Origin of the sequence: Paenibacillus cucumis (ex Kampfer et al. 2016) (assembly GCF_019748695.1) — a bacterium.
GTDB lineage: Bacteria > Bacillota > Bacilli > Paenibacillales > Paenibacillaceae > Paenibacillus > Paenibacillus polysaccharolyticus.
The window spans coordinates 1-57,671 of record NZ_JACLIC010000007.1 but is presented as its reverse complement, the minus strand read 5'-3'; the positions used below and the strand labels follow the sequence as shown (position 1 = coordinate 57,671).

Sequence of the window (57,671 nt, the reverse complement as noted above, 5' to 3'; positions counted from 1 at the left end):
CGAAGTGATCTGATAGATACTGGGCTTAGAGTAGAGCATTAAGGAAGAGATCGTGTAGTCCTGATAAATCTGGTAGGAGAGAGACTTGGCACTTTCCGTCATTTTGGCCACTTCACGGCTGGTCTGGGTGAGGCTATTCACATCGGTACGATAGACTTGACGGAGAGCAATTCGATTGTAGTTAACGTATAAAATGGCTGATGCCACAAGTAACGTTGCGGCAGTGCTGATAATAATACCGATCAGAATCCGCGTGAACACTTTCTGGCTGTCCTCTGAACGTTTGCGCATTCTTTTTCCCCCTCGAACCTTCTGATATGAGTGAACTTATGTATTTTTCATAAGAAGTACTGAATTTCATATGTAGCAAAACAGAAGTACAAGGTAACTTGAATTATATAATATGTATGCGTTTACATCAATGGTGGACAAGCGTTTTGGTTCCTTTTCCCTAGATAAAGTTCAACTTTCGCGGGATTGTTCATTCGGCTCAAGTTATGCACGATATCAACTTTTGTGAACGTACATGCGTTCATTTCATAATTAGTACATTTTGTTCACTTCTTAATTCGCAGTATCGTTCACCAATGGGAGGAAGCTTCAGTATTCATTAACGAAGAAGTCAGTCTACAATGAATTCAGAGCTTCACCGTTACATTTTGGGAGGGATCGAGCCATGCTCAAAGAATTGAACAAAAACAAAATCATGTTTCTGATGCTGCTACCCACGCTGATCTTTTTTCTCATTAACTCGTATTTTCCGATGGTCGGTATTTACTACGCATTTACCAGTTATGATTTTGCAGGTGGATTATTCGGAAGCCCCTTTGTCGGGTTAGACAACTTTAAATTTCTCTGGCAATCGGGAATGCTGTTGAAACTTACGACCAATACCGTAGGGTATAACCTGGCTTTCATTATACTGGGGAACGGTCTGGCGATCTTTTGTGCGATCATGCTCAGTGAAATTCGGGGCAAGTTGTTCAAAAAAATAACCCAGTCCGTCATGTTCCTGCCGTACTTTATCTCTTTTGTTCTATTAAGTGTAATCGCTTACAACATGTTTAACTATGAATCTGGGTTTGTGAATACCGTGCTCAAACGTTTTGAGGCAGGGCCGGTGGATATCTACAACACACCATGGATATGGGTGTTTCTGATCATTATCTTTTACTTATGGAAAAACCTCGGGTACAGCATGGTCATCTATCTGGCCGCTATAACGGGAATAAGTGACGAGTATTATGAAGCGGCGCGCATTGACGGGGCGAACATCTTTCAGCGGATCTGGTACATCACCGTGCCAATGCTCAAACCAACGTTTGTCATTCTCCTGTTATTCTCGCTTGGCAGCATCATGAAAGGACAGTTTGACCTGTTCTATCAATTGATCGGGAATAACGGCGTGCTCTACAACGCTACAGATATTATTGATACGTATGTCTATCGTTCACTGAAAGTAACCTTTGATATCGGTATGGCAACAGCAGCTGGCTTGTACCAATCATTATTCGGGTTCATTCTCATCATGACGGTCAACTACATTATCCGCAAAATTAACGAAGATTACGCCTTGTTCTAGAATAAGCACGCCTATAGGGCAGAAGGGAGAACAACTATGAGCACACAAACGCATACCCAAAGACGGATACGGACCCGGACCCGTGCCAAAGATTCGGAATTCAACTTGGCTTTTCAGCTCATTGCCTATGGTATCATCATTGTTTTGTCATTGATGTGTCTGCTGCCATTCCTGCTCATTTTGTCAGGTTCATTCAGCAGCAACGAATCGATCGTGCGGGATGGGTATCATCTTTTTCCAACACACTTCTCTCTGGAAGGTTACAAAATGGTATTCAAATTCCCCACACAGGTACTCAAAGCGTATGGCGTTACGGTGTTCACAACGGTTGTGGGAACAACACTGGGCCTGTTTTTTATCACGATGGCGGGATTTGTGCTCCAGCGTAAAGATTTCAAATACCGGAACACGTTCTCCTTTTTCATTTACTTCACAACGTTGTTTGGCGGAGGTCTTGTGCCCTGGTACATTATGCTGGCGAACTACTTCAATCTGACGGATACGTATACGGTACTCATTTTCCCAGGGTTAATGACACCATTTCTGATCATTCTGATGAAAAACTTTATTCGCTCCGCGGTGCCGGATGAACTGATCGAATCGGCGAAGATTGACGGTGCCAACGATTTCCGGATCTATTTCAGCATTGTGTTAAAACTGGCGATGCCGGGCATTGCAACCGTTGGACTGTTTCTTGCCCTGGGTTATTGGAATGACTGGTTTACATCTTCCTTGTTTATCAACAACCCGGATATGTACCAGCTCCAATTTTATTTGTACAACACGATGAATACGATTACCTTCATTGACCAGATGGCGATTGGTACGGGGGTAACGCTCAGTCAAGACGTTCCAACAGAGTCGACCAAGATGGCAATGGCGATTATCGTAACAGGCCCGATTTTATTCCTGTATCCGTTTGTTCAACGTTATTTTGTCAAAGGACTCACCATTGGAGCTGTAAAAGGTTAGAACGTATACACGCTGGGGACGTCAGGCTACTGAGGATATGAATGGTCTGATGCATAGCGGGTCTGCGCTAACATATAGGTTTAACACAAAAAGGGAGGATGCATATGCGTAAAAAAATGATTCGGCACCTGTCTATGGTACTTGTTCTGATGTTATTTGCTGGCGTGCTGGCCGCGTGTAACGGTGGCGGTTCTGGAGGGAATGCGCAAGGTAATGCTCAGGGAGGCTCAACGGATAATAAAGGCGAAAAAGTAACCCTGCAATTTTACATGCTTGGAGATGCTCCGAAAGACCTGCCTGTGATTGAGTCGGAGATTAACAAGCTTGCTGAAGCCGATCTGAATGTAAATGTAAAATTCAACTTTACGTCTTGGACGGACTGGGATCAAAAATATAAATTGTTGCTGTCTTCCGGACAGCCGATTGACTTAATCTTTACAGCAGACTGGACGAACTACCAGTCTTATGCGAAGAAAGGTGCTTTCCTGCCGCTGGATGAACTGTTGGCAAAAACACCAAAGCTCAAATCTCATGTCCCGGATGATATGTGGAATGCGGTTAAGATTAACGATAAAATCTACACGGTTCCATCCACGTGGATCGAATACGTAACGGAAGGTATTGCATACCGTGAAGACCTGCGTGAGAAGTATAATCTGCCGAAGCCGGAATCGATGGAAACGCTCGAAGCATACCTGGACGGCATCAAGGCGAATGAGCCCAACATGATTCCGATTGCAGACAGCAATGCAAACCATACCCATGGTGTTCGTCAATTGACTTCCAAGCTGGTAAATACGGCGGGTCAGCTTCCATATGGCCTGGATATTATGTATGATACACCATCAACAGTGACGTCCTATTGGGGATCACCACAGCATTTACAAGACCTGAAAACATACAAACGCTGGATGGATAAAGGATTTTTCCCGAAAAACGTACTGAATGTGAAGGATACATCCAATTCCCTGTTGCAAAATGGTAAAGCAGCTGTCATTCTCGCTGGGGAGAATCCGAACAAATTCAATTCTGATGTGATCAAGGTTCAGTCCACTCACCCGGACTGGAAGCTCGGATATTTCCCATATCCGAATGCGAAAGGTTTTGCACAGCCGGTGCATCCGATTCACAACGGTTTTGCTATTCCGCGAAGCAGTAAAAACCCGGAAAGAGCACTGGAATTTTACGAGAAGCTTGTAACCGACAAACGTTACAACTGGCTGACCGAGTATGGTGTGGAAGGCAAAAACTTTGAAGTAAAAGACGGATACTATCATATGATTGGCGATGCACAAAGCAATGGTTTCCCGCGTGAAGGCATGAATGGCTGGGCATGGCGTAATCCGGAGTTTATGCTGTATGACAAGAGCTTTGATGATGTACTTGCTATGTTTAAAGACCTTGATAAGATCAAAAAACCGGATATCTTCACTGGTTTTGCCGAGGATTGGACACCTTATCAAGCTGAGAAAGCGGCTTTGGAGCAAGTCGAGAAGCAATATCTGTATCCACTTAACGTAGGCCTTGTTGCGGATGTAGAGGGCGGTTTGAATACGTTTATGGAAAAAGCAAAACAAGCCGGTCTGGACAAAATTCAGTCCGAGTATACAAAGCAATGGCAGGAGTATCTGAAATCTGCTGGTATACAATAAGCAGTGTGATTATTCTGCAGACTTAAGAAAAAAAGGTGCCTTCAGCTTCGAAGGCACCTTTTCTCTTCGTTATAAGAGACAAGAAGGACGGGATTTTCTAACTATACAAGGTTATAAACGGGTCGACTCTGATGATACAGGCCGCATATCCTGTAACAAATTCATAATAGACTGCGCGCTTTCCATCGGATGTACTTTGGCTATCTCGGCCAGATGGCGTTTTCGCTTCTCAAGCACCTCAGGATAGTGATGAAGCAGTTTGTTCATCCACTTTACAACCACATCAAGGGAGGTAATCCGTTCACCCAATCCTCTGGCCGTAAAATAATGTACATTCTCTTCCTCCTGACCCGGGATCGGATTATGAAACAGCATCGGAATACCTTTTGCCAAACCTTCACTGCAAGTCATTCCGCCTGGTTTTGTAATTAGTAGATCAGAGACTTCCATTAATTTATCAATTTCCGTTGTATACCCGATAATGTGGATATTTTCTTGTTGGAACAGTGGGTCCTGTTCCATGCTAATCCGAATTTTGTCATTACGTCCGAGACAGAAAATAATCTGGATATCTTCATGCCAGCGTGCTAACAATTGGTGAACAACTTTGTCACTGAGCATTCCCCAACCACCGCCCATCACAAGCACGGTAGGCATTTTTTTAAGGTTGAATCCGGATCGGATCTCGTCGTGCACGGGATGCTCCCAGAAGTTTGGGTGCACCGGGATACCGGTTACTTTGATTTTCTCTACGGATACGCCTCGTTGCATCAACTTGGATTTAACTTCGTCTGAGGAGACGAGATACAGATCCACTTCAGGACTAATCCATGTACCATGTGCATCATAATCCGTTAAAACGTTACATAAAGGCACCTTCGTACCTAACCGCTTTAACCTGGATATAACCGCACTTGGAATGGGATGCGTGCAGACAATAGCATCCGGATGCAACTGACGCACCACACTGCGGGTATGGGTGTAAAACACTTTGTGCAGTGCAAGAGTTGTTAACCGATTCAATGGCTTTTTATATTGCTGTCTGTACATGTATCCAACAAGTTTGGGTTGATTGGTCACCGTTCTTTTGTATGCATTAAGGATAAGTGGTGCTACTTTCGGGTTAAGAAAGCTTCCGAGTTCAAGCACTTTGGTCTGGATATTCGGCGACAGTTTTCGTAAGTGGCTGGACAATGCATAAGCAGCTTGGGTATGCCCTGCGCCAAAGCCCTCAGATAATAGTAAGATTCTTTTTTTCTCCACGCTTGCTTCACCTGTTCCTGCTAGGTTTTCCTGAGTCTAACATATCGGCTTTAAGTCCAGAATGCAACTGTAGCAAGTGCGACTAAAGTACCGATTGTGGCTCCTGCCAAAACATCGGACGGATAGTGTAGCCCCAGATAGATTCGAGAGAATCCGACAATAAGGGCCACAGGAAGCAAAGTCAGCAATAGAAACGGCTCAGTAGTCATAAAGGGTACTGTGACCGAAAAAATAGCGGTTGTATGCCCCGACGGAAACGAATGATCTGTCAGTGGGTTGCGAAACGTTATTGTATCAGGCAAGGCCAGATAAGGTCGAATGCGAGGATACAATTTTTTGGCAATGGCTACAGGAATATGACTTACCGCTAATGCGATACAGGCTTGAAGTCCAGTCGTACTCCATGGAGCCGGGGCCAGTAGCCAGATTAACAAAGATACTGCAATGGAAGAAGTTGCTCCACCAAGATGGGTGAAATAGTACAGCCAGAAATTCATAAAACGATTATGAAGCCGGCCGTTAATCCACATAAACACATTACGATCGTACTTTTGAAACTTTAAGAAAAAACGGCTCATATTGGCCTCCTGCCAGTCAGGCCGTCCCGAGGACGGCAGTATTTCCGGGAAGTTACCCGTGTCGGTTTACCACCTGTTAAGTATATAACCGATTTTGAAGGTCTTGAGGTTATTTCAGGCATATGTTTATCATATTTTTAAATGTTGTCCTTTTCAAGAAGAAGACATGTAAAGAACGTAAAATTCATGTAAAAGAGTGGATGAAAAACCAATGGTCTTTTTTGACTTCATTCTGCTAAAAAAGATACAATGATTCAACATGGCTGAAATGAGGTAAAAAAATGTGAGTTTTAGATTAAACTTTTTGGTGGCCATTTACGTTATTTGATGTAGAGAGACGGTTCAGTTGCAGTAAGCCACATCAAAAAGAAGGGACTTTAGAAATAAAAATCAAGAAAACGGCTGAAAATAAGATATATCAGGCATGAATGCGAGGTTGTGGCATCACGGAGTGGCTATTCAGCGTTTAAAGTTCACATTTCTGCTTCAGAAAGTGGAATTGGGGTTTTGACAAATTGCTGAAAAGAATACAGAATCGATAAAGCAGCCAACTGGCCGCAGCCATGATTTGAAACATTGTCTGAATGACTGACGTAGTACACAAAAGCACAGGGTCATATTCTGCAATTACAAAAAAAATAAAATGCAGAATCAGGAAGAGAAAATGCTAAAGTAATCTGGGTTTTATCTAAAAGGGGGTAACAGAGAACGATGTTGGACGCTATATTCGTCACGCTGCAGGTCATTTTGGCACTGCTTGCCGTGTACCAATTCACGTTTTCGCTGTTCGGTCTGTATAAGAAAAAGAAAAAGAAAAATTATCCTGCAACAAAATCATTTGCTGTGCTGGTTGCTGCACACAATGAGGAACAAGTTATTGGTGCGTTGATGGAAAACCTGAAGGAACTGGATTATCCGAGAGATCTGTACGATGTATTTGTCATCTGTGACAACTGTACAGACAGCACGGCAGAAATCGTTCGTCAGCATGGTTGGAATGCATGTGTACGTACGAATCCAGACTTGAGAGGTAAAGGGCACGCCATCGAGTGGATGCTTAAATACCTGTGGGATTTGCCGCGTCAGTATGATGCGGTTGTAATGCTTGATGCTGATAATCTGGTTGAGCAAAACTTCTTGCTCGAAATGAACAATGACTTGTGCAATGGAGCACGCGTTATTCAGGGATACATCGATACGAAAAATCCTGAAGATTCATGGATCACTGCGGCTTATGGTGTATCGTACTGGTATATCAACCGTCTATGGCAGTTGTCTCGTCACAACCTGAACATGGCGAATTTCCTCGGCGGTACAGGGATGTGCTTCGAAACCAATCTGCTGAAAGAAATTGGCTGGGGCGCTACAAGCCTTGTAGAAGACCTGGAGTTTACGATGCGAAGTGTACAGCGTAATGTGTATCCGGTGTTTAACTATGATGCCAAAGTTTTCGATGAGAAACCATTAACATTTAAAGCTTCAGCTAGACAACGTTTGCGCTGGATGCAAGGGCACTTTACGGTAGCAAGAAGATACTTCTTCCCATTGTTATGGCAGTCCATTAAAGAAAGAAGTCTCGTGAAGTTTGACCTTGCTGTATATGGTGCCAATGTGTATGTGGTGTTGCTCACTTTCCTGTTGACGGCTGTCATGTCAATTGATATTTACGTATTGGACGGCCCACATATCGCTAACATTTATGGATATTTCCCATTGTGGGTTGGTTTCATAGCGATCGGCATGAACGTGTTAACGTTTCTGTTGTCCATGGCGCTCGAAAAAGTTAAGTTTGCTAAAGTGTATCTGTATCTGATTCTTTTCCCGATTTATTTGTTGTCATGGTATCCAATTACGTTTTATGCGTTCTTTACGCAAAACAACAAACAATGGAGCCACACGCAACATACACGGGTTGTACGCCTGGACGAAGTACAGAGCAAACAAGGCTAACTTTTGGATCGATTAATTGGTGAACCTCTGCCTAGCTATGAATGTTGTCACACTGTTTTGAAAAAAAAGTGTTTTGTATGTTGACAATGTTTGTTGGCAGGTGTTATAGTATTCAAGTGCGTTAAACAAATAGCAAAATGGAATCACAAGCAGAAGTCCGACTTCTCACCTGACCAACATACGTTGGCTGGTCAACGATCCCAATAATTTATGAAGTGTATACTCATGAAGAATTGTGTTGATTACAGGGATGTCGGTAGCTTGACCGGCATCCCTTTTATTTTTGTGTAACAGGATATTCAAAATGACCTGGAGGTGGACGGTTATTAGTAAAGATCACATGATTAATGACGAGATTCGGGCGAAGGAAGTACGCCTTGTCGGAGCTGAAGGAGAACAAATCGGGATCACTCCCATTCGTGAAGCACTTCAAATGGCAATTGACCTGAACTTGGACCTGGTTAATGTGGCCCCACAGGCTAAACCGCCGGTGTGCCGCATCATGGACTATGGCAAATTCCGCTATGAGCAACAAAAGAAAGAAAAAGAAGCCCGTAAGAACCAGAAAATTGTTGACATTAAAGAAGTATGGTTCCGTTCCAATATTGAGGAGCACGATTATCAAACGAAGCTTCGTAATGTAGTTAAGTTTTTGAAAGAAGGCGACAAAGTGAAATGCTCCGTTCGTTATCGCGGACGTGAGATTGCACATGCGTCTATTGGTCAACGGATTTTGGAACGCGTTAAGGTAGAAGTTGCAGAACTTTGTACCGTTGAACGTCAACCGAAACTGGAAGGCCGCAGTATGATTATGATCTTGGCTCCTAAAGCCTGATAACATTGGAGGAGGAAACACAACATGCCTAAAATGAAAACACACAGCAGTTTGAAAGGACGCTTCAAAATTACCGGTTCCGGTAAAGTCCTTCGTTACAAAGCTCACAAAAACCACTTGCTTTCTCACAAATCCAAACGTGCTAAGCGCGTTCTGAACGGCAACCCTGTAATGGCTGCTGGTGACGTTAGACGTTTGAAACAAGGTTTGGCTAACCTGAAAGGTTAATTCAAAATAGTAGATTCCGTACGGGGGATTGGCTTCGGCCATACACATACCACGGATACATTTATATTTATTTGGGAGGTTCTTTAATATGGCAAGAGTAAAAGGCGGTTTTGTAGTACGTCGTCGTCATAAAAAGGTTTTGAAACTGGCAAGAGGTTATTTCGGTTCCAAACACCGTATCTTTAAAACAGCTAATGAGCAAGTAATGAAATCCCTGGTATACGCATACCGTGACCGTCGCAACACAAAACGTAACTTCCGCAGACTGTGGATCGTTCGTATCAATGCTGCAGCACGTATGAACGGTTTGTCTTACAACAAATTGATCCACGGATTGAAACTTGCTGGTGTAGACATGAACCGCAAAATGCTGGCTGATCTGGCCGTTAATGACATCAATGCGTTCAACTCTTTGGCTACTGTAGCTAAAGGTAAAATTAACGCTTAAATCTGTATGAAGTAAGCCGCCGTACCTATGGCGGCTTTTTTTACGGACTGGAGAATAAAAACGGCTTAGGAAGAACAACCTAAACTTATCGCAAAAGCTGGAAGTGATAGCAGAGTGCGAGCGCCGTTGGTGAATAACACAGCATGGCATTACATAAAACACGAACGGTATAATAATACAAATGAATTAGAGTGGTTTTACGAAAATTTAGAAGTGGTGTGATATTTTTGTTATATAACATCACATCGTTGTAACGTTAGTGTGTTAAAACGTTAAATTATTAAGCGCTTTCAATAAAAAAAGTACAAAAATAAGTGCTTTTTGGTGATTATACATCTGGATTTTAACACTGGTTGATTGTATAATCACCTCTAGTAGGCCAGTCCTAAATTTTTCTTTTCGGGTCATAATGTTCGGCTTTTCGACAGATGAACAGATGCATCGAGCAAAAGAATGCGCTTTTAGTGAGCCATTGGCGAAACATTTCGCTTTTAACCTGTTCTTTATATCTGTTGATCCGTGCAATGCAGACGAGATTTGAAAGGGACATATTATTAAGGGGGAAAAAGAGAAATGAAAAAAATGCTTAGCCTGTCTCTGGTAATGTTGCTGGCAGTATCGGTTATGCTCGCAGGATGCGGAAGCAAACCAAAAGAAGAAACAAATGCCGGAGGAGACAATGGTGGAACTTCCACTGAAGCCAAATCCGATGTTCAAATCGGTATGGTTACTGACGTAGGCGGCGTGAACGACAAATCCTTTAACCAATCGGCTTGGGAAGCACTGCAAGCAACCGAAACTGAAACAGGTGCTAAAGTTAAATACCTGCAAAGTAAATCCGATGAAGAATATATTCCAAACTTGAACGAATTTGTTAAAGGTGGATATGATCTCACTTGGGGTATTGGTTTCCAACTGGCTGATGCGATCAAAACAGTAGCAGAGCAAAACCCTGACTCTAAACTGGCGATCATCGACAGCGTAGTGGATGCAGCTAACGTGAAATCCGTAACGTTCGCTGAAGAAGAAGGATCTTATCTTGTTGGTGTTGTTGCTGGTCTTAGCACTAAAACAAACAAAGTTGGTTTCGTAGGTGGTATGGATAGTCCACTGATCAAAAAGTTTGAAGTTGGTTTCAGAGAAGGGGTTAAAGCAGTAAACCCTAAAGCTGAATTCATCTCTAACTACACAGGTGCTTTTGACAAGCCTGACTTGGGTAAAGCAGCTGCAGCTACATTGTACAACAAAGGCGTTGACATCATTTTCCACGCTTCCGGTGCAACAGGTAACGGCGTGTTCAATGAAGCGATTGCTCGTAAAAAACAAGGTCAAGATGTATGGGTTATCGGTGTGGATAAAGACCAATCCCTTGAATTTGGCGATGAAGTGACACTGACTTCCATGATCAAAAAAGTAGACGAAGCGGTTAAACGCGTGAATAAAGAAGTTGTTGACGGTACATTCGCGGGTGGATCTGAGAATCTGACGCTGAAAGAAAACGGCGTTGGCATTGCGGACACTTCCAGTAAAAATGTATCACCAGAAGTTCTGGCTAAAGTTGACGAATACAAAGAAAAAATCATCAGCGGCGAAATCAAAGTACCTACTGAGTAATACGAATTCGTAGTCATTTTGATATCTGCTGTATTATAATCATCCGGGCCGGTCTTGACCGGCCTTGTGATTGTAAAGCCAGGAACATTTGATCAAGGCATTATAACATTTGTACAATCTAACTATTGCAATAGTGCTCCGAGTAGGAGCTTTTCTTTCGTTTGCGGAACCAAACTATATCAGTTATAAGGGTGATTACATGGGTGCAGCAACCCCCGTCGTTGAGTTGAAACAGATAACGAAGCGTTTCCCAGGCATTGTTGCCAACGACGCCATCAGCCTTCAGCTTCAGAAAGGCGAAATTCATGCTCTACTGGGCGAAAACGGCGCTGGTAAGTCAACATTGATGAACATTGTTTTTGGTCTCTATCAGCCAGATGAAGGTTCCATTGAAGTGAATGGCAAACCTGTCATCATTGACAGTCCAAACCGGGCGATCGATCTTGGCATCGGTATGGTGCATCAGCACTTTAAGCTTGTGCAGCCGTTCACGGTAACAGAGAACATTATTTTGGGATCCGAGCCTACAAAGGGTCTCAATATTAACTATAAAAAGGCAGCTGCAGAAGTACAGCGCTTGTCCGAGCAATATGGACTCAAAGTAAATCCTCACGCCAAAATTCACGATATTTCTGTCGGCATGCAGCAGCGTGTTGAGATTGTTAAAACGCTATATCGCGGTGCGGACATTTTGATCTTTGATGAACCAACAGCAGTACTTACACCACAAGAAATCAAAGAGCTGATGGTCATCATGAAAAAGCTTGTCGCTGAAGGCAAGTCGATCATTCTGATTACGCACAAGCTGAAAGAAATTATGGAAATTTCGGATACGGTTACGATTATTCGTCGTGGTAAAGTCATTGATTCGGTTAAAACTTCGGAAACCAATCCGAATGAACTTGCAGAAAAAATGGTTGGCCGAAACGTTACGTTTAAAGTGGATAAGAAGCCTGCCACACCTGGAGCCAATGTACTTGAGGTCAGCAAGCTGATGGCCAAAAATAAAGAAGGTATCGCGGTTCTGAACGATCTGAACTTAAATGTGCGTGCTGGAGAGATTGTTGGTATTGCCGGGGTAGACGGTAATGGTCAAAGTGAATTGATTGAAGCCTTGACAGGTTTGCGCAAAGTGGATAGCGGATCGATCCGTTTGGAAGGAAAAGAGCTTTCCAATCACTCTCCTCGTCACATCTCAGAAGCGGGCATTGCTCATATTCCGGAGGATCGTCATAAGCATGGGCTTGTTCTGGATTTTTCGGTGAGTGAAAATATCGTTCTGGAATCATATTACAAGGAGCCGTATACGCGCAAAGGCTTCCTGAATTTTGATGCGATAAAAAAGCAGGCCAAGCGGCTTGTAGAAGCATTCGACGTGCGTACACCGAGTATCGAGACGAAAGCACGTTCCTTGTCGGGAGGAAACCAGCAGAAAGCCATTATAGCCCGTGAGGTGGATAAAAACCCTGAATTGCTGATTGCTGCCCAGCCAACACGTGGATTGGACGTAGGGGCTATCGAGTTCGTGCAAAAGCAATTGATTGCTCAGCGCGATCAGGGGAAGGCTGTTTTATTGATTTCGTTCGAACTCGATGAGATTATGAACGTTTCAGACCGCATCGCGGTTATATATGAAGGACAGATCGTTGGCGAGGTGCTGCCGGAAGAAACCAATGACAGGGAGCTTGGCTTGATGATGGCGGGCAGCACCCAAAAGAGAGGTACTGTGCATGAATAAAGTGTTAAAATGGTTTACCCGAGATTCGTTTATTTTGCCTGTTGTAGCGATTCTGATGGGACTTATTCTCGGCGGAATTGTTATGCTAATTGGTGGATATAACCCGTTTGAAGCATACGGTGCTTTATTCAAAAAAGTATTTGGTGACATGTACAACTTCGGGGAAGCTGTGCGGGAAATGACTCCGCTCATTATGACAGGCCTTGCTTTTGCTTTTGCGGCTCGTGCCGGGTTGTTTAATATCGGGGGCGAAGGACAGTTTCTCGTAGGGATGACAGCAGCTACGTTTGTAGGTGTGAAGTTTACTGGTCTGCCTATTTATATTCATGCACCACTGGCGCTAATTGCGGGTGCGGTATTTGGTGGGCTCTGGGCAGCAATTGCTGGTTACCTGAAAGCTGCACGCGGGGTCAACGAAGTTATCAGTAGTATTATGCTGAACTGGATTGGTTTATATTTAGCCAATCTGATCGTGCGTCAATTTTTGCTTTTGCAAGGGGAGAACCGCTCCGTTGATATCAGCGAATCGGCTTCGATCAGTCTGACTTGGCTTTCTGAATTGATGGGCAATTCACGTGTTCATATGGGAACGTTGATTGCTCTTGTAATGGCAGTGCTCTTTTATATCTACATGTGGAAAACAAAGCAGGGATATGAAATCCGTGCCGTCGGTTATAACCCGAATGCAGCGGAATATGCAGGTATGCATGTTAATCGGAATATCGTCAAAGCGATGTTTATCAGTGGCATGCTCGCAGGGCTTGGCGGAGCGTTCCAGGTTCTCGGGGTATTCCAGTATCAGACCGTAATGTCAGGTTCTCCAGGCACCGGGTTTGACGGGATCGCAGTTGCTTTGATTGGTCTAAATCATCCGTTTGGAGTGTTACTTGGTGCGTTGCTCTTTGGTACGCTTACTTACGGTTCTGCAGGAATGAGCTTTGCTGCGGATGTACCACCTGAGATTATTCGGATTGTCATCGGTTCGATTATCTTCTTCATTGCCGCACAAGGCATCGTGCGCTGGGTACTTAAACCGTTCTATTCCAAGCGCAAGAAAGAGAAGGTGTTGTAGATGGACTTGTTGACAATCGGGCAAATTATCAATACGACGCTTGTCTTTGCTACGGCATTGATTTTTGCTTCCCTTGGCGGGATATTCTCGGAAAAATCTGGGGTAACAAACCTTGGACTTGAAGGTTTCATGGTGTTTGGTGCGTTCGCAGCCGGTATTGGTGCTCACTATGCCCAAGAAGCGGGTATGGGCGGGACAACATCGGCGTGGATGGGGGTACTGCTTGCCATCGTGCTTGGTGTACTCGTTTCACTTATTCACGCGGTAGCATCCATTACGTTTAAAGCTGATCAGATTATCAGTGGTATCGTCATTAACTTTTTAGCGGCAGGAAGTACACTGTATTTGGTAAAACTGCTGTTTGAAGGTTCAGGTGATTCACCTTTGGTACAAGGCTTCAGCAAATTTAATGTGCCGTTTCTCGAAAACATTCCTTTGCTTGGAGAAGCATTTTTCAAAAATGTATATCCAACGACTTACCTAGCGATTTTGTTTGTATTCCTGACATATTACATTATGTTTAAAACACCGTTTGGACTTCGTCTGCGTTCTGTAGGTGAACATCCAAGCGCGGCGGATACTGTCGGGGTTAAAGTTCGTCGTTACCGTTACGTTGCTGTTATGATCAGTGGTGCACTTGCGGCGATTGGTGGAGCAGCCATTACATTGACAACAACAGGTACGTTTTCGCATAATACCGTTTCCGGTCAAGGTTACATTGCGATTGCAGCGATGATCTTTGGTAAATGGAATCCAATCGGTGCTTTCGGCGCGGCTGTATTTTTTGGATTCTCTCAAGCGATCCGTAACTATGTGCAATTGTTTGAATGGTCACAGAGTATTCCCCAGGAAATTATTTTCATGTTGCCTTATTTGCTTACGATCATCGTTCTGGTGGCTGCGGTTGGACGTTCTTCGGCTCCATCTGCGTTGGGCGAACCTTATGATCCTGGTAAAAGGTAACTTTAGCAAACCGGATATCATTTGGTATCCAAAACATAATTTCGAGAAAAGACCTGCGATTTTGAGCGGGTCTTTTTTTGTGTGCTCCATTGTAGTACCCAACTTTTAAGGTAGGGACAAAGAAACAGGCGAATTCGGTCATGGACGAATACACTGTTTTGAATGATCCGAGGAGGAGGGATAGTATGAGAAAACAGGTTACGCGTACTGAAGCGATGAAACTTATAGGCAAAAACATAGTTGCGGTCAAAAAAGACGGTACTCGGGTTACGGGGAAACTGTTAAAAGTATCAGGTAACAAACTCGTTCTCAAGCGTTTAGGTGGAAAAAAAGTACGTACCAAAGCCATCTTGCCTTTGGTATTATTTGATCTGCTGGCCATTGCGACCTTACCTTACGCTTATGGCCAAGGCCCGGGATTTGGACCAGGGTATGGTCCAGGTCCGAAACCTGATTGTTGCCCAGGGTACGGCCCTGGTTATGGACCTGGATCGGGTTACGGCCCAGGCCCAGGATATGGTCCTTATGGTCCCGGACCGAGACCGCCTGGATTTTTCTAAAAGCGACTAGAGTCTTTTTTCCATTTCGTAACAGCGACTGATCAGGATATATCTCAGGTTTTGATATCCATTTTTTTGATAGAATTGATTCCCCTTGATATTGCCTTCATCCACCATGACTTTGGATTTTTTGCAACCACGGGATGCTGCAAAGTTCTCTGCTTCATGCAGTAATGTCTGTCCGTAACGCTTTCGTTGCTCTTTCGAACTAACGGCCATCATATCTACGTAAAGTAGTTCTCCATGCATGAGAAAATGAATGAATGCCACAGCAGGTTTATTTGGCTCCGGCGAGATTACAAAGGTCATGCCCCTGTTCATTCGCAGGGGTATTTCTTTGCGTATTTTATGGATTTCCTTCTCGCTCATATGTGATAAAGGAACAAGCTGTGTGTCAATCAGCTTCATAATTGCTCCGTCATCCAGCTTGGATGAACGCTGACGAATGATCATGCGGGGCCTCCTTTCAAGGCCAGTCGTGCGGCCTGTATATCTTATGCCTGGGGCGAGATAAAAGGTGACTGCATGAAGCCCGGACATTGAGGCAATCATAGAGTGGAGAGCGTGTGTGAATGTGGTTAGCATATTTTTATCAAAAACAGGTATTGACTTATCGGTTAGAGGAATCATATAATGTTCCTAACATTTAACGAGAATATTTCATCGGCTATGAAGAGGACGAAGTTTTAAGGGCTCTTTTGCTCAGAGAGTGGATGGATTTGCTGAAACCACCACCATTACCCCTTATATACGAGCTCACCTCGGAGCTGTTTTCCTGAAAAGCATTGGAACGTCAAATCCATGCGTATTAGGGGGAATCGTAAGTCTGCGTTACAGACAACAGGTATGGGAGACGACTACGTCGTTTGTACATCGTTTTGTTATACCTGGTAAGGTCCGTTATTGCGAAATTTCGGACAAAGTTGGGTGGTACCACGGAAGCGATAACCTTTCGTCCCTCGCAAGCATGAACTTGTTTGCAGGGATGGAAGGTTTTTTTGTACCTTTTTATGTCAGAATGGTGTAAATTTCGAGAGGAGGATGACTAATGGGAGCTCAAATTCCAGAAGTACGATCGACAGATGAATTACGTGAAAGATGGATGAAGCCGGAGGTCATTAGCGGTTCCGAGATTTTGCTAAGAAGTTTGCTGCTTGAAGGTGTGGACTGTGTCTTCGGTTATCCGGGCGGTGCGGTATTGTACATTTACGATGCGATGTATGGCTTTGAAGATTTCAAACACGTTCTAACTCGTCACGAGCAAGGTGCCATTCATGCGGCTGACGGTTATGCACGAGCAAGTGGAAAAATCGGCGTATGTATCGCGACCTCCGGTCCAGGTGCAACGAACCTCGTTACAGGAATTGCAACGGCATATATGGATTCCGTACCACTGGTTGTCATTACGGGTAATGTCAATTCCAGCTTAATCGGCTCGGATGCTTTCCAGGAAGCGGATATCACTGGTATTACAATGCCGATCACCAAACACAGTTATCTGGTGAAAGATGTAAAAGACCTGGCGGGCATCATTCATGAGGCATTCCATATTGCTAATACCGGACGTAAAGGACCTGTACTGATCGATATTCCAAAAGATGTATCGGCAAACAAAACGTTGTTTGAACCGAGCACTGAACCTGTTATATTGAGAGGGTACAATCCACGCACGGTACCGAATAAACTGCAGGTGGATCGTTTGGCACAGGCCATTCAGGAAGCAGAGCGACCAATGATTATTGCAGGTGGCGGTGTAGTTTACTCTGGCGGACACGAAGCGCTTTTCGAGTTTGTGGAGAAGACGGGCATCCCGATCACAACAACACTTCTCGGACTTGGAGCTTTTCCAAGTGGACATGAGCTTTGGACTGGAATGCCGGGAATGCACGGAACCTACACGTCGAACATGGCCATTCAGCAATCGGACTTGCTCATCAACATCGGTGCACGATTTGATGACCGGGTAACGGGTAAGCTGGACGGATTCGCACCACACGCGAAAATTGTCCATATCGACATTGATCCTGCAGAGATCGGCAAAAACATTGCGACTGATATTCCAATTGTAGGCGATGTGAAAACAGTACTGGAGATTGCAAACAAGGAAGTTGGACGTGCTGAACGTGCAGATGCCTGGAGAGATCAGATCAAACAGTGGAAACAGGAAAAGCCGTATAGCTACACGGATTCGGATGAAGTGTTAAAGCCGCAATGGGTTGTTGAATTGTTGAACGACACCACAAAAGGTGAAGCAATCGTAACAACGGACGTTGGACAACATCAAATGTGGGCAGCACAATACTACAAATTTAATCAACCGCGCTCATGGGTTACTTCAGGTGGACTTGGAACAATGGGCTTTGGATTCCCATCTGCGATCGGTGCACAAATGGCTAATCCGGATCGACTGGTAATCTCCATTAACGGAGACGGCGGGATGCAGATGTGTTCTCAGGAACTGGCAATCTGTGCGATTAATAACATTCCAGTTAAAATTGTAATTATTAACAACGAAGTACTTGGTATGGTTCGTCAGTGGCAGGAACTGATTTACGAAAATCGCTATAGTCACATTGATCTGGCAGGAAGCCCTGATTTTGTGAAGTTGGCTGAAGCTTATGGAGTGAAGGGACTGCGGGCAACGAACAAGGAAGAAGCCGAGCGTGCATGGCAGGAAGCTTTGGATACACCAGGGCCAGTCGTTGTAGAATTCGTTGTACGTAAGGATGAGAATGTATATCCAATGGTTCCGCAAGGAGCAACAATCGATCAAATGCTGATGGGAGATGCTGAAGAATGATAAGACATACGATTTCGATATTGGTTAATGACCAGCCAGGTGTCCTTCAGCGTGTATCCGGATTGTTTGGCCGACGCGGGTATAACATCGAAAGCATTACAGTAGGTCAATCTGAAGAGCCAGGACTTTCCCGAATGGTCATTGTTACGATTGGTGACGACAAAACACTCGAACAGATTGAAAAACAGCTGTATAAAATTATTGATGTTATCAAAGTGGTTGACTTTAGCTTGAAACCGATGGTTGCTCGTGAACTCGCGCTGATCAAGGTGAAGGCGGAGCCCTCGGAGCGTCCGGAAATTTTGGGTGTGGTGGAAACCTTCCGCGCATCGGTTGTCGATGTAGGCCCAGCAAGTCTGATGGTACAGGCCGTTGGTGATACGGACAAAATTGATGCGATGATCGAACTGCTCAAGCCATATGGCATTCGTGAATTGTCCCGTACAGGCGTAACAGCATTGGTACGAGGCAACGTATAGAGGTATAATGAAATCAAGATGGGCTGATCCATACATGAACACAATGATTTACTTGTGAAAATGCTCAGTTAGCGTAAAATAAATGCTATCTGATCCAAATGTGTCAGTCCAGTAACTGCTGTAAAGTAACATTTTAGTGATGTAACGCTTGAAAAGAGAGCCACACCCCCGCATTAACGAGCGGGTGTCTGAACGGATCGGATCAGAAGCGGCGATAATCAGCATTGATCAGGTAATTTTTTAAAAGATGTGAGGTTGACCGGTCCATTGAGACACCCGCTCATTAATGAAGGGTTCTTTACAATACAAAGGAGGACTTATAACATGCCAGTAACTACTTATTATGAACAGGATGCAGAGCTTAGCGTATTGAAAGGAAAAACGATCGCGGTGATCGGATATGGTAGCCAAGGTCATGCTCAGGCACAAAACCTGCGTGACAGCGGATTGAACGTAGTCATCGGACTTCGTGAAGGTAAATCTTTTGACGCTGCTAAAAATGATGGATTTGAAGTGTTGTCTCCGGCTGAAGCAACTAGCCGTGCAGATGTGGTTCAAATCTTGCTACCGGATGAAACACAAGCTTCTGTATACAAAAACGAAATCGAACCAAACCTGAAAAAAGGCGCAGCATTGCTCTTCTCTCACGGTTTCAACGTTCACTTCGGCCAAATCGTTGCTCCAAAAGACAGCGATGTATTGCTGGTAGCTCCTAAGTCCCCTGGTCACATGGTACGTCGTACCTATGTAGAAGGATTCGGTGTTCCTGGTCTGATCGCGATCGAAAAAGATGCGACTGGTAAAGCGAAAGACATCGGTCTCGCTTATGCTAAAGGAATCGGCTGTACACGTGCAGGCGTTATCGAAACTTCCTTCCGTGAAGAAACAGAAACAGACTTGTTCGGTGAGCAAGCGGTTCTGTGTGGCGGTGTAAGTGCCCTCGTTAAAGCTGGATTCGAAACGTTGACAGAAGCTGGATATGCTCCAGAAATGGCGTACTTCGAGTGTCTGCACGAATTGAAACTGATCGTTGACATGATGTATGAAGGTGGACTTGCAAGCATGCGTGATTCCATCAGTAACACTGCGGAATATGGTGACTATGTAACTGGACCTCGCGTCGTTACTGAAGATACGAAGAAAGCAATGAAAGAAGTGCTTTCCGATATCCAACAAGGTAAATTCGCACGTGACTTCATCTTGGAAAACCAATCCGGCCGTGCATTCTTGACAGCAACACGTCGTAACGAAGCTGAACACCCAATCGAAGTGGTTGGCGGACAATTGCGTGAAATGATGCACTGGATCAAAAAGTAAGCAACGATTCCGTTCACTTTTTGAACAAGCATCTTAAGGGATTCGAGCAACTTACAGCGTGAACTGGAAATAGCGGCCGTGCTTATGCGTGAGCCGCTATTCTGGTTTACAGAAATGAATAATATGCAGGGGGTGCGAAGGTGCGTAAAATCTATGTATTTGACACAACGCTGCGGGATGGAGAACAATCTCCAGGAGTCAATCTGAACACTCGCGAAAAGGTGGAGATTGCCCATCAGCTGGAGCGTCTTGGCATTGACCGGATGGAAGCAGGTTTCCCAGCAGCATCTCCGGGTGACTTGGCCGCAGTCAACGCCGTAGCGAAAGCGGTTAAAAATATTACGGTGATCGGCTTGTCTCGCTCCAGAGAGCAGGATATCGATGCGGTCAAGGAAGCGCTTAAAGGTGCAGAAGATCCGTGCATTCACGTATTTCTGGCCACTTCGCCAATCCATCGCCAGCACAAGTTGCGCATGGATAAAGGGCAGGTTCTGGACACGGCTCGCTCTGCGATTCGTTATGCGAGGAAGACATTTTCCAAGATTGAGTTTTCCCTGGAGGATGCAGGGCGTACCGAGTATGATTTCCTCGTGGAAATGGTAAATATGGCAGTTGAAGAGGGTGCTTCTGTCGTTAACATTCCAGATACGGTCGGTTACCTGAGCCCATATGAATACGGGAATATTTTTAAACATCTGAAAGAAAATGTTCATAACATCGATAAAGTTCAGCTGAGTGCACACTGTCACAACGATCTGGGGATGGCAACAGCGAATACGCTTGCCGCCATTTTGAACGGCGCTGATCAGATTGAAGGTACGATTAACGGCATCGGAGAGCGTGCAGGCAACACCGCGATTGAAGAAATTGCGATGGCACTCGAAACACGTCAGGAGTTTTTCCAGGCGAAAACGACACTGCAGTTGTCCGAGATCGCACGTACCAGCCGCTTGGTTAGCCGTTTGACCGGTATGGTTGTTCCTGGCAACAAAGCAATCGTTGGAGCTAATGCCTTTGCTCATGAATCCGGTATTCACCAGGATGGTATGTTGAAGGAAAAAACAACCTACGAGATCATGACTCCAGAAACGATCGGTCTCAAAGAGAGCAAGCTAGTGCTTGGTAAACACTCCGGACGTCACGCGTTCCGTGAACGCTTGATTGAACTTGGGTATGAGTTGGACGATGAAGCATTGAACCGTGCTTTTGCACAATTTAAAGATCTGGCAGACAAGAAGAAAGAAGTTACCGATGAAGACCTGCTTGCCGTAATCGAAGAAAAGTTACAGGATGCACCTGAGGTGTACAAACTGGAATCGATCTTTGTTACGTACGGTGATGAATCCGTGCCTACAGCGAAAGTTCGTATTGCTACGCTGGATGGGGAGACGGTGGAAAAACAGGCAGAAGGTAATGGTTCGGTGGATGCGATCTATAACGCTATTGATCAGGTGAGCGGAGAAGAAGTAACGCTATCGGACTATTCCATCAAATCCGTAACACACGGTAAAGACGCACTTGGTGAAGTACATGTTGTCCTTACCCAAAATCAAGTTTCTGTTCAAGGGCGCGGTGTGAGCACAGATATTCTCGGTGCTAGCGCTCGTGCGTATGTTGACGGCTTGAACCAACTCATTGAGAAACGTAAAACGTACACCAACCGTGTGAACGTCAATTTGTAGAGAAGTACTGCACGGTGTGCTTGAAGTACAAATTTACAAACCTGCTAACTAGGTCGGTATAGTAAAGCCATAGTCGGTATAGTAAAGCTAAAGCCGAACATATTAAAAAGTCTGACCCTTCTGGAGTGGACTGTACCTGGTAGTGTAGACGTGATGAAGTCTATCTATGAGTACAGTCCAACAAGGGTCAGACTTTTTTTATTGTAAATTTACCAAGCGTATGCGTTAGGGGCGTGTCCGCCAGGACCAGGGAAGATTTCATCCAAACGGTTAAGAGTGGATTCATCGAGCGTCATGTCAAGACATTTCAAGGCGGTCTCGAATTGCTCCAGTGTGCGCGGACCAATGATTGGCGCAGTAACAGCTGGATTGGCAGCTACCCAGGCAAGTGCAACTGTATCCTGTGGCTCACCAAGATCACGGCAAAGTGCGGCGAAATCTTCAAGCTGCGTCTGATGTTTCTCAATTCGTTCTGCAATGCCTCCACTGCGAGTCCCTTCAAGTTTCTGTAAGGCATTGCGTCCGAGCAAACCGCCATCCAGCGGGCTCCATGGAATAACGCCAAGCCCGAGGGCTTTAGCGGCCGGTAATACCTCCAGTTCAGGCAGGCGGCAATTCAGGCTGTATTTATGTTGCTCAGATACAAGGCCGAGGAAGTGGCGGTTTTTCGCTTCGCTCTGAGCAAGGGCGATCTGCCACGCGGCAAAATTACTTGAACCGACATATCCGATTTTGCCTTGGTATACTGCATGTTCAAATGCACCCCACAACTCGTCCCATGTGATAACAGGGTCGACATGGTGCATTTGGTATAATTCAATATGATCGGTTTGCAGACGCTGAAGAGAGCCTTCAAGGTGACGTCTGATTTTATATGCGGAGAGACCGGCTTCATTGTTAGGGCCATCTGTTTCATCATGCATGGAACCGTAGACTTTGGTGGCAAGCACGACCTTTTCACGTCTGCCTCCGCCTTGTTTGAACCAACGTCCGATGATTTCTTCGGTGAGACCGGAATTTTCACCCCAGCCATAAATGTTAGCGGTATCAAAAAAGTTAACGCCGGCATCCAGTGCTGCGTCCATAATGCGGAAAGCTTCTTTCTCGTCCGTGGCTGGTCCAAAATTCATCGTACCGAGACAGATACGGCTGACCTTAAGGCCTGATTTACCCAAATACGAATATTGCATGTTAAACATCCCTCCAGCATACCTGATTTGATTTCAGCTATATTTTACCTTACCCTGAACTGGCGAACAACTTCGAAGTGCTTGTAATGATCCTTCTTATAGGCAAAAGCTATTAAAGTCATAGATTGTATATCTTGGTCAAATGACCGTAGAATATGATACAAAGAAGAGAGTTATTTATGAGACGATGTTTACACAGAAACGCTAACATGGGCGGATCAGTGATGAATGAAAATGAAGGAGTGGACAACCTATGGCAGACGTGAAAAAAATTGCAGTAATCGCAGGTGACGGAATTGGTCCTGAAGTTGTGGCCGAGGCGGAAAAAGTTCTGAAACGTACGGAGGAAGTGTTCGGTTATCGTTTTGAAACAGAGCACGCACTGTTTGGTGGTATTGCCATTGACGAGAAGGGCACGCCGCTTCCGGAAGAAACATTGACTGTATGTAAAAATGCAGATGCAGTGTTGCTTGGAGCAGTAGGTGGACCGAAATGGGATAATAACAGTAAAGAGTTGCGTCCTGAAACAGGACTGCTGGGTATTCGTAAAGCGCTTGGCTTGTTCTCCAACCTGCGTCCTGCCGTTGTGTTTGACTGTTTGAAAGACGCATCCACGCTGAAACCGGAAGTACTTGAAGGTACAGACCTGATGGTTGTTCGTGAACTGACGGGCGGAATTTATTTCGGTGAGAAGTTCAGACGTGAAAGTGCCCAAGGTGAAGAGGCAGTAGACACTTGTGCTTACAATGTTGCGGAAGTAGAGCGCATCGTTCGTCAAGCATTTGAGATCGCTCAAGGTCGCCGTAAAAAACTGGCTTCTGTCGACAAAGCTAACGTACTGGAAACATCCCGCCTCTGGCGTGAAGTGGTTAACCGTGTAGCTCCAGATTACCCGGATGTTGAACTGGAGCATGTGCTTGTAGACAATTGCGCGATGCAGTTGCTGCGTCGTCCGGCAAGCTTTGACGTCATCGTAACAGAGAATATGTTTGGTGACATATTGAGTGATGAAGCGGCTATGCTGACAGGCTCCATCGGTATGCTCGCTTCGGCATCGCTAGGTGAAGGAAGTTTCGGTCTGTATGAACCGGTACACGGCTCAGCGCCGGATATTGCCGGTCAAGGCTTGGCTAACCCGATTGCTACCATCTTGTCACTCGCGTTGATGTTCCGTACAACGTTTGGCTATGCAGAAGGTGCAGATGCGATTGAAGAAGCGGTAGCGAACGTGCTGAATGCGGGCCACCGTACAAGTGATATCGCTGTTGATAAGAGCAAAGCGATCAGCACGACCGAGATGGGCGATCTGATTGTTGCAGCTATTCAGAAAAAAGCTTAAGTTTCGTTTTAGCCTTGTCCACTTATTGAGACATTAACAGATCTCAGGTTACAGTCCTGTGGTTCGTATAAGAAACAGCCCTTTGATGCCCTAGTAGACCGTCTTTTGGTTTCTAATAGTGGAGAATGCAAAGGGCTGTTCCTTTCTCATTTACAACTCGAATTCGGCACGAAAATTTCTTATTTATAATTATTATAAAAAAATAACGTTTATAATCTTGACTTTGAGAAGTACGGATGATAACATTTTATTTGTACTTGAGAACAAGTATCAACAATTTAATGACAGGACAAGCGCCCTGCGTGCATCCTGATGATGAGCAATCCATATGGATGCTTACATAATCCCAAAGGAGGAATTTTTAGTTATGGCAGAACGTTTGGTTGGTAGACCAGCACCAGATTTCGCAATGGAAACAGTATCAGGAGACGGACAAGATTTTGGATCCGTTAAACTGTCCGATTACCGTGGCAAATGGCTCGTATTCTTCTTTTATCCTTTGGACTTCACATTTGTGTGCCCAACTGAAATTACAGCTTTGAGCGATGCTTCCGAGCAATTCAAAGCTTTGGATACAGAAATCCTTGGCGTGAGCGTAGACTCCGTACACAGTCACAAAGCATGGATCAACACACCTAAAGACAGCAACGGTCTTGGTCAGTTGAGCTTCCCGCTTGCTTCCGATATTACGAAGCAAGTAGCTAAAGATTACGGCGTTCTGATCGAAGAAGAAGGCGTAGCATTGCGCGGTCTGTTCATCATCGATCCAGAAGGCGAACTGAAATATCAAGTCGTTAACCACAACGATGTAGGCCGCAGTGTTGAAGAAACACTTCGCGTACTGCAAGCACTTCAATCCGGTGGATTGTGTGCAATGAACTGGAAACCAGGCGACAGCAATCTGTAAGCCGGTTTACTTGAACGATTGATGTTCAAGCCCTCATCCCCCTCGGGATTGAGGGCTTTTTGCAACCTTTTTCAAAGATATACCGTTAACTTAATAAAGGTGTTTGAACAAGCTGTCAGACGTGTTAATAATGTAATAGAAGAAGATCTTCTTTTTTATAAAAGAAAGAGGAATTGAAGGCTTGTAAGGCGAATAGGGTATGGAAACCCGGTAATTTAAGTCATTCCGGTAATCCGCATTTATAATTTGCATATGAATGTGATACACTGTTTGAACGATTCCCTTTCGGAGGTCTTTCAAGTGCACGGGTGTATATTGACTAAATTCCCGGCACCTAATAAGGAGGGTGAACAAAAATGAGTTACTGTTGTGGGGCAAGTATGGTGGGAACGAAGGGCACGCTGAAGCATTACCGCACCCAGGTTCATAATGTTCCCCTGCTGTTTTGTCCGGTGTGTCACCGGGTTGAGGTGCATTACAAGGTTGAGAATGAATATGAAATTCTTGCTGAATATGCGCATGGCGATGGGGCTTCTGAGATTGATTTTCAAGACTATGTGACAGAAGACGAGGATGCCATCTTCGAAAATTGCGTAAACCGTGAAAGTGAAGATGCAATGGTGATTGTTCAGCGCCAGATTGATATGTCACTTGATCTGCTACGGCTCGCCAAGGAAATGAAGGATGAGAAATGGGAGAGCGAATTGAAACGCCGCCTTGCCGTCATGAGTCAACGAAAACTTAAAATTCAGCATAACAAGACTGGGCTATAGATTGCAGTGAGATGTGACATGGATAGACCAATATCTATATCTGTAATAAGCAGTATGAAACGAAGCTGATCTCCCTTTATGGAGAGGAGGCTTCGTTTTTTGTGTGTTTTAGAGTGATCTTTTCTTTTTTTTTGCAAAATAATTTCCATTCGACACTTTCTCCGATTGACTCTATTCCCTAAACTTGTCTATGATAAAAGCAGACTTGCAAAAGAGGCGGAGCAAAATAAAGGGTTTTCGTTTGGGAATTGGAAAAGGTTAGTAAGGAACAAAACGTAAATGATTTTTCCGGACATTCTTGAATGAGCCGGATTAGACCAGCTTAAGTTCCGGACATGCCATCCTATTTTCGGCTCAGCCCCCTAATGAAAGGGACCCGGTAATCAATAAAAAATCGGCCCTTCCTGTTTCTGTGATGATATGATGTCCGAACGGCAAAGTTTATCATTTACGTGAAAAGGAGGAACCTGAAGTGATTCGTGAATTTCAGGATATAGCGCCTCAACCAACGGATGTGATTCCTCAAGTACATCTGGATAACAATAAGTATGAAAATGTACTAGAACACATGGATAGCGGTATTATGTTATTTGATAATCATGGGGTCTTGACGTTTATTAACGTTCAGATGGCTAAGCTGCTGGAGCTGCCGAGAGATCTGTTAAGCGGTTGCACGTTAATGCAGATGTTGCGTCTGCCCCAGATGAGCCGATTTAAGAAAAAGAAAATTTTACGAATTTATCGGGAAACGATCTTTCATCGTAAGCGTTATCATGAACTGACGGATGAGTATGGAAGGCACTGGCTTGTGACCGTGACCTATGGTGATCAGATGGATGGCGATTTTCTTTTTAGTGTCAAGGACGTTTCGGATTATAAGCAGATCGAGCAGACGGCCTATCAAAACGATAAACTGGCTATGCTTGGCCGCATTTCCGCATCAATTGCTCATGAGATCCGTAACCCGTTAACAGCCATTCGCGGATTCATCCAGTTGCTTCGGCCCCACCTGCTACAGCTGGGTAAAGACGAGTATGCCAGAATCATACTCACCGAGATCGACAGGGCAAATGACATTATCTATGAATTTCTGAACTCCTCGAAACCTTCGGCTCCGCAGAAAACGGTCATGACCGTAGAATCTTTGCTTAAAGAGGTCGTTCTATTGACCGAGAGTGAAGGGTTGATGAAAGGATGCGAAATTCTGCTTGAGGTGGATGACACCCCGCTTAATGTATCCATTGATGTGAAACAGATCAAACAGGTCATTCTGAATATGGTCAAAAATGCAATGGACGCCATTGAAGAAGTCGGTGAAGAATATACAGGCTTGATCCGAATCACAACAGCTACGGAAAATAATTTTGTGCAAATTACGATTGCGGATAATGGAAGAGGTATGGATCATAACACGCTGGTACGCTTATTCGATCCTTTCTTCACCACAAAAGAAAGCGGCACGGGTTTGGGACTTTCCGTGAGTTACCGTATTATTAAAAATCATGGGGGTACCATCTCTGTGGATAGTAAAAAGGGTGAAGGCACCAGCTTTATGATCAAGCTTCCACTGGTGAATTGACACAAACGTTTTCTGAAGGGATCGGTATTTTGCCGATTCCTTTGTTTTTTGTTGGCAGGATAAGGGTTATAGTTAGAAATGAATGCGAATACATAAGCATCGCGGAAGGAAGGGATTTCTTTGAATATTCAAGATATGGAGCAAATGAACGGACAATTCATGGAACATGTAGGCAAAGTGATTGTGGGTAAAGAGCATACAATGGAACTGATGTTGACAGCGATCATTGCATCAGGTCACGTACTTCTGGAAGATGTCCCTGGTACAGGGAAAACAATGCTAGCCAAATCGATGGCGTCTTCACTGGACTGCACATTTCAGCGGATACAGTTTACACCTGACTTGCTACCATCCGATCTGACGGGTATCCATTTCTATAATCAAAAATCAGGGGATTTCGAATTCAGGCCCGGACCGCTGTTTGCGAATCTTGTACTGGCAGATGAGATCAATCGAGCAACACCACGTACACAGTCCAGCTTGCTCGAATGTATGGAAGAACGCCAGATCAGCATTGATGGTTCAACAAGGCAGCTCGAGCGGCCGTTTATCGTTATCGCGACTCAGAATCCTATTGATAATCAAGGAACATTTCCGTTACCCGAAGCTCAGATGGACCGGTTTATGATGAAGATTCGTATGGGGTACCCAACTGATGAAGAAAGTGTAGAGATCCTAAGAAGGACGGTGGCCAGCCGCTCAGTAAATGATCTGTCTTCTATTATCTCGCGCGAGCAACTTCTGAGAGCACAGGAAACGTATAAGACGGTTAACATAAACGAGGACCTCCTGCTTTATATTGTACAACTCACTGAAGCAACGAGAAAACATTCTGAACTGTCACTTGGGGTTAGTCCACGGGGGGCTCAGGCGCTTCTAAAAGCAAGTCAGGCATGGGCGGCACTTCACGGTAGAGATTATGTTGTACCTGATGACATTAAATTACTGGCAGAGCCTGTTCTGGCTCACCGCCTGGTGTTTCGTAATCGAATCAGACAGCAAGAAGGACTTGCGGAACTCATCATTCAACAGATTCTGACCGAAACCGAGGTGCCAACCGAGACACTTACTACAGGCGGACGTTAAGCTTATGGCACTTCTATGGCTTGTCGTTGTGGGGAGTTTAGTGATTGTGTTGCATGGCATATGGTTTGGACGGCCTGTGTTGCGAAATCTCAAGTATAGTAGACAGTTCAGCAAAACAAGGTGTTACGCTGGTGATGAACTGGAGATGATCGAAACGATATCCAATGAAAAACGAATTTCTGTACCTTGGCTTAGACTTGAAGCAATGATGCCTGCTTCATTTGTGTTTCGTTCAGGTTCAGGTATGGATATTAGTCAAGGTAATATTTATCAGAACCATAAAAGTGTTTTCACATTAAAACCGTATAATCGGATTACACGCACTCATCCGTTTGTCTGCTCCAAGCGGGGTGTGTACACGATGGATACAACTACCATGACCGGTGGAGATCTATTTGGAGTATGGCGTTCCTCAAAGCCGATTCCTGTGCAGATGACGATGATTGTATATCCTTCATTGGTTAACACGGAAGATATGCCAGCCATCTATCAAGTGTGGCAAGGAGAGGTGGAAGTTTCTCGGTGGATTGTGGAAGACCCGTTTCTAATCCTGGGGGTGCGGCCTTATGGGGCTGGTGATCCAATGAATCGTATTCACTGGAAAGCAAGTGCGCGGACAGGAGAACTTCAGGTGTACAAGCAAGGCTGGACGGCAGATCCCCAGTCATGGATTATTGTAAATATACAGGACTCTGCTGAGATGTGGAGTGTGGTTACTCGGCCTGAACTGATTGAGCAGGCACTCCGCTACGCAGCCACTGCAGCGGTAGAGGCTATTGGAAGAGGCTTGCCTGCTGGATTTGCACATAACGGCTACCATGTAGGCGGGGGACGCGATGTACTTCGTATTGAACCGGATTACGGTACACCTCATCTGGAGATGTTGCTGGAAGCTATGGCTGAAACTGAATTGAAGTGTTTGATACCGATGGAGCAGTTTTTGCAAGATGAAGTACGATTGAATGAAGAAGAGAAGCAGATTCGCAGTTATTTGTTGATTACATCATATGTCTCGGTTGCCATGGAACATGAAATCGAACGTTTGCATGAGCAGGGACATCGGGTAACGGTTTTGCCTGTAGAGCAGTTGAAGCGTGATACAGGGGCGGTGGGCGCATGAGTGAAAATGATGCAATAAAGCGAGCGCATATCATATCCATGTTGGCTGTTCTTTCGATAGGCATATATTTGTTTCCAATCTTTACGATCACATCATTGTATACCCGTGCTTATTTTCCATATCTGTTGTTCGGCTTATATGTTATGGCAGGCCTGCTCGGTCTATGGATTCAGCATCGTTTTACGAGCGTTATTGAGAAAAGCTCATTCGTTCGAGGTGTAATGGCATTTGCTATCTGTATTTTGTTCGTATGGGTTTCTGGTATGTTACTGACGCTTTCACTCCCAGCAATCATTACGCTTGGAGCAGGTTTATTTATTGCTGCACTCACAGGTTTGAATTTTGATTCTGCTTTTCATTCGAGCAGGCTTTGGCGCCTGCAACTCGTGGGTGTAATCAGTGCCATTGTATCCACGATCGCGGCAATGCAGATTGAATTCATGCTACCGATGCAGATGTACACGGGCTACATCTATGCTGCTGGAGTCATCAGTTTTGGATGTTGGATTGTGGGACAATACAGGGCACAACTGGATCGTGCGGTACTTAATGATGGCAAGCGCAGATTGGTCCTGCGGGAATTCACACGAGCAAACCACCTTCGGATCCTATGGATGTTAATTATTATTGCAGGTATCGGTGCTTTTCCGAGTCTTGCTGCATGGCTCGCACCGTTGCGGGATCGTCTGCTTGCGTGGATCAGAGGTCTGTTCGGAGCTTCTTCACCTCAGGAACCGCCACTTACACCTGAGATGCCGAATGAGCCGATGAACCTGCCGGATGAGTTCAGAGAGCCACCTTCAGATCCTTCTTTATTCTGGGAAATCCTCGGCTGGATCGTTTTTGGGGCAGCGGCGGCTGTGATTTTATGGCTTTTGGTCAAACTGGGCAGAACCATCATGGACAAACTGGCGGAGCGTTTCAAAGGATTGTTACAGCCTGTGCAAAAAAGACAAGAACCGAGAACGGAGTATGTCGATATCAGCGAAACGCTGGAGGTGCCCACAAAGGTTCGTAAACGATGGTTCCGCAAAAAGGAACCTGTCCCCACTCAGGCTGGAGAGCGTATTCGATACTATTATCGGGTATGGGTAAGCAATGCGATGGATCGGGGAGTAAAGGTTGAGAAGTCTTATACGCCACTAGAGACAGCGGAAAGCATTAAGGAGAGTTATCTTAAGAGTAAAGAGAGCACAGAGCAAGAGTTGGCAACGAGGCTTCCTGAAGTCTATAATGCTGTGCGCTACGGGAAGAAAGATGAACATAACCCGGATATGATTGAGATGGACCGAATCTGGAAATCTTACAGTAAATAAGCCCGGAATCCCTTTACTTTTCTTGTCACGTTCAAGTATCATGAGAGGAATACACAAGTTGGTCAGAAAAGGAGCAGACATTAATGAAGACAAATCATAGTAAAATTGTAGATTGTACCATTCGTGATGGTGGATTGGTGAATAATTGGGACTTTAGCGTCGACTTTGTTCAAAAGCTGTATGCAGGGCTGAATGAAGCTGGCGTTGATTATATGGAAATTGGCTACAAAAATTCGCCGAAGTTGCTTAAAGGCTCCGAAGATGCCGGACCTTGGCGCTTCCTGAATGATGATTTTCTTCGTAAAGTCATTCCGCAAAAAGGCAACACCAAACTGTCCGCACTTGTGGATGTAGGACGTGTAGATGAGAACGATATCTTGCCGCGCAGCGAGAGTATGCTGGATCTGATTCGTGTCGCTTGTTACAGTAAAGATGTGGACAAGGCGCTTGAACTGGTGCAAACGTTCCATGATCGCGGTTATGAAACAACACTGAATATTATGGCACTCTCGAATGTGATGGAGAATGAATTGCTGGAAGCTTTTGAAATGATCAAGGAGAGCTCCGTTGATGTCGTCTATATCGTAGACTCATACGGTAGTCTGGATCATAACGATGTGAAATATCTGGTGGAGAAGTTCAAAACTCATCTTCCGAACAAACGTCTTGGCGTTCACACGCATAACAACATGCAACTTGCGTTCTCTAACACGCTCGTAGCCGCTGAACTTGGAGTAGAATTGCTGGATGCTTCTGTATACGGTATGGGACGCGCGGCAGGAAACTGCCCAACGGAACTGCTGGTAGCACATTTGAAAGGAACCAAGTATAATTTACGCCCAGTGCTTGAAGTATTGGAACAGCTTATGGTTCCACTGAGAGAAAAAGAAGAATGGGGTTATATCCTGCCTTACATGATTACAGGGACGCTGGATGAGCATCCACGGTCGGCTATGGCACTTCGTTCATCGGAGAACAAAGACAAAGTCGTTGACTTCTATGATAAGTTGACAACGCCTGAAGTAAACTTCGATAAATAAAAATAGTCTTAAATACAGTTGTAAATTTAAAAAAACATGGCCTCTTACTCGAGGTCCATGTTTTTTTAGTTCTTTGTGCCTTGTTTTTACTCATTTTTCTGAATAGATATTCCTACTTATAACTATTTTTTAGTTCACGAATAGGGATTTAAATGTTATTATGTACCAGATAGAATATATGGATAATTAAATTAAACAGTGGTCAATATATGTTTTTGTCGAAATGTGTAATATACTTGGTGAATCAGATCAATAGAATTCAGTTGTACACGTATTACAGGATAGTGATCCCGGGAAGGAAAACATGGCATGAAGTTTAAAACGCAAGGTCAGAGTCAAATAGGTTGGGTCGCCATCGGCGGCTTATTGTTTTTCCTCGTAAGTCAATGGTTTCGTTCTTCTTCAGGCTATGATCTGAATTATTCGGGTTACCCGGTGATAACACTTTTAGGTGGATTTGCTGCAACGGCCGCCTGTATCGGTATTTATAATCAAAGCTGGCTATTTCAAACTCAAAAATTGACGCTACGCAGAGTGTTAATGACAACACTCTTTTTAATGTTAGGTCTATTTGAACTGGTGCATATCGTTTCGTTTGCAGAAGAAGTTCCTAACAGAGCGATGATGGAATCCGATTTTTCATTAATGATGTCAACAATGGGATCACTGGTTTGTTCTGCGGGACTGTTATTTATATATAGCTTACACGAGAAGCAAGTTGCATTACCGCGCAAATTTCTTCTGTTCAGCGCTACCCTTGGTGCCTTTCTGATTTTGTACATCTGTTCTATCCAAGAGTGGAGTTTTCTACCTGAGATGCTTGATGGTCATCTGCTTGGTAAAGTATTCACTCGCCTGCATTGGGTTGCAGGTCTGCTGTATGTTACTGGGGCTGTCGTTCTGTATGTGCAGTGGAAAAAGACAAAAAACGCCGATCTACCACCTATCCTGAGCGGTATACTCTGTTTTCTGCTAGGTCAGGGGTATTTCGTGACTGCAAGTATAGTAGACGATCTCAATCTGTTGCTTGGTATGCTCAGCAATTGTTTGGGCTACTTTTTCATTCAAAAGGGCCTCTATGCATCTGTAGTTGATACCCCCTTCCTGCAACAACAGGCCGCTGAGGCCAAAATGAATTATATCGCACACCATGATGACGTCACCGGCCTTCCAAATCGCCGTCGCCTAAGTCAACGCCTTCAACTCATGCTGGATGATGCTGTTGTGGAGGAAAAGCTCGTCGGTGTACTTGTACTTAATATTAACCGCTTCAAAACCATAAATGACTCCCTGGGACAACAGGCAGCTAATCGGGTTCTGCGTCAGGTTGGACAGCGATTGAATCATTCATCTCTTCCGGGAGAAGAGGTGTTTGGTCTAGGTAGAGATGAATTTGCGCTGACCATGACGGACTTTTATAGTACAGATACGGCATTACGCCGGACACGGTCCATTCTGCAACTTTTTGAGAAACCCGTTATGGTGGATGGGAGCGAATATCATCTTACGCTGGGCATAGGTATGGCGATCTTTCCTTATGATGGAGAATCTCCCCAAGAGATTATTCAGAATGCCGATACGGCTCTGCATAGTGCGAAGGAGCAGGGAATTGAACTCAACCGCTACGCACATGCCATGCAGATGAAAGCTCAGGAACGATTGCAACTTGAAAATGATCTGCGCAAAGCATTGGCTCGGGGGCAGTTTTATCTGGTATACCAACCTCAGGTGAATCTGCAAAGCGGACTGATCGTAGGCATGGAAGCCCTTGTGCGATGGCATCATCCGCAACGCGGTTCAGTGTCACCGGCAGAGTTTATTCCGCTGGCCGAGGAGAGTGGACTGATTGTTCCGCTTGGAGAATGGGTGCTGCGAGAGGCATGTGCACAGAACAAGCTATGGCAGGAAGCGGGATATCGCAAGTTATGTGTGTCCGTTAACCTGTCGATGAGACAGTTCAGACATTCCCACCTGCTCGACAGCATCAACAGTATTCTCAGAGAAACGGGACTTGAACCGGCATGGCTTGAACTGGAGATCACGGAGAGCATGACGTTTGACAAAGACCGGGCCTTTGAACAGCTTCATAAAATTAAAGAGATAGGTGTACATATCAGTATTGATGACTTTGGCACGGGATACAGCTCACTACATTATCTCAAGGATCTGCCGATTGACCGGCTCAAGATTGACCGATCATTTGTGAATGAAATAATGGAAGACAGCAATAACGCTGCTATTGTATCCACGATTACTTCGATGGCACACCATTTACAACTCAAGGTTACAGCAGAAGGTGTTGAGAACGAGGAACAGATGATGTTTCTTCGCAATCAGCATTGTCATGAGGCACAAGGTTATTTTTTCGGTAAACCGATTGAAGCGGCGGACTTTGAGCAAAGGTTCCTTAGAGATATTGACAAGCCTGCGGGATAAGGAGTAGCAGGGTCGCGAGAGCGTTCCTGCCTTTCTGGTATCCAATTCTAGGAAAAAACTGTTGATATGCCTTGCACGTTAGTGCGGATCGTGGTATATTAGGTTTTGTAAAATCACTGTTAACTTCCATTTGGAATTTAACGGGACGTAGCTCAGCTTGGTAGAGCACCTGGTTTGGGACCAGGGGGTCGCATGTTCAAATCGTGTCGTCCCGATTGTTCATTTTGCGGGTGTAGTTCAATGGTAGAACTTTAGCCTTCCAAGCTAATAGCGTGGGTTCGATTCCCATCACCCGCTTAACAGCAGTACCTGGAAAACCCTTGGATGTTCAAGGGTTTTTCTTTTTTTTTTTGAATTTAGATACAGATAATGACATCTTGACCTTTGCTTTTTTTCAATGATCTGGTACAATAACGGAGAATTGATACTACACATGAATGAGAGGTAACCATACGTCCCATGAAGTAAGACACATGAGGTGAACCCCAGTTAACTGCAGATTGTTGTATGACGCAGTCAGCCGAGCGGCTGAGCGATGAGGGGATTCGTGTGTCCAAATTCAGCTATAGGGAATAGTATGGAAGAAGCAAGTTTTTCGGCTTGCGTAGGCCCTCGTCAGGGTTTCTTTGTTCATGCTATGGTAGCCTCATATCTGTATTTTGAACGCGTTAATCCATTCAAAATTGCTAAACCGCCGGCTGATGCCAGCGGTTTTTTTTGGATTTTTTGTTCAGGAAGGATGAGGACTCATGACGACATTGGTGCGCTTACATGAAGTATCAAAAGAATGGAACGGTAATGAATTGTTTGCCGGATTGAACCTTGAAATTAACGAGGGCGAGCGACTTGCCATACTAGGCCGCAATGGATGCGGTAAAACGACACTTTTACGGATTATACTCGGCGAGGAGGATGGAGGTGGACGGATTGATCGTCAACTTCCATTGTCAGAATGGGGTTTCATGCGTCAGCGTTCAGAGGTGCCGAGTGGAATAAATGTATTGGATGCAGTAAGGCGGGAGAGTGGACGTATTGATGAAATCAAGCGGAAGCTGGAAGAACTCGAGCGCCGATTGAGCGATGCTGATGGTACCGAAGATAACGCTTTGCTGAACGAGTATGCCCGATTTTTGGAGGAATATGAGCAATTGAACGGTTACATGTGGGAAACAGAGGTGGAGAAGGTATTAACTCGCCTCGGGCTTACTACAGAACACTGGAGCAGGCCTTATCACTCACTCAGCGGTGGTCAGAAAACGAAAGCACGACTTGCAGGACTGCTGGTCAGCAATCCCAAATTTCTGATTTTGGATGAACCAACAAACCATCTGGATGAAGAGAGCATGCGTTGGCTGGAGACTTGGTTATCCGCATACGAGGGAACGGTGCTGTTTGTATCCCATGACCGGACATTTATTGACCGGGTAGCGACCAGTGTAATTGAATTTAATGCAGAGAAACTAACCAAATATAAGGGCGGTTACACCGATTACAAAGGCCATAAAGAGCGGGAACTGAAGGAACAGGAGACGATTTATCGCAAGCAACAGCTGGAACGTAAAGCACTGGAGGAGACCATTCGTAATTATCAGCAGTGGTTCCATAAAGCTCATGACTCCGCAGGAGGCCAAGAGGTGAAGATTACCCAGAGCTTCTACAAGGCCAGAGCCAACAAAAATATTTCGCGTTATCATGCCAAACAGAAGCAACTGGAGCGGCTCGAAAATGAGCGAGTGGATAAACCACGGGAAGCTACGAAACTTAACATGGAGCTACAAATGACTTCACTCGGTGCACGTCAACTTCTTGCGCTGGAAGAAGTGAGTTTTTCATACGATCCAAAGCAATCATTTCTTCATGATTTGCGGCTTGCGGTCGAGCGTGGGGATCGGCTTGCCGTGCGTGGGGCAAACGGAACGGGCAAGAGCACGTTGCTGAAATTAATAATTGGGGAGCTTCAGCCTTCGCAGGGAAAGATCAGCCGTCATCCCCAGCTTAGCATCGGTTACTTTTCACAAGAACTGGAGGGATTGCCTGAGGATGCAACGCTGCTGGACAGTTTGCTGGTTCTTCCTTCCATGACGCAAAGTGCCGCGCGAACCATCCTGGGATGTTTTTTATTTTCACGAGAAGATGTGTTTAAACGTATTGGAGATTTAAGTATGGGGGAGAAATGCCGTGTAGCCTTTCTACGGTTGTATTTCGGCGGTGCTAATCTGCTTGTACTGGATGAGCCAACGAATTATCTCGACATCGACACCCAGGAAGTGATGGAGAATGTGTTAAAAGAAGCCTCCGGCGCACTGGTTATCGTATCCCACGACCGGATGTTGATCCGATCTTTGGCGAATCGTCTGTGCGACTTAAAGCCGGATGGAACAGCATCGCTCTTCGAAGGCGGTGTAGCCGATTGGGAACAAACGGTGCAACTACGGGAGTCTGCACTGGACACACGTGATTCGGATGATGAGCGTCTGCGGCTGGAGATGAGACTGTCTGAGTTGCTTTCTCCCACAAGTCCTGCAGGAACGGAACGAGAACGCTTTTCGCTCACGGAGTCTGCGGCAGAGATGGGGGCGGAATCAGCCGAGATTCGTGTCATTCAGCAACGGTTGAAGGAGCTGAGAGATCAAGGTGCATCTGCAAATTAGCAATTGGGCATGCTTGCTATTTCACCGTATTTTGCATATAATAATGAACGATCGTCGATCATTGGTATCGATATAGGTTATGTTCATTTGAATAAACGTATTGATGGAGACAAGTAAGCAGTGCCTCTGGACAGGGAGGAAGCGCCGTAGATTGAGAGCGTTTCTGTAGAACCAGGCTGCCGAAATTCACTCCGGAGCGGTTCCCTGAACCTGATGATGTGTGCAGACACAGAGACGACAGTAGGGGTAAACGGTTAACGGTCGTTATTCCGTACAAAGTGAGACAGAACGTGTTGCAGAGCTTTTTTGCAATGTGACAACGGGAGTCTAACAAGGGTGGTACCACGGTCTTTTCGTCCCTTTTGGGGAGAAAAGGCCTTTTTTTGTTGCAATAACAGCATTTAAAGGAGGCAATTACACATGAAAGAACGTTTGGAAGCATTAAAGATCGAAGCGCTGGAACAGCTATCGGGCGTTAGCGATCCGCAGACGCTGGCTGATCTGCGTGTAAAGTATTTGGGCAAAAAAGGGGCACTGACTGAGATTCTGCGCGGCATGGGTTCACTAAGTGCCGAAGAACGCCCAATCATTGGGCAAGTGGGTAACGAGGTTCGTGGAGCGATTGAAGAAGTGATCAACAGTAAGCAGGAGCAGTTCCAAAAGGAAGAGACTGCGAAGCGTCTTCAATCCGAGAAGGTTGACGTAACCTTGCCGGGGCGTCGCGGACGTCAAGGCGGATTGCATCCATTGACCAAAGTGGTGCAGGAGATCGAAGATATTTTCATCGGGATGGGATACCGCGTAGCAGAAGGTCCTGAGGTGGAGATGGACTATTACAACTTCGAAGCTCTGAATCTGCCGAAGAACCACCCGGCGCGCGATATGCAGGATTCCTTCTATGTTACTGAGGATCTGTTGATGCGTACACACACCTCTCCAGTACAAGTTCGTACGATGCAAAGCATGAAAGGTGAGGTGCCTGTCAAAGTCATCTGCCCTGGTAAAGTATATCGCCGCGATGACGACGATGCGACACACTCCTTCCAGTTCCATCAAGTCGAAGGCCTTGTAATCAGTGAAAACATTCGAATGAGTGATTTGAAAGGAACGTTGCTGCAATTTGTGCGTGAAATGTTCGGCGCTCACACGGAAATTCGTTTGCGTCCAAGCTTCTTCCCGTTCACTGAGCCAAGTGCGGAAGTGGATGTAACTTGTGTACAATGCGGTGGTAGCGGATGTCGTGTCTGTAAGCAAACAGGCTGGCTCGAAATTTTGGGCGGCGGTATGGTTCACCCGAAAGTGCTGGAGATGGGCGGATATGACCCGGAGAAATACAGTGGTTTTGCCTTTGGTATGGGTGTAGAACGGATCGCGATGCTGAAGTACGGCATAGATGATATTCGTCATTTCTATAACAGTGATCAGACTTTCCTGAAACAATTCGGACGTCTGTAATGATATTGATTGTCAATGAACGTCAAACTAATACAAAGATTAAGGAAGTGAACGTGCATGAGAGTATCGACAGATTGGCTGTCTGATTATATTGCCCTTGAAGGTGTAACCCCACAGGAGCTGGCAGAAAAAATCACCCGTGCAGGGATCGAAATTGATGTTGTGGAGAACCGCAACCAAGGGGTAAACAAAGTTGTTGTCGGTTATGTGAAGAGCAAGGAGAAACACCCGGACGCTGATAAACTGAATGTCTGTGTAATTGATGCAGGACAAGAGGAAGAGCTACAGATCGTATGTGGCGCGAAAAATGTGGATGCGGGTCAAAAAGTAGCTGTAGCCCTTGTTGGCGCAAAGCTTCCAGGCGGGCTGGATATTAAAAAAGCGAAGCTGCGCGGCGTTGTGTCGCTTGGTATGATCTGTTCGGCCAAGGAGCTTGGCATGAACGACAAATTGCTACCTAAAGAGCAACAGGAAGGTATTCTTGTTCTGCCGGAAAACACAGAGATCGGCACGCCAATCAGCCAGGTGCTGGGTCTGGATGATCATGTGCTGGAGCTCGACTTGACGCCGAACCGTTCTGACGCCTTGAGTATGCGCGGTGCGGCATACGAAGTGGGTGCGATCCTGGGACGCGAAGTGACGTTGCCGAATCCGAAAGATCAACTGGTTGAAGCTGGTGATGAAGCGGCTAATCATATTTCTGTAGAGATCAAAGCCCAGGAGCAATGTAGCCATTATGCGGCTCGTTATGTGACTGGAATCAAGCTGGGGGCTTCCCCGCTCTGGATGCAGAACCGTCTCATGGCGGCAGGCGTACGTCCAATTAACAATATCGTGGATATTACCAATTATGTCATGCTGGAATACGGGCAGCCGTTGCATGCGTTTGATGCGGATAAGCTGGAGAACGGCCGTATTGAGGTGCGCATGGCACACGAAGGCGAAACGATTGTGACGTTGGATGGACAGGAGCGTAAGCTGGAACCGCATATGCTGCTGATTACCGATGGCGTGAAGCCTGTTGCCATCGCCGGGGTTATGGGTGGTGAAAATTCCGAGGTATCGGAAGGCACCGTGAATCTGCTTTTGGAGTCCGCCAAGTTTGATGGCGGAACGGTTCGGAAGACGTCGCGCCAACTGGGGCTTCGTTCCGAAGCAAGCTTGCGTTTTGAAAAAGAAGTAGACCCGGGTGCTGTAATTACGGCTCTGGATCGTGCGGCTGAACTCATTCAGCGTTATGCATCAGGCCAAGTACATCAAGGGATTGTGCAGGCTGGGGCTGAAGCTTCCGAGAAACGTGTCATTCAAATGTCTCTGAACAGACTTAATCGTTATTTGGGAACGGATCTTTCTCTGCTTGAGGTGAAAACAATCTTTGCCCGGTTGCACTTTGCATGTGGTGATGCGGAGCAGGGTGTTCTCGATGTGGAAGTGCCTACTCGCAGAGGGGATATCACGATAGATGTGGATCTGTTCGAAGAGGTTGCCCGTCTATACGGGTACGACAACATTCCAACAACGTGGATTGAGGGCCCGACTACACCAGTAGCATATACCCGTCCTCAAGCCATTCGTCGTACGATCCGTGGGTTGATGTCTGGCAGCGGCTGGCAGGAAATGATCAGTTATTCCTTTGTTCATCCGGACAAATCAGTGCTGTTCCCTGCGCTGACACAAGGAAGCAAAGCGGTTAAGCTGGCTATGCCGATGAGTGAAGATCGTAGTGTGTTGCGTACGAGCATTCTGCCGCAGATGCTGGATGCTGCTGTATACAACATGAATCGGAAGCAGGATTCGCTTGCTGTGTTTGAAGTAGGCAGTGTTTTCTTCACGGAGGAAGAGAAGCTGACGAAGCAACCGCATGAAATTCCGGTACTCTCCATGTTGCTTACGGGTGACCGTGTAGCGCAACAATGGAATGTAGGAGCAGAGAAAGTGGACTTCTTTGACATCAAAGGTGCACTTGAGAACTTGTTTGCTTATTTGGGGCTTGAGCAGCGGATTCGCTTCGTGGCGAACAGTCCGGAAGGATTCCATCCAGGGCGTTCTGCCTCCATCTATCTGGATGGCAAAGATGGAAGTGAAGGCACATTGATCGGTACTCTCGGTCAGTTGCATCCAGAACTACAGCAACAATATGATCTGAATGATGTTTATGTTGCTGAAATTGCTCTTGAAGCGATATATCAGGAAGCGGATGCGGATATTCGTTATCGTGAGCTTCCGCGCTTCCCGGCAGTAGAGCGGGATATTGCCGTGGTGGTAAACAAGAATATCGAAGCTGGCGACATGCTCCGTACCATCCGTGAATGTGCGGGTGAACTGTTGCAGAACGTACAGGTATTTGACGTATTCACAGGCAGCAAGCTGGGTGAAGACAAGAAAAGTGTGGCCATGGCTCTGGTATACCGAAACCGTGAACGCACGTTGACAGACGAGGAAGTTACCGAAGCTCATGCGCGGGTCGTAACACGTTTGGAAGAGCAATTCAACGCAGAACTGCGCAAATAGGACAGAAGTCAATTTTTTTGAACAAAGATTAGCAGGAATTGCTCGAAGTCACATCGAATCCTTAGCAATAGAGGATCGATGTGACTTTTTTGTCATTACAGCTTAGAATCAACATACAGACTTGAAGGAGGGCACAACTGTGACTACACCTGATCGTACACGCGTCACCGTAGAGATCTACGGGACTTCCTATAAACTGGTCGGCAGCAGTGCCGATTATATGAAACAAGTAGCTAATCTGGTAGATGAGCGTATGAGCGCCATCTCCAAAAGTCATTCCCGTTTGGACACGCCGCGTATTGCTGTACTTGCGGCCGTACATATGGCTGAGCAGTCTCTTCAGACGCAGGAGATCCGAAATGAGCTCAAGATGCTCACGGGAGAACGTACAGAACTTCGAAATGAATTGAACCGATTAAACGCCATTCAGAGCGAACACCAAAATGAATTGCAACAGCGAGATCAGTCTCTCGCTGAGGTTCGCCAGCAGAAGATTGAGGCGGAGCAGGCTTTGCAAAAGCTCACCGCAGACAAGCAGGCTGAAATCTCCAAACTGAATGCGATGTTGGAGCAAGAGCGCAGCCAAATGAAGGATCAGATCCAGAAGATGCAAGCGCAAGCCGCGGCACAACTCAAAGAGGCAGAAGTGAAAGCTAATACACGTGTAAAGGAAGCAGAGGAAAAGGCAGCAAACCAACTCAAACAAGTACAGGCTCAATCTGCGTCGCAACTTAAAGAAGCACAGAACCGTGCGGCAGCTGAGCTACAGCAGGTGCGGGCCAAAGCCGCAACTGAGTACAAGGAGTTGCAGGAAAGAACTGCGGCACAATTGAAGGAAGCCGAAAGCAAGGCAGTAGCAGAGCGCCAAAAACTGCAGGTTCAGGCGGCAGAGCAGGTACAAGCGGCCAAAGAAGAGGCAGAAGCTGCGATCCTCTCTGAACTGGAACAGGCTGAAGTCAAATTGAGACAGGTGCAGGAGGAGGCAACCCTCCAATACAGCGAACTTGAAAGTCAAATGAAGCAACGTCTGGAGCAAGCCGAGCAGAATGCACAGAAGCAGGCGGATGCGTTCCAAGCACAAGCGAAACAAGAGCGTGAAGCATGGATTGCTGAAGCTGAACAGAAGCATCAGGCTACACGGGAGCAATTGCAGGCTGAGTTTAAAGCTCTTTCCGAGCAATCCGAACTGGAATGGATGGAGAAAGAGGCATTTTATGAAGAACAATTGAAAGAAGAGCAGGAAGCAGCGGCCACCCGTACAGCTGAGGCAACGGCTGCGGCTGAAGAAACGCTACAGCAGGAGCGGAGTAAACTGGCTCGTCAGTTGCAGGAAGAACGCGCTCAGGCAAATGCTCGCATAACGGAGATCAATGAACAACTGGGAGAGGTTCGGAGTCAGCTTCAACATGCGCAGGAAGTGGTGTCTGAGCAAGAACAGTTGCTTCAAGCGGAACGTACCCATGTGGAGTCGTTGCAACAGGAGCACGAGATCCGTATTCAGGATCAGGAGACTCAGACACGTCGAATTGCGGAGCTTCAGCAGCAATTGGAGCAATTGAGAGGAGACAGCAATGATCTGCAAAACAAACTTCGTGAAACGGAGCAGTCGTTGAAACAGACACAGGACTCTCAGCAACAGTTGCAAGATCTGTATAATGAAGCAGTGGATCGTGAAACAGCGCTCACAGCTCAACTGCGTAAACTCCAGGAACAGCATACCCAGCTTGAACAGGATGCGCAGCATTTGCTTGAAGCAGAAGCGAAGTCAGAAGAAGAACAGCGCAGATTGCACAAGGTGCTTGAGCAGGCACATGCGGCTGTACGTACATTGCAAAATGAGATCACAACACTAACGGAGAGTGAACAATCCTGGAAAGATCTTGCTGAACAGCGACTCGCCGATATTGGCGATCTGGAGAATCAGATTCTCGAAGCGGCCGATCAGAATGAAACGCTGGAGGCTGGTGTACAGTCCTTACATGATGAACTTTCCGTTGTAAAGGAAGAAGCACGTCTCTACAATGAAGAGGCTGTTCGTTATGAGAAAGAAAACGAGGTCCTGGAAGAAAAACTCAAGCAATTGGATGAGGAATTACAAGGCACACGCCGTGAACTAAATGATAAGCATGAGGAGTTAGCTGATAATCGCGATGAATTGCATAGTGCCCAAGAGGAATTAAGCCGTTTGCAAGAACAATACAAGCAGATCCGTAACGATTATAGTGATGCTCTCCAACGAGAAGAAAATGCTGGTTCTCTAATGAGTGAACTCGAAGCGGAGAAGAATGCGCTGGAGCAATCGCTGAACGAAGCAAGACAGTCCGCTGAGCAGCTTGCCAAGCGTTATACACAGCAAGCGAATCAACTCGCGCAGACGGAAGAGGAAGCTCTCGAATGGCAAATTAAACATGAGGATCTGTCCGCCAATCAGGCGGAACTATCTTCTCGTATCCAGCAACTGATGACACGTGAAGAAGAGCTTCGCTCACAGTTGGAACAGGCAACTCAGTCGGCAGAACAGAACGAACAGGAATGGAAGCTCCGAGCTGATGAATGGGCGGAGCAGGAACGGGCATGGCAGGATCGCTGGACAGCGCTGGAGAGTGAATTGACAGCGTGGCAACGAGAGAGTGCAGCGAGTTCCGAGAAGCTGGAAGAACTGGTACAAGAACGGGACCAGTTGCTCAGGGAACGTTCACAGCGGGAACAGCATCAAGTGGAGGCTGATGAGGAGAAGCAGATCATGGAGAATGAACTGCGAGAAATAAGTGAACGTTATGAACTAGCGGCAAACCAGCTTCGGTTGTTGCAGGTTGAGCGGGAGATGGAACAAGAAAAGGCGGAGCAGCTCAATACGGAATATCGTCAGCTGCACGATGAATATACGAAGTTACAGACGGAATATAACGAATGGATTGAATTGATTGAGCAGGATCAGACGTAGAGGATAGACACTTTCGTCAATATGCTGACCAGCAAACTCTTGCATAATTTGTTATAATACACAAAGAGCTCCCGTCGCTACGGGGGCTCTTGTCTTGAAGTGTTATTCTTCTACTATAATTTTGGAGATCATGCTACTGTGTCCAGAACCACAAAAAACGGAACATGACATTTCGAACTCGCCGACTTTTTCCGGGACAATGACTTTGGAACTTTTTTGAGTGTCTAACCGAAGGTTGAACTCAGGCACGAGCAAACCGTGATTTCCGTTGACGTTTTCATAAACAATCTTCACAGGCACACCTTTTTTGAGTCGATATTCGGGTTGATCGAATTCGTAGTTGCTTGCCTTGATCACCAGTTGTTCGCTGGCTGTAATCTCTGGCTCGGATGCTGAATCTTTGGGACTACCGCATGCAGCAAGAACAAGAATTAACATACACGCGGCAAGCCATGTTATACCTTTCTTCATCATGTACCTCCTTCAGACGTGTGGGATGGATTAAAATTTGAATGATTTCTCAAGTCATCATACCGCAATCTGGCGATGCCTGTACATGTGGGGTATGTCGTTTTATTGAAATTTATCGATAGTTGCTGATCACTTGATGTGCAAAAAGAAAAACCTCTTCAGGCCAACGGCCTTCCGAGGTTTAGGTGTCTTGTTAGAGCGCTAGCAGAATGACAGTCAGTCTTTAGCTTTTGGAGCTTCGTCCGGCATCAAACGGTGTGGATACCGGGATGAAGAGATCGATAATCCCGATGACCAATGCGGCGAGAATGGCACCGAGCAGGCTGACCTCAACATGATCAACCACATATTGACCCAGCCAAATGACCAATGCACTTACGATAAAGCCGACAATTCCCCGGCCAAAAGGATTCACTCTTTTGCCAAAGATGCCTTCAACGATCCAGCCCAGCAAGGCAATGACCAATGCAAGCATCAGTGCGCTCCAGAAACCACCAACGGCGAAACCGGGAACGATCCAGCTTACAACCATTAAGACGATAGCTGCAATAATAAATCGTACGACATGGCCCAGAAAATTCATAGGGGTACCTCCTTTGTTCAGATTGGATTGGGCATAAACATGGGAACTCTAAGGGAGTAAAATGAATAGCACAATCCTGACACATGTAGTTTGTGGCGTCATACCCCAAGTTATGTGTGGAAGGATTCGTTAAATAGCGCAACAAAGTTTCTTTCGTTATAATACAGGTATAGTTTGGAAGGAGTTGTACACTTGGACACGAAAATATTACACACATTAGAATATCGCAAAATTCTAAATACATTGATTGGCTTTGCTCAAACGTCAATGGGCAAGAAAAAAGCGGAGCAACTTGAACCGAATAGTGATCTTGAAGAAGTAAAGCGTTTACTTCAACAAACGGATGAAGCTTTCACCTTTGAGCGTCTCAAAGGTTCCCCATCATTTGGCGGGATTGTAGACATCACGGCTTCTGTAAAACGTGCTGAGATTGGAGGCACCCTGAACCCGAATGAACTGCTGGGTATTTCCACAACGACACATGCGGCCAGACGATTGAAACGTCAGATTGCAACGCTACATGAGGACGAGCCGATGGAGTCGCTCTTCTATATTAGTGACCAGTTGTCTGAGCAGAAGGAACTTGAAGATGCGATCCGTATCTGTATTGATGATAATGCGGAGGTTGCAGATAGTGCGAGTGTAACGCTGGCACAGATTCGCCGTGAACTGCGCGGGGGAGAAGCACGGATTCGGGAGAAGCTGGATTCAATGATTCGTTCGTCCACCGTATCCAAAATGTTGCAAGATCAGCTCATTACGATTCGTGGGGATCGATTTGTGATTCCGGTCAAAGCAGAGTACCGCTCTTATTTCGGCGGTATTGTTCATGATCAGTCTGGTTCAGGAGCGACTCTATTTATTGAGCCGGAATCCATCGTGGCTATGAACAATAAATTACGCGAAACCCGGATTCGGGAAGAACGTGAGATTGAGATTATTTTGCAAAAATTGACGGCCCATGTCAGTGAGCAGGGTGAGTGGCTGTTATATGATGTCGATTTGCTGGCATCGCTTGATTTTATTTTTGCCAAAGCACGTTTAGCCCGTGAACTGAAAGCAACCCTGCCTCGGATGAATGATCGGGGTTTCCTGAAGCTGAAAAAAGGACGTCATCCGCTGATTCCGATTGAACATGTCGTTCCAATTGATGTAGAGCTGGGCAACGACTACACCTCTATTATCGTGACTGGACCGAATACGGGTGGTAAAACGGTAACGTTGAAAACCATCGGTCTATTAAGTTTGATGGCGATGTCGGGATTGTTTGTTCCAGCCGAAGACGGCAGTCAGCTATGTGTATTTGATGCGATATATGCCGACATTGGTGATGAGCAGAGTATCGAGCAGAATCTGAGTACGTTCTCTAGCCATATGACCAACATCATTCGTATTTTGAAAAATATGACGCCGAAAAGTCTCATCCTGTTGGATGAACTTGGAGCAGGGACAGATCCGGCAGAAGGTTCTGCGCTCGCCATCTCCATGCTGGAGCATATGCACCAGACAGGTTGCCGCATGGTGGCGACGACTCACTATAGTGAGTTGAAAGCTTATGCGTACGAGCGTAAAGGCGTTATTAACGCCAGTATGGAATTTGATATCAATACACTGAGTCCAACATACCGTCTGCTTGTCGGCGTACCGGGACGCAGTAACGCTTTTGCGATTGCAGAGCGCTTGGGGCTTCCGGGTTACATTCTGGATTATGCACGCGGTGAAGTGAAAGAAGAAGATCAGCGGATTGAACACATGATCGCTTCGCTCGAAGAGAACCGTCTAACAGCTGAACAAGAGCGCCAGAAAGCGGAAACGCTTCGTCAGGATATGGAGAAATTGCGCAGCCGCCATCAAGCCGAGCTGGAAAAGCTGGAACAACAGCGTGACCGCCGGATTGAAAAAGCGGAGGAAGATGCGCGTAGCATTGTAGATAAGGCCCGTGCAGAAGCAGAGAAAATTATTGCGGATCTTCGTCAGCTGGCCCTGGAAGAGGGGGCTTCTGTCAAGGAGCATAAATTGATCGCTGCTCGTAAGCAGCTGGATGAAGCAGAACCGGAAAAACGTAAAAAAACGGTGAAAAAGACAGCTGCTCCGAAAGCACGTGCGATTGGCCCAGGTGATGAAGTTCTGGTTTATAGTCTGAATCAGAAGGGGCATGTCGTGGAGATGGCAGGCAACAAGGATGCTGTGGTACAGCTCGGCATTATGAAAATGAAGGTGTCGCTGGATGATTTGGAGTTGCAACAGACAGCACCAGCAGCAAAACAGCCAAAGCAAAAACCAGTCACAGGCATGAAGCGTACTCGAGATGATAACGTGAAGAGTGAGCTGGATCTGCGGGGGGCTAACCTGGAAGAGGCACTGATGGAAGCAGATCGTTTCATCGATGAAGCATTCCTTGCCAACTTGGGTCAAGTGTATATTATCCATGGCAAAGGTACAGGAATTTTGCGTACGGGTATTCAGGATTACCTGCGGAAGCATAAACATATTAAAAGTTATCGTCTAGGCAATTACGGAGAGGGAGGCAACGGTGTAACCGTCGCTGAACTGGAATAGCCTCAAGATGAATAAACAATGCCTGCTGTTCAGTCAAGTGGATAGCAGGTGCGGAAGGGGGATGGGAAGTGAAAGAAGCGATTGACGGACTGCTGTCTCATCCGCTCGGGATGGTCCTCGGTTTCTTCTCGGTTGCCATTATGGAGTTGCTTGTTTTTCTGGCATGCTTCGAACTGGTGACCAAATATAAATGCTGGACGGAGATCAAAAAAGGCAATGTGGCTGTGGCTATGGCTACAGGCGGGAAAATCTTTGGGATTTGCAACGTACTCCGTTTTTGCATTCAAGCAAAATCTTCAGTATATGAAGCGATGACATGGTCATTTGTCGGGTTTGTTTTGTTGCTCATTGCTTATTTTTTGTTCGAGTTCCTGACGCCAGTGTTTTCAATTGACCGGGAGATTGAAGCAGATAACCGTGCAGTTGGATTAATATCCATGATCATTTCTGTCTCACTGTCCTTTGTTATTGGCGCAAGCATTGTCTAGGGGGATCGATGATGAAAATATTGATACGGATTTTGTTTGCGGCGTCGATTGTGTTTTTTGCCATCGGTGTGATCTATGTGTTAAATACGTAATTATATGAAAGAGAAAGGTTGATACATGATGGAAACAACGGTATGTCCTTGGTGTCAAACAGAGATTGTTTGGGATGAGGAACTGGGTCCGGAAGAAGAGTGTCCGTATTGTCATAATGAATTAAAGGGTTACCGTACACTGAACATTAACATTGGTGATGAAGAGAATGATGATAGCGAAGAAGAGTTCGACATGAAGGACATTTCAAACGATAAAGAGCAAATCTCGGACCTAACTTCGCTTTGGGGTGATGAAGTGGAACTGAAGTTGCCAGAACTCCGGACATTGAATAAATATGCAGATGAGGGCAACGATCTGATTCAATATGAACAAGGTGTAGAAAAGCAACTGGATCAGCAAGAGGAAGTACCAGAGTGTCCGAATTGTCGGGAATTCATGATTCTAGCTGGTACGCAGACAGCGAGTCAGGATACATTCACACCAGTGGCCAATGCTGCTTCTGGAAAAGGTGTTGTCTTGTCATCTCCATTTACGGTATTGACTTACGTGTGCTCTGGTTGCTTCCAGGTTCAATACAGTTTGTCTGAGGATGACCGTCTGCGTTTGATTCAGAACCTGAGTGCACACGAATAGATCACATTGGTTTGAAAACTAATTTTATACAACATCAAAGATTCATCATGTTTTCCTCCGGCTTGGGGTACGTTAAGCCTTAAGAGCCACCTGTTCAAGTTAAGTTGGATTCAGGTCATGGAGGAGGGGCAGATGAAGATTACTTTGGGAAGACAATCCATTCTGCTTTTAGGCGTGAATGGATTGTTTGCGTTAGCCGGAGCCTTGTCCGGTACGTTTTTGAACGTGTTTCTATGGAAAAGCCGTCCAGATTACGCCATGCTCGGCTGGTTTACCATCAGTCAGCAACTGGCTATTGGCATCACGTTTTGGCTCGCGGGGAAGTGGGTCAAGGAACATAATAAAATGAGTGCATTGAGGCTTGGGACAGCATTATCTGGTATGTTCTATATGCTTGTTCTGTGGACTGGCAAGAGCGCTGTGGATTGGATCTGGCCGTTAGGTTTGCTCCTGGGATGTGCATTGGGGCTATTCTGGATTGCCTTTAATGTCGTCTATTTCGAAGTGACGGATCGGGAAAATAGGGACTTGTTTAATGGCTGGGTTGGTTTGTTAGGCTCCATGACAGGCATTGTTGGGCCGTGGTTTTCGGGCCTCATTATTTCACGTATGGCAGATAATACAGGATATCGGCTTATATTCACCGTATCTCTTGTTATTTATATTATTGCAGTGATTTTCAGTTTTTTTCTGAAAAAACGAAAAGTTAGCGGGACATACTGCTGGTTAGAACCCATCCAGCAGTTGTCCACCCCAAAGAGTCCGTGGCGGCCGCTTTCCATGGGGCTGTTTGCCCAAGGCGTTCGGGAAGGGGTATTTGCCTTTTTGATTGCACTGCTGGTTTATCTGGCGACAAGCCAGGAGTACAAGCTTGGACAATTCTCTCTTATTACTTCAGCTGTTGCGCTCGCCAGTTACTGGGCAGCAGGAAAATGGTTTAAACCTCATTATCGATCTAAAGGGATGTTTACAGGTTCCGTGTTGTTACTTCTGGTGTTGTTACCACTACTCTGGAAAGTGACATATGGGACACTGCTTTTTATGGGAATCGGAAGCGCTATAGCGATGCCGCTATATATTTTGCCGATGATCTCCGCAGGTTTCGACATGATGGGCACAAGCGGCGAAAATGTGGAGAAAAGGGTTGAACTTGTCGTATTGAGGGAACTCAGTCTGATGTGCGGGCGGCTTTTTGGCTTGACCGTATTTATGATTACTGTGTTAAACTCGCCATCAACTAAAGTGTTAATCTGGCTCATTATCATCCTTGGGGCTTTTCCGCTCATTGGCTGGATGTTTATGAGGAAACTTTTGATCAACACGACAGCTCGCGATTCATGAAAGTTTATAACTGAAAAAAAAGGGTGCAGCGAGGGAATGGAAGTTATCCCTTAGCCGTACCCTTTTGTTGTTTTTCATACGACGAAACTGTATGCATCCAATGTGTTTTTGCTGTTTAGGCTGGAGATGGTTTGCTCGTTCTTGTTAGGGAGAAAAGCTTCATATCTTCATTCTGAACGCCGCTAATGGCATCTGCGATCAGTGAGGCCGCAATCATGCTGTACACTGTTCCGTTCCCACCGTACCCTTCGACAAAGTATGAATGTGGGTAATCCGGATGCGTACCAATGAGGGGAAGGCCATCATGTGTATTACCAAATACAGCACCCCAAGCATAATCCACCTCTAGCTGATCAAGCGGGAAATATGTTTTGAGCTCATCTAGCAGAACATCGCCTTGATTTTTGGAACGGAGCTCGCGCTGATCCTTGTCCGGTGTTTCTTCATCAAGTCCACCCACGATAATGCGGTTGTCTGGCGTGGTACGCATATATAGATAAGGGCGAGCCGTTTCCCAGATCATAGCTTGCTCATGCCAAGAGCTCAGATCAGACAGAGGTTTGGTTGTTATAGCATACGTTGCTTTCAAATACGCTCCCCGGTCTTTTTTGATCTCTTGCGTTTCATAACCGGCTGCATAAACGATCTGCTTAGCTCGAATTTTGCCATGGGGAGTATAACACAAGACCCCTTCATCGTCATATTCACAGTGAATCATTTCTGTTTGTTCGTAAATACGTGCCCCATGTTGAACGGCCGATTCAAACAGCCCTTGCACAAACCGATACGGATTTACTTCCGCATCTCCTCTGGTGTATAAGGCGGCTGGCTTCACAAAAGGAAAATGGCTTTTGATTTGGTCTGCGTTCCATAGCTCTGCTTCGAATCCATGCTTTTGTAAGGTCTGATATTCTTCCTCTAGCAAAGAAACATCTTCTTCGCTGCTGGCAAAACAAAAGCTGTTTCGCGGAATAAACCACGGATCGGGCTTCAGACTCCCCGCAATTTCGGAAAGCTGCTGCATGGCTTCACGGCACAGCTGATAAAAGCGTACCCCTTTTGCTTCTCCAAATGTGTTGATGCACGATGTCAACGTTTTGTCATTGGTATATTGTAGCAGGCCGGTGTTGGCTGAACTGCTTCCATGTGCTATTTTTCGCTTGTCAATGACAACCGTATCGAATCCACGCTCTGCAAGCAGCCTTGAAGTCAGTGCACCTCCCATACCGCCACCAATAATCAAGCAGTCACAAGAGATGTCGCCATTTAAAGAGGGATAATCCACATCCGATTTATAAGTTGAAGGCCAGTAAGGTGTGCCATATACAAGATCCAATTGAACCAGCTCCTTTGTCTTCACATTGGTATAGTTTTGTATTTCAAGGTAACAATAAACTCGCATAAACTATAGATCTAGGAGGTACGACGTACATGCAACATTCACAAATGCAAGCTCTGAGTCCAAAAGAATTGAACTACATTGCCGATTCCATCTCCAACGAGGAGATGCTGATCAAACAATGTGCAGCTACAGCTTCCATATCCACACATCCGGCCATTCAACAGGCCTTGAATCAATATGTTCGCTCTCATGAGCAGCATATGAACACATTGATTCAAACATTGCATCAGCATCAATCTCTTGCACCTTCCCAATCACAATAATTCACATCAACAAGCAACCCACAGCAATAAATCAGCACATAGGAGGAAAACACATGTATAATCAAACCGGAACTTTTATGCAAGAACAGGATTTGTTAAAAACCATTCTTGCAGACCTGAGACGAACTTCGCGCGAATACACAACGGCTACAACAGAATCTTCCTGTCCGATGGTTCGCAGTATGTTCAATGATTTGACAAATGATACACTTCGCCTGCAAGGAGAACTGTTTAACCTGATGCAGCAGAACAACATGTACTCCGCTTCTGCCAAAGCACCGCGTCAAGACTTGGACAAGCAGATTCAGTCTGCACACCAGGCACAGCAGAAATGTCAGCAATTCGTGCAGGAGAAGAATGTACAAAACAGTCCTTATGGACAAGTGCCAAATGTATCTCCGCGGCAACCGAATTACGGTAACCCTTATTACATGTAACCTGTAGATAAGGGTTTTGAAGCATATGCTTAAAGACCATACCACCGCTTGCCTGAATTGAAGGCAGGCGGTCTTTTGTCTATGCACCAACGTTGAATTCATGTAATATAAGTATTAATTCATTTTAGGAACCTGGATGACGCTGGAGGGAAAACGATGAAAGAGTTGAACGATCTGCAACTTAAAGTTCTGGATCTGTTGAAGGAAGACGCGAGAAGGACTCCCGCACTGCTGTCAACGCTGCTGGGGGAGTCGGAAGATAAAATCAAAGCTGTTGTAGCGCAGCTTGAAGAAGAACACGTCATCGTAAAATATGCAACGGTAGTGAACTGGAGCAAAATTGATGATGAGAAAGTGACTGCCCTGATTGAAGTTCAGATTACACCTGAGCGTGGGCGTGGCTTTGAAGGGATTGCCGAACGAATCTATCTTTATCCGCAAGTAAAGTCGGTTTACCTCATGTCAGGAGCATACGATCTGCTTGTTGAAGTAGAGGGGGGTAATCTGCGTGAAGTGGCTAACTTTGTATCGGAGAAGCTGTCTCCGATTGATTCAGTACTATCAACCAAGACGAATTTTATTCTTAAAAAATATAAGCAGGACGGGATTATTTTTGAAGACCATCAGGAAGACAACCGTCTCATGATCTCGCCGTAAAGGAAGATGTGTCATGATAGTGAATGAACAGACAACCGGGAATAACAAAACAATGTCCTCATATTTGGCTCCGCTCGTGAAACAGATCCCGCCATCCGGCATCCGCAAGTTTTTTGATCTGGTGGGCGACAATAAAGATATCATCACGCTTGGTGTAGGGGAGCCGGATTTCGTAACACCGTGGCACATGCGTGAAGCTTGTGTATACTCTCTCGAGAGAGGCATGACCAGTTATACATCGAATGCAGGTATGCCGAAGTTGCGTGAGGCAATCAGCAGTTATCTGGATACGCAGTTTGATACCAAGTACGATCCGAAAGATGAGATTATTGTCACCGTAGGTGGAAGTGAAGCAATTGACCTTGCTTTGCGTGCATTGATCGTGCCCGGAGACGAAATTCTGATCCCTGAGCCATCTTATGTCGCTTACTCTCCTATTGCATCTATCGGTGGAGGTATCCCTGTCGGGGTAGAGACATATGCAAAGGATCAGTTCAAGGTAACGGCTGAAGCGCTGGAAGCTAGCATTACACCGAAATCGAAGGTTGTTATTTTATGTTATCCAAGCAACCCAACAGGGGCGATCATGACCTACGAAGACTGGCTGCCGATTGCAGAGGTCATCAAAAAACATGATTTGATCGTCATTGCTGACGAAATATATGCTGAGTTGACTTATAATCAGAAACATGTCAGCTTCGCTTCAATTCCCGATATGAAAGATCGCACGATTTTGGTGAGCGGTTTCTCCAAGGCGTTTGCGATGACGGGATGGCGGATTGGATATATGTGTGGACATCCTGAACTCATTGCAGCAATGCTCAAAATCCATCAGTACACGGTAATGTGTGCGCCGGCAATGGGTCAGGTAGCAGCTCTCGAAGCATTGACAAATGGACTGGGTGAAAAAGACCGAATGGTCGAATCCTATAACCAGCGCAGACGTTTGATTGTACAGGGGTTCCGTGATATTGGACTGGATTGTCATGAACCTCAGGGAGCGTTTTATGCTTTTCCGAGTATTCAGAAGACAGGCCTCAGCTCCGATCTGTTTGCTGAACGATTGTTAACGGAGAACAAGGTGGCTGCGGTGCCAGGTAACGTGTTTGGGCCGCAAGGAGAAGGATTTTTACGTTGCTCTTATGCGACCTCAGTATCCCAGTTAAGCGAAGCTTTGGAACGTATCGGAAATTTTGTTTACAAAGTTCAAAAAGAGGGTTAATACAAAGAAGAACCACAGTATAAATAAGGCATTTGGTACTTTTCCAAAAAAATACTTTCTTTTACAAAATATTATGATATAATTTCAATTTGAAATAGGATTTCATATATTTGGAAAATTATTTTCTGAGGAGGGGTTAGCTTTGTTTTGTGTTGAATATGATTTACCGACAAATCGTGGACACGTTCTGGCAGAAAGCGATCATGGCGACCGATGGTCGGTGAACCCTGATGACGCATCCTTGCATAACATTTCCTTGGAAGATGAGATCCGCATGCTTCGCAGCAAGATGGAACAGATTTTTCTGGAAGAGAAATCATTTACATCCGACATTGTGATTGAAATCAGCAGTTTGCTGGACTTGAAAATTAACGAATACATGAAGGCTAATCCGGTCAAACCGAAGTAAATATCGGGTTGATGGATATATGCTAGGAACATGTAGAATGATATAATTTGTAACACGGCAGAGAGGAGGTCCGAAAGGGTCTCCTTTTTGTTATGTACTTTAATGTAATGTCGAATACGGGTTATTTTTTTGCGTGGAACAATTGTGATATATTGGAGTTAGGAGACTAAAGGGGGAACTGGAATGAGGAGATTTTGGGGACTGACCGCAATAATTTCATTAATCTTTATATTAGCCGGATGTGGCGGTAAAGACGGTTTTACGGTGTTTATTATTGATAACCAGGGTAATCCATCGGGTATTTCGGAACAGTTACAAACAAATCTGCAGCAAAAGCTTGGTGAAGAACCAAAAGTAGAAATCATTACAAGTGCGATGTATGATGTTCAAAAAATATTGGTTGAATATGCCGCTGGCAGCCATGATATCTTTATTTTGCCTGAAAATGATATGAAACAGTATGGTCAGAACGGCTCGAATGTCCCGCTAGATGATACATTTGATCCCAAGAAATATGAACGCGGTGTATTTGAGGGATCTGTATTGGTTGAAAAAGGGAAGGGCGACGATGGATCTGATATGAAAAAAGAAACCCACTTGTACGGTATTCCGCTGGAGAATATGCAGATGTTCAAGGATGTAAACTATGCCCCAAGCAATCTGTTCGCTACCATTCCATTGTCAGCGGCTAACATTGAAGAGTCGAAAAAAGTGCTCAAGGCGCTGACAGAATAACATCTATCTAGAACAGGTATGGGAGGAGGGAACGGATTGCTGATTACGGTCACAGGCGGTATGGGCAGCGGAAAAACGCGCTTTGCGCTGAAATATGCGGCTCAAATGAGCCGGGAAGGTGTATATTTGTCCACTGGTGATCATGATTCCGTAATTCCCGAATTGCCATCCGCTCATTATCGTGCCATTCAGGTGGGGAACGGCCCGAAGCTTGCTGAAGTGGTGAACCAGATTAATCGGGAATCCAATCTTTTTCTGGCGGATCAACGCATGTTGATTGTGGATAGCCTGACGTCCTGGATGGCAGCCAGTTTCAGGGAAGCAACGGATCTGGGTCAGCAACGTGTGGAAACACAACGGCTACTAGATGCACTGTTATCCTATCAGGGGAAAATACTTATCATTACAAATGAGATGCATGGTAGCTTACATCCGTCAGAAGAGGAACGTATTTTTGCAGCGAGAATGGCTTCGGTGAACCGGATTCTGCAGTCTAATGCAAAACAGATGTTTATGCTGGTGTCTGGACTTGCGATTGATCTGAAAGCTCTGCATTTGCGTTATGAAGATGAAGGATAGACGAGCTTTGGGTAATCGGGTAAGATATTTCAGCGTTTGATAAATGATTGATGCACAATTGGAGGGATTATGATGGGGATATATACACGAACCGGTGATGAAGGCCAGACTTCGGTCATTGGAGGCCGAGTTATCAAAGATGATGATCGGGTAGAGGCTTATGGCACGATCGATGAATTAAATTGCTTTGTTGGTCAAGCAATCAGTTTGATTGACTCTGCTAACGGAGAATTTGAGGATTTGCGCGAACATTTGCTTGAAGTGCAACAGGAGCTCTTTGACTGTGGATCAGATCTGGCTTTTGTGCGAATAAGTGAGACAAAGTACAAAGTACGGGATGAGATGGTCACACGTCTGGAGCAGTGGATCGATCAATATGATGCTGAAAATCCTAAAGTGGAACGTTTTATTATCCCTGGCGGAAGTCAACTCTCATCTGCTCTACATGTGTGCCGCACAGTGTGCCGCCGGGCAGAGCGCCGTACCGTTACGCTGGGACAGCATACGGATATTAATCCGTCGGTGCGCCGGTATCTGAACCGTCTTTCGGATTACTTCTTTGTTGTTGCACGGACAGCCAATGCAAGACAACAAGTTGCGGATATTGAATATGTGCGGAGCAAAAAAGTATTCCGCCGCAAAGAATGAGCCAATATTATGCACCGATTGCCTACACGGTGACCGAAGTAGAGGACGGCTGGCTGCTAAAAACCGTGCTTCAAAAGCGGCTTCAGGTTTCGCGTAAGCTTTTATCCAAAATCAAACTCACCGAACAAGGTGTTATGCTGAATGGTGAACGGGTATATATCAGTGTCAAAGTGAGTGCAGGTGATCTGGTGGAGATTCGGATGGAGCGAGAGGAATCCGATGATATTTTGCCAGAGGATATTCCATTCGCTGTGTTGTATGAAGACGAACATCTCCTGATCGTGAATAAAGATTCCGGAATTATCGTGCATCCAACCCATGGGCACTATACAGGTACTTTAGCTAATGGTGTGGTGCATTATTGGCAACAAAAAGGCGAGAAATTCCGCTTCCGTCCAATCCACCGATTAGATCAGGAAACATCCGGCGTGCTGGCGATTGCCAAAAACCCGTATGTGCACCAGCATGTATCAGAGCAGATGATCGCCGGCACTGTGGATAAAAAATATATCGCACTGGTGCATGGCAGCCCTGTTCCCGAACAGGGGGCAGTTGACGGGCCAATTGATCGCGATCCCGAGGAACCGCATCGCCGTATCGTTACACCAGACGGATATGCGGCCAGAACGCTCTACACAACGTTGTCTCGCTGGGATGATGGAAGTGCCAGTGCTGTAAGTTTGAAGCTGGAGAGTGGACGAACCCATCAGATCCGGGTACATATGACGTCTATCGGTTGCCCGTTGATCGGTGATCAGATGTATAAGACGTTGCCAATGCATAACGTGGATGAGCAGACAATGGCTGTTCGTGAGGAACGGGATACGTGGATTGAACGCCAATCGCTACATGCGTGTGAACTGATATTCGAACATCCGATCCTCCGGGAACGTATGACATTCCAGGCTCCACTGCCGCCAGATATGGCCGCATTGGAAAAACGTTTGGATACCGAGGCGGCCCCGAGAGAAAGGGTGCAATAAGCCAAGCTAAACACCCAAGTGGATGAGTAATCATCGATCAAGGCGACAGTTGAGTGATCACAAGCAAAAATGCTCCACGGTTTGGTGGCAAAGCAGCCAAACCATACGCCGAAGGCTAAAGGGGTTT

At 45.6% G+C, this 57,671-nt stretch carries 51 protein-coding genes and 2 tRNA genes (1 of these 53 running past the window's edge); 45 read left to right on the top strand and 8 right to left on the bottom strand.

Going from position 1 to position 57,671, the window contains the following annotated elements; all coding sequences use genetic code 11:
- Positions 1-291, bottom strand: the beginning of a protein-coding gene (locus H7T88_RS03200) for an AraC family transcriptional regulator (RefSeq protein WP_221786829.1). The gene continues 1,974 nt to the left of window position 1, outside the view; the window shows 291 of its 2,265 coding nt (coding positions 1-291); it begins with the start codon at positions 289-291; its stop codon lies off the left edge, out of view.
- Between the two features lie 385 nt (positions 292-676).
- On the opposite strand from H7T88_RS03200, the gene H7T88_RS03195 reads away from it, so the two are divergent.
- The 3 genes from H7T88_RS03195 (at position 677) to H7T88_RS03185 (ending at position 4,206) form a co-directional block, all read left to right on the top strand.
- Positions 677-1,582: an ABC transporter permease gene (locus H7T88_RS03195; protein ID WP_090922181.1), complete on the top strand. Its 906-nt coding sequence runs from the start codon at positions 677-679 to the stop codon at positions 1,580-1,582.
- Positions 1,583-1,618: 36 nt separating this feature from the next.
- Positions 1,619-2,554, top strand: coding sequence for a carbohydrate ABC transporter permease (locus tag H7T88_RS03190; protein ID WP_244159348.1), 936 nt, complete (start codon positions 1,619-1,621; stop codon positions 2,552-2,554).
- A 98-nt stretch (positions 2,555-2,652) separates the two neighbouring features.
- Positions 2,653-4,206: an ABC transporter substrate-binding protein gene (locus tag H7T88_RS03185; protein ID WP_221786828.1), complete on the top strand. Its 1,554-nt coding sequence runs from the start codon at positions 2,653-2,655 to the stop codon at positions 4,204-4,206.
- Positions 4,207-4,317: 111 nt separating this feature from the next.
- On the opposite strand, the gene H7T88_RS03180 is transcribed toward H7T88_RS03185, so the two are convergent.
- Entirely contained in the window at positions 4,318-5,469 is a 1,152-nt protein-coding gene (locus H7T88_RS03180) for an MGDG synthase family glycosyltransferase (protein WP_221786827.1), read from the bottom strand.
- Between the two features lie 50 nt (positions 5,470-5,519).
- Entirely contained in the window at positions 5,520-6,047 is a 528-nt protein-coding gene (locus tag H7T88_RS03175; protein WP_090922188.1) for a phosphatase PAP2 family protein, read from the bottom strand.
- 711 nt (positions 6,048-6,758) lie between these two features.
- On the opposite strand from H7T88_RS03175, the gene H7T88_RS03170 reads away from it, so the two are divergent.
- From H7T88_RS03170 to H7T88_RS03130, 9 genes are all read left to right on the top strand, one after another.
- Positions 6,759-7,997, top strand: a complete 1,239-nt coding sequence (locus H7T88_RS03170) for a glycosyltransferase family 2 protein (protein ID WP_090922190.1) — start codon at positions 6,759-6,761, stop codon at positions 7,995-7,997.
- A 340-nt stretch (positions 7,998-8,337) separates the two neighbouring features.
- Entirely contained in the window at positions 8,338-8,832 is a 495-nt protein-coding gene (gene infC, locus H7T88_RS03165) for a translation initiation factor IF-3 (protein WP_139168915.1), read from the top strand.
- 24 nt (positions 8,833-8,856) lie between these two features.
- Entirely contained in the window at positions 8,857-9,060 is a 204-nt protein-coding gene (gene rpmI, locus H7T88_RS03160; RefSeq protein WP_017689665.1) for a 50S ribosomal protein L35, read from the top strand.
- Positions 9,061-9,148: 88 nt separating this feature from the next.
- On the top strand, positions 9,149-9,508 hold the full coding sequence (rplT, locus tag H7T88_RS03155) for a 50S ribosomal protein L20 (protein WP_017689664.1): 360 nt from the start codon (positions 9,149-9,151) through the stop codon (positions 9,506-9,508).
- A 573-nt stretch (positions 9,509-10,081) separates the two neighbouring features.
- Positions 10,082-11,122, top strand: coding sequence for a BMP family lipoprotein (locus H7T88_RS03150; protein ID WP_090922194.1), 1,041 nt, complete (start codon positions 10,082-10,084; stop codon positions 11,120-11,122).
- Positions 11,123-11,321: 199 nt separating this feature from the next.
- Positions 11,322-12,860, top strand: a complete 1,539-nt coding sequence (locus tag H7T88_RS03145; protein WP_221786826.1) for an ABC transporter ATP-binding protein — start codon at positions 11,322-11,324, stop codon at positions 12,858-12,860.
- Positions 12,853-13,932: an ABC transporter permease gene (locus H7T88_RS03140; RefSeq protein ID WP_090922198.1), complete on the top strand. Its 1,080-nt coding sequence runs from the start codon at positions 12,853-12,855 to the stop codon at positions 13,930-13,932. The genes H7T88_RS03145 and H7T88_RS03140 overlap by 8 nt, the downstream gene beginning before the upstream one ends.
- On the top strand, positions 13,933-14,895 hold the full coding sequence (locus tag H7T88_RS03135) for an ABC transporter permease (protein WP_090922200.1): 963 nt from the start codon (positions 13,933-13,935) through the stop codon (positions 14,893-14,895).
- 185 nt (positions 14,896-15,080) lie between these two features.
- Complete coding sequence (locus tag H7T88_RS03130) at positions 15,081-15,455, top strand: hypothetical protein (protein WP_221786825.1); 375 nt, start codon at positions 15,081-15,083, stop codon at positions 15,453-15,455.
- Positions 15,456-15,461: 6 nt separating this feature from the next.
- On the opposite strand, the gene H7T88_RS03125 is transcribed toward H7T88_RS03130, so the two are convergent.
- Complete coding sequence (locus H7T88_RS03125; protein ID WP_373323213.1) at positions 15,462-15,905, bottom strand: GNAT family N-acetyltransferase; 444 nt, start codon at positions 15,903-15,905, stop codon at positions 15,462-15,464.
- Positions 15,906-16,503: 598 nt separating this feature from the next.
- Between H7T88_RS03125 and ilvB the strand changes: the two genes are divergently transcribed.
- The 4 genes from ilvB to H7T88_RS03105 all read left to right on the top strand — a co-directional run bounded on the left by ilvB (position 16,504) and on the right by H7T88_RS03105 (position 21,733).
- Complete coding sequence (ilvB, locus tag H7T88_RS03120; RefSeq protein ID WP_221786824.1) at positions 16,504-18,255, top strand: biosynthetic-type acetolactate synthase large subunit; 1,752 nt, start codon at positions 16,504-16,506, stop codon at positions 18,253-18,255.
- Positions 18,252-18,734 carry an acetolactate synthase small subunit gene (gene ilvN / locus H7T88_RS03115; RefSeq protein WP_090922209.1) on the top strand — a complete coding sequence of 161 codons (483 nt, stop codon included), beginning with the start codon at positions 18,252-18,254 and terminating at the stop codon, positions 18,732-18,734. The genes ilvB and ilvN overlap by 4 nt, the downstream gene beginning before the upstream one ends.
- A gap of 324 nt (positions 18,735-19,058) precedes the next feature.
- Positions 19,059-20,051: a ketol-acid reductoisomerase gene (ilvC, locus tag H7T88_RS03110; RefSeq protein ID WP_090922211.1), complete on the top strand. Its 993-nt coding sequence runs from the start codon at positions 19,059-19,061 to the stop codon at positions 20,049-20,051.
- Positions 20,052-20,191: 140 nt separating this feature from the next.
- Entirely contained in the window at positions 20,192-21,733 is a 1,542-nt protein-coding gene (locus H7T88_RS03105; RefSeq protein ID WP_221786822.1) for a 2-isopropylmalate synthase, read from the top strand.
- A gap of 209 nt (positions 21,734-21,942) precedes the next feature.
- Here H7T88_RS03105 and H7T88_RS03100 read toward each other — a convergent pair whose 3' ends face one another.
- Positions 21,943-22,923 carry an aldo/keto reductase gene (locus H7T88_RS03100; protein ID WP_090922215.1) on the bottom strand — a complete coding sequence of 327 codons (981 nt, stop codon included), beginning with the start codon at positions 22,921-22,923 and terminating at the stop codon, positions 21,943-21,945.
- A 253-nt stretch (positions 22,924-23,176) separates the two neighbouring features.
- Between H7T88_RS03100 and leuB the strand changes: the two genes are divergently transcribed.
- From leuB to H7T88_RS03020, 16 genes are all read left to right on the top strand, one after another.
- Positions 23,177-24,262 carry a 3-isopropylmalate dehydrogenase gene (gene leuB / locus H7T88_RS03095; protein ID WP_110897647.1) on the top strand — a complete coding sequence of 362 codons (1,086 nt, stop codon included), beginning with the start codon at positions 23,177-23,179 and terminating at the stop codon, positions 24,260-24,262.
- A 367-nt stretch (positions 24,263-24,629) separates the two neighbouring features.
- Positions 24,630-25,169 carry a peroxiredoxin gene (locus H7T88_RS03090; protein WP_090922219.1) on the top strand — a complete coding sequence of 180 codons (540 nt, stop codon included), beginning with the start codon at positions 24,630-24,632 and terminating at the stop codon, positions 25,167-25,169.
- Between the two features lie 356 nt (positions 25,170-25,525).
- Complete coding sequence (locus tag H7T88_RS03085) at positions 25,526-25,942, top strand: hypothetical protein (protein ID WP_090922221.1); 417 nt, start codon at positions 25,526-25,528, stop codon at positions 25,940-25,942.
- Between the two features lie 472 nt (positions 25,943-26,414).
- Entirely contained in the window at positions 26,415-27,521 is a 1,107-nt protein-coding gene (locus tag H7T88_RS03080) for an ATP-binding protein (RefSeq protein ID WP_090922223.1), read from the top strand.
- A gap of 120 nt (positions 27,522-27,641) precedes the next feature.
- Complete coding sequence (locus H7T88_RS03075; RefSeq protein ID WP_090922225.1) at positions 27,642-28,607, top strand: AAA family ATPase; 966 nt, start codon at positions 27,642-27,644, stop codon at positions 28,605-28,607.
- A gap of 4 nt (positions 28,608-28,611) precedes the next feature.
- Positions 28,612-29,727 carry a DUF58 domain-containing protein gene (locus H7T88_RS03070; protein ID WP_221786820.1) on the top strand — a complete coding sequence of 372 codons (1,116 nt, stop codon included), beginning with the start codon at positions 28,612-28,614 and terminating at the stop codon, positions 29,725-29,727.
- Positions 29,724-31,043, top strand: coding sequence for a hypothetical protein (locus tag H7T88_RS03065; protein ID WP_221786818.1), 1,320 nt, complete (start codon positions 29,724-29,726; stop codon positions 31,041-31,043). The genes H7T88_RS03070 and H7T88_RS03065 overlap by 4 nt, the downstream gene beginning before the upstream one ends.
- Positions 31,044-31,126: 83 nt before the next feature.
- Positions 31,127-32,083 (top strand): aldolase catalytic domain-containing protein, encoded by a 957-nt coding sequence (locus tag H7T88_RS03060; RefSeq protein WP_090922231.1) that lies wholly within the window; start codon positions 31,127-31,129, stop codon positions 32,081-32,083.
- Between the two features lie 309 nt (positions 32,084-32,392).
- Positions 32,393-34,519: a bifunctional diguanylate cyclase/phosphodiesterase gene (locus H7T88_RS03055; RefSeq protein WP_221786816.1), complete on the top strand. Its 2,127-nt coding sequence runs from the start codon at positions 32,393-32,395 to the stop codon at positions 34,517-34,519.
- Positions 34,520-34,660: 141 nt separating this feature from the next.
- Positions 34,661-34,734: transfer RNA gene (locus tag H7T88_RS03050), tRNA-Pro, on the top strand.
- A gap of 11 nt (positions 34,735-34,745) precedes the next feature.
- Positions 34,746-34,816: transfer RNA gene (locus H7T88_RS03045), tRNA-Gly, on the top strand.
- A gap of 280 nt (positions 34,817-35,096) precedes the next feature.
- On the top strand, positions 35,097-35,294 hold the full coding sequence (locus H7T88_RS03040) for a hypothetical protein (RefSeq protein WP_221786810.1): 198 nt from the start codon (positions 35,097-35,099) through the stop codon (positions 35,292-35,294).
- Positions 35,269-37,170 (top strand): ribosomal protection-like ABC-F family protein, encoded by a 1,902-nt coding sequence (gene abc-f, locus H7T88_RS03035; protein WP_221786809.1) that lies wholly within the window; start codon positions 35,269-35,271, stop codon positions 37,168-37,170. Before H7T88_RS03040 ends, abc-f begins: the two co-directional genes overlap by 26 nt.
- A 420-nt stretch (positions 37,171-37,590) precedes the next feature.
- On the top strand, positions 37,591-38,625 hold the full coding sequence (gene pheS / locus H7T88_RS03030; protein ID WP_221786804.1) for a phenylalanine--tRNA ligase subunit alpha: 1,035 nt from the start codon (positions 37,591-37,593) through the stop codon (positions 38,623-38,625).
- A gap of 57 nt (positions 38,626-38,682) precedes the next feature.
- Complete coding sequence (gene pheT / locus H7T88_RS03025) at positions 38,683-41,136, top strand: phenylalanine--tRNA ligase subunit beta (RefSeq protein ID WP_221786803.1); 2,454 nt, start codon at positions 38,683-38,685, stop codon at positions 41,134-41,136.
- A gap of 139 nt (positions 41,137-41,275) precedes the next feature.
- Entirely contained in the window at positions 41,276-44,080 is a 2,805-nt protein-coding gene (locus tag H7T88_RS03020) for a hypothetical protein (RefSeq protein WP_221786802.1), read from the top strand.
- 102 nt (positions 44,081-44,182) lie between these two features.
- Here the strand turns inward: H7T88_RS03020 and H7T88_RS03015 are convergent, their stop codons facing one another.
- Positions 44,183-44,554: a cupredoxin domain-containing protein gene (locus H7T88_RS03015; RefSeq protein ID WP_312027572.1), complete on the bottom strand. Its 372-nt coding sequence runs from the start codon at positions 44,552-44,554 to the stop codon at positions 44,183-44,185.
- 220 nt (positions 44,555-44,774) lie between these two features.
- Entirely contained in the window at positions 44,775-45,134 is a 360-nt protein-coding gene (locus H7T88_RS03010) for a phage holin family protein (RefSeq protein ID WP_090922244.1), read from the bottom strand.
- 192 nt (positions 45,135-45,326) lie between these two features.
- Between H7T88_RS03010 and H7T88_RS03005 the strand changes: the two genes are divergently transcribed.
- The 4 genes from H7T88_RS03005 to H7T88_RS02990 all read left to right on the top strand — a co-directional run bounded on the left by H7T88_RS03005 (position 45,327) and on the right by H7T88_RS02990 (position 50,209).
- Positions 45,327-47,693, top strand: coding sequence for an endonuclease MutS2 (locus tag H7T88_RS03005; protein ID WP_221786801.1), 2,367 nt, complete (start codon positions 45,327-45,329; stop codon positions 47,691-47,693).
- Between the two features lie 68 nt (positions 47,694-47,761).
- Positions 47,762-48,181: a DUF350 domain-containing protein gene (locus H7T88_RS03000; protein ID WP_261764432.1), complete on the top strand. Its 420-nt coding sequence runs from the start codon at positions 47,762-47,764 to the stop codon at positions 48,179-48,181.
- Positions 48,182-48,301: 120 nt separating this feature from the next.
- Positions 48,302-48,868: a hypothetical protein gene (locus H7T88_RS02995; protein ID WP_090922301.1), complete on the top strand. Its 567-nt coding sequence runs from the start codon at positions 48,302-48,304 to the stop codon at positions 48,866-48,868.
- A gap of 132 nt (positions 48,869-49,000) precedes the next feature.
- Positions 49,001-50,209, top strand: a complete 1,209-nt coding sequence (locus tag H7T88_RS02990) for an MFS transporter (RefSeq protein WP_154886892.1) — start codon at positions 49,001-49,003, stop codon at positions 50,207-50,209.
- Between the two features lie 115 nt (positions 50,210-50,324).
- On the opposite strand, the gene H7T88_RS02985 is transcribed toward H7T88_RS02990, so the two are convergent.
- Positions 50,325-51,545 (bottom strand): NAD(P)/FAD-dependent oxidoreductase, encoded by a 1,221-nt coding sequence (locus H7T88_RS02985; RefSeq protein WP_154958260.1) that lies wholly within the window; start codon positions 51,543-51,545, stop codon positions 50,325-50,327.
- 95 nt (positions 51,546-51,640) lie between these two features.
- Between H7T88_RS02985 and H7T88_RS02980 the strand changes: the two genes are divergently transcribed.
- The 9 genes from H7T88_RS02980 to H7T88_RS02940 all read left to right on the top strand — a co-directional run bounded on the left by H7T88_RS02980 (position 51,641) and on the right by H7T88_RS02940 (position 57,544).
- Positions 51,641-51,874: a hypothetical protein gene (locus tag H7T88_RS02980; RefSeq protein WP_090922254.1), complete on the top strand. Its 234-nt coding sequence runs from the start codon at positions 51,641-51,643 to the stop codon at positions 51,872-51,874.
- A gap of 53 nt (positions 51,875-51,927) precedes the next feature.
- Positions 51,928-52,311, top strand: coding sequence for a spore coat protein (locus H7T88_RS02975; protein WP_154958259.1), 384 nt, complete (start codon positions 51,928-51,930; stop codon positions 52,309-52,311).
- Positions 52,312-52,467: 156 nt separating this feature from the next.
- On the top strand, positions 52,468-52,968 hold the full coding sequence (locus H7T88_RS02970) for an Lrp/AsnC family transcriptional regulator (protein WP_154958258.1): 501 nt from the start codon (positions 52,468-52,470) through the stop codon (positions 52,966-52,968).
- Positions 52,969-52,981: 13 nt separating this feature from the next.
- Entirely contained in the window at positions 52,982-54,190 is a 1,209-nt protein-coding gene (locus H7T88_RS02965; RefSeq protein WP_154958257.1) for an aminotransferase class I/II-fold pyridoxal phosphate-dependent enzyme, read from the top strand.
- Between the two features lie 220 nt (positions 54,191-54,410).
- Complete coding sequence (locus tag H7T88_RS02960) at positions 54,411-54,599, top strand: aspartyl-phosphate phosphatase Spo0E family protein (RefSeq protein ID WP_308722269.1); 189 nt, start codon at positions 54,411-54,413, stop codon at positions 54,597-54,599.
- A gap of 183 nt (positions 54,600-54,782) precedes the next feature.
- Positions 54,783-55,334 carry a type 2 periplasmic-binding domain-containing protein gene (locus H7T88_RS02955; RefSeq protein WP_090922264.1) on the top strand — a complete coding sequence of 184 codons (552 nt, stop codon included), beginning with the start codon at positions 54,783-54,785 and terminating at the stop codon, positions 55,332-55,334.
- A gap of 36 nt (positions 55,335-55,370) precedes the next feature.
- Positions 55,371-55,913, top strand: coding sequence for a bifunctional adenosylcobinamide kinase/adenosylcobinamide-phosphate guanylyltransferase (locus tag H7T88_RS02950; RefSeq protein WP_186811661.1), 543 nt, complete (start codon positions 55,371-55,373; stop codon positions 55,911-55,913).
- Positions 55,914-55,985: 72 nt separating this feature from the next.
- Positions 55,986-56,561, top strand: a complete 576-nt coding sequence (locus H7T88_RS02945; RefSeq protein ID WP_090922268.1) for a cob(I)yrinic acid a,c-diamide adenosyltransferase — start codon at positions 55,986-55,988, stop codon at positions 56,559-56,561.
- Positions 56,558-57,544, top strand: a complete 987-nt coding sequence (locus H7T88_RS02940; protein ID WP_221786800.1) for an RluA family pseudouridine synthase — start codon at positions 56,558-56,560, stop codon at positions 57,542-57,544. Before H7T88_RS02945 ends, H7T88_RS02940 begins: the two co-directional genes overlap by 4 nt.
- Positions 57,545-57,671 lie beyond the last annotated feature (127 nt).

What these genes read in the sequence shown, in the direction of transcription:
- infC (WP_139168915.1), top strand. Translation starts at nt 8,338, where the DNA reads ATGATTAATGACGAGATTCGGGCGAAGGAAGTACGCCTTGTCGGAGCT.
- ilvC (WP_090922211.1), top strand. Translation starts at nt 19,059, where the DNA reads ATGCCAGTAACTACTTATTATGAACAGGATGCAGAGCTTAGCGTATTG.
- abc-f (WP_221786809.1), top strand. Translation starts at nt 35,269, where the DNA reads ATGACGACATTGGTGCGCTTACATGAAGTATCAAAAGAATGGAACGGT.
- ilvN (WP_090922209.1), top strand. Translation starts at nt 18,252, where the DNA reads ATGATAAGACATACGATTTCGATATTGGTTAATGACCAGCCAGGTGTC.
- H7T88_RS03040 (WP_221786810.1), top strand. Translation starts at nt 35,097, where the DNA reads ATGGAAGAAGCAAGTTTTTCGGCTTGCGTAGGCCCTCGTCAGGGTTTC.
- H7T88_RS03055 (WP_221786816.1), top strand. Translation starts at nt 32,393, where the DNA reads ATGAAGTTTAAAACGCAAGGTCAGAGTCAAATAGGTTGGGTCGCCATC.
- H7T88_RS03010 (WP_090922244.1), bottom strand. Translation starts at nt 45,134, where the DNA reads ATGAATTTTCTGGGCCATGTCGTACGATTTATTATTGCAGCTATCGTC.
- ilvB (WP_221786824.1), top strand. Translation starts at nt 16,504, where the DNA reads ATGGGAGCTCAAATTCCAGAAGTACGATCGACAGATGAATTACGTGAA.
- H7T88_RS03060 (WP_090922231.1), top strand. Translation starts at nt 31,127, where the DNA reads ATGAAGACAAATCATAGTAAAATTGTAGATTGTACCATTCGTGATGGT.
- H7T88_RS02975 (WP_154958259.1), top strand. Translation starts at nt 51,928, where the DNA reads ATGTATAATCAAACCGGAACTTTTATGCAAGAACAGGATTTGTTAAAA.
- H7T88_RS03195 (WP_090922181.1), top strand. Translation starts at nt 677, where the DNA reads ATGCTCAAAGAATTGAACAAAAACAAAATCATGTTTCTGATGCTGCTA.
- H7T88_RS03015 (WP_312027572.1), bottom strand. Translation starts at nt 44,554, where the DNA reads ATGATGAAGAAAGGTATAACATGGCTTGCCGCGTGTATGTTAATTCTT.
- H7T88_RS03140 (WP_090922198.1), top strand. Translation starts at nt 12,853, where the DNA reads ATGAATAAAGTGTTAAAATGGTTTACCCGAGATTCGTTTATTTTGCCT.
- H7T88_RS02995 (WP_090922301.1), top strand. Translation starts at nt 48,302, where the DNA reads ATGGAAACAACGGTATGTCCTTGGTGTCAAACAGAGATTGTTTGGGAT.
- H7T88_RS03070 (WP_221786820.1), top strand. Translation starts at nt 28,612, where the DNA reads ATGGCACTTCTATGGCTTGTCGTTGTGGGGAGTTTAGTGATTGTGTTG.
- H7T88_RS02980 (WP_090922254.1), top strand. Translation starts at nt 51,641, where the DNA reads ATGCAACATTCACAAATGCAAGCTCTGAGTCCAAAAGAATTGAACTAC.
- H7T88_RS02945 (WP_090922268.1), top strand. Translation starts at nt 55,986, where the DNA reads ATGGGGATATATACACGAACCGGTGATGAAGGCCAGACTTCGGTCATT.
- H7T88_RS03085 (WP_090922221.1), top strand. Translation starts at nt 25,526, where the DNA reads ATGAGTTACTGTTGTGGGGCAAGTATGGTGGGAACGAAGGGCACGCTG.
- rplT (WP_017689664.1), top strand. Translation starts at nt 9,149, where the DNA reads ATGGCAAGAGTAAAAGGCGGTTTTGTAGTACGTCGTCGTCATAAAAAG.
- H7T88_RS03145 (WP_221786826.1), top strand. Translation starts at nt 11,322, where the DNA reads ATGGGTGCAGCAACCCCCGTCGTTGAGTTGAAACAGATAACGAAGCGT.
- H7T88_RS03190 (WP_244159348.1), top strand. Translation starts at nt 1,619, where the DNA reads ATGAGCACACAAACGCATACCCAAAGACGGATACGGACCCGGACCCGT.
- rpmI (WP_017689665.1), top strand. Translation starts at nt 8,857, where the DNA reads ATGCCTAAAATGAAAACACACAGCAGTTTGAAAGGACGCTTCAAAATT.
- H7T88_RS03100 (WP_090922215.1), bottom strand. Translation starts at nt 22,923, where the DNA reads ATGCAATATTCGTATTTGGGTAAATCAGGCCTTAAGGTCAGCCGTATC.
- H7T88_RS02965 (WP_154958257.1), top strand. Translation starts at nt 52,982, where the DNA reads ATGATAGTGAATGAACAGACAACCGGGAATAACAAAACAATGTCCTCA.
- leuB (WP_110897647.1), top strand. Translation starts at nt 23,177, where the DNA reads ATGGCAGACGTGAAAAAAATTGCAGTAATCGCAGGTGACGGAATTGGT.
- H7T88_RS02940 (WP_221786800.1), top strand. Translation starts at nt 56,558, where the DNA reads ATGAGCCAATATTATGCACCGATTGCCTACACGGTGACCGAAGTAGAG.
- pheT (WP_221786803.1), top strand. Translation starts at nt 38,683, where the DNA reads ATGAGAGTATCGACAGATTGGCTGTCTGATTATATTGCCCTTGAAGGT.
- H7T88_RS03130 (WP_221786825.1), top strand. Translation starts at nt 15,081, where the DNA reads ATGAGAAAACAGGTTACGCGTACTGAAGCGATGAAACTTATAGGCAAA.
- H7T88_RS02955 (WP_090922264.1), top strand. Translation starts at nt 54,783, where the DNA reads ATGAGGAGATTTTGGGGACTGACCGCAATAATTTCATTAATCTTTATA.
- H7T88_RS03090 (WP_090922219.1), top strand. Translation starts at nt 24,630, where the DNA reads ATGGCAGAACGTTTGGTTGGTAGACCAGCACCAGATTTCGCAATGGAA.
- H7T88_RS02990 (WP_154886892.1), top strand. Translation starts at nt 49,001, where the DNA reads ATGAAGATTACTTTGGGAAGACAATCCATTCTGCTTTTAGGCGTGAAT.
- H7T88_RS03065 (WP_221786818.1), top strand. Translation starts at nt 29,724, where the DNA reads ATGAGTGAAAATGATGCAATAAAGCGAGCGCATATCATATCCATGTTG.
- H7T88_RS03150 (WP_090922194.1), top strand. Translation starts at nt 10,082, where the DNA reads ATGAAAAAAATGCTTAGCCTGTCTCTGGTAATGTTGCTGGCAGTATCG.
- H7T88_RS03170 (WP_090922190.1), top strand. Translation starts at nt 6,759, where the DNA reads ATGTTGGACGCTATATTCGTCACGCTGCAGGTCATTTTGGCACTGCTT.
- H7T88_RS03135 (WP_090922200.1), top strand. Translation starts at nt 13,933, where the DNA reads ATGGACTTGTTGACAATCGGGCAAATTATCAATACGACGCTTGTCTTT.
- H7T88_RS03175 (WP_090922188.1), bottom strand. Translation starts at nt 6,047, where the DNA reads ATGAGCCGTTTTTTCTTAAAGTTTCAAAAGTACGATCGTAATGTGTTT.
- H7T88_RS03185 (WP_221786828.1), top strand. Translation starts at nt 2,653, where the DNA reads ATGCATATGCGTAAAAAAATGATTCGGCACCTGTCTATGGTACTTGTT.
- H7T88_RS02970 (WP_154958258.1), top strand. Translation starts at nt 52,468, where the DNA reads ATGAAAGAGTTGAACGATCTGCAACTTAAAGTTCTGGATCTGTTGAAG.
- pheS (WP_221786804.1), top strand. Translation starts at nt 37,591, where the DNA reads ATGAAAGAACGTTTGGAAGCATTAAAGATCGAAGCGCTGGAACAGCTA.